Genomic DNA, 56697 nt, shown 5'->3' on the forward strand with positions numbered 1-56697 from the left:
GTCGGATTGCTGGTGGTATTTCTGGTGTATTTCGTTCTCGGGTTCCTGCTGTACGGGGCGCTGTACGCTGCGATCGGCTCGATGTGCAATACGGTCAAGGATGCGCAGCAGTACATGATGCTGGTGACGATGGTGCTGGTCTTCGGATTTTTCGGCGTGTTCGCGCTGATGCGCGACCCGACCGGCAGCTTCGGGGTGACGCTATCGATCGTGCCGTTTGTTTCACAGTTCGCGATGCCGGTGCGGTGGTCGCTGGCGGCGGTGCCGGCGGTGCAACTCGTGATGTCGCTGATTTTCAGCGTGATTGCGCTGCTGGGTGTGACGTGGCTCGCAGGGCGGATCTACCGGACAGGGATCCTGATGTACGGCAAGAAGCCGACGCTGGTCGAAGTCGCGCGGTGGATCAGAGCGAAGTAGTCGCGGAGCGCAGGTGATCGGTGCGGGGGCTCCGGGGGACGGGGCCCTCGTTCGTTTGCGATCACCCGAAGGCGGTGGGCGGTTGCTGGAACGCACGGAGTGACAACCGAACGCGAGCTCGAGGCCAACTTTTCACTGGCATAAACTGCTGTAATGTATTACTGCGTACGTGGTTACTGCTTAAGATAGCGAGGTGTTGCCGGCCAGTTGCACGTGAAACAGCGCAGTAAGTCGGAGATTGCGCCAGTTCTTGGCGATCGATATGTTTTTCCGCTCGCGTCACCCGGATTCAGTGCCGATGCCTCGTACCATAGCCATTGCTAATCAGAAGGGCGGGGTGGGGAAGACCACCACCTCGGTCAATCTTGCGGCCTCGCTGGCGATCGCCGAGCGGAGGACGTTGCTGATCGATGCCGACCCGCAGGGGAACGCGACGTCGGGTGTCGGTATCGACAAACCGGCGCTGGCCAAGTCGCTCTACGACGTCCTGATCAACAAGGTCCCCGCGCTGGAAGTGGTGCGGCCAGATATCAATCTGCCATTCCTCAATGTCCTGCCGGCAACGCAAGACCTGGTTGGAGCGGAGTTGGAGCTGATCGGGCTCCCCGGCCGCGAGCTCATTCTCCGGAACGCGCTCGAACCGCTGCGGTCTGAATTCGACTACATCCTCATCGATTGTCCCCCGTCCCTGGGTCTGGTCACGCTCAACGTCCTGACCGCTGCCGATGCCGTGATCATCCCGATCCAGTGCGAGTATTACGCGCTCGAAGGGATTTCGCAGCTCCTGAACACGATTCGCCTTGTCCAGCAGAATTTCAACCAGGAGATCCAGATCGACGGGGTCCTCCTGACCATGTTCGACAACCGGCTCAATCTTTCGCGGCAAGTCGTTGGCGAAGCGAGAGAATACTTCGGCGCCAAGGTGTTCCGCACCGTGATCCCCCGAAACGTCAGGCTTGCCGAGGCGCCGTCGTTCGGCAAACCGATCCTGCTATACGACGTACAATCGGTTGGCGCCAAGAGCTATATGTCGGTCGCGCAGGAATTGATGAAACGAACTGACGCGCTCTCGAATGGACGCACACCGGAGGGGGGATGAACGAGTCGAAGCGCCTGGGCAGGGGGCTCGAAGCACTTCTTGGCCCGATGTCCCGCGAACAGGCAGAGGCATCTGGAGCCCTGCGTGATGTGGCTGTGGGCTCGATCTCTCCGAACCCCTACCAGCCCCGCCGGTCCTTTGACGAGGAAGGGCTCGCCGAACTCGCGGCATCGATCGATACCTCGGGTCTGCTCCAGCCGATCATCGTGCGCTCGGTAGGCTCCCGGTTCGAGCTGATCGCCGGCGAACGCCGCTGGCGGGCAGTTCAGCGGCTCGGATGGGCCAAAGTGCCCGCAATCGTCCGGGATTTTGACGATCGAACCGCCCTGTCGCTCGCCCTCATCGAAAATCTCCAGCGCGACGATCTCAGCGCACTCGATGCCGCTCATGGTTATCAGCGCCTCGTCAGCGATTTCCAGCTCGCCCCAGCCGAGGTGGCGAAACTGGTCGGCAAAGACAGATCAACTGTCGCTAACACATTGCGTTTATTGAAGTTACCGCTAGATGTTCAGGGCCTTCTCGAGTCTCGCAAGCTGACGGAGGGTCACGCCCGCGCGCTCCTTGCCATCACCGACATGGCGAAGGTCTCCAAGCTCGCGCACCAGGTGGTCGAACGCGGTTGGTCGGTCCGCGAGGTCGAAGCGCTGGTCCGCGGAGAATCTCCCGACCTTCGCCGGACCCGCATGATGAAGAAGCCCGCCGCGCACAAGCCTGCCACTGGCGACGCCCGCCGGGTCGAAGATGCGCTCCGACAGCATCTCGGAACCGACGTGCGATTGACGGCGAAGCGCCGAGGGCGTGGATTGGTCAGCATCTCCTACTACTCGAATGACGATCTGGCGCGGCTGCTCGAAGTCATTCTCGGGCACCCCTTTCAAGGGTGAGATGACGTGAAGCCTCGATTCTGGTTAATGGCAGTTGCTGCCGTTGCCGCGTGCGCCAGGCACGACGCATCATCGCACGCGCTCCGCGTGGCGCTCATCACCCCCGGCTCAATCGCGGATGCCGCGTGGAATGCCGGCGCATATCAGGGGCTCCTGCAGATACGCGACTCCCTCGGCGCGGCGATTTCGAATATTGAAGCGACCACACCGTCCCAGCAGGAGGAAGCGCTGCGCAGTTACGCGGCGCAGGGCTACACCATCGTCTTCGGACACGGATACGAGTTCCAGGCGCCGGCGGAGCGCGTCGCGCACGATTATCCCAATACGATCTTCGTGATCACCAGCGGCGAACGCGTCAGCGGTCGCGTCGTGCCGCTGATCTTCCGCATCCACGAGGCGACGTATCTCGCCGGGATGGTGGCCGGTGCGATGACAAAGACGGGAAGGATCGGCTTCATCGGTGGGATGGAGCTTCCGCCGATCAAGCTCGGCTACGACGGATGGCTACAGGGCGCGCGCGCCGTGAGGCCGGACGTCGAATCGCGGATCACCTATCTCAACACCTTCGACGATGCGGGCGCCGGCAAGGAAGCGGCGTTGGCGATGATCCATCTTGGCGTCGATCAGATCCATCACAACGCCGACGCCGCCGCACTCGGAGTATTCGCCGCGGCGAAGGATTCACCCGGCGTATTTGTGTATGGTGCGAACGGCGATCAGACGTCGCTCGCTCCCGAACGCGTCATCGCGTCGGCGGTCGTCGACCTTCCCCGGGCGCTGATGCTGGTTGGACGGGAGGTGCGGTCGGGTCACTTCACGCCGCACGCAGAGAGTTTCGGACTCAAGAGCGGCGTGATTCGACTCGCGGTCAATCCGGCACTGGCCGGGTCGTGGCCCGCCGGTCTCAAGGATCGCGTCGCTGCCGCGAGTGATTCAATCATGGCCGGGACACTGCACGTCGCCGGTCAGACAGTACCATGACGGCAGCCACGCTCGGTGATGTAGCGGCCTATCTCGATGAGTACCTCGCGATCGATCGAATTCCGGATCATGAGACGGCGCTGAACGGTCTGCAGCTCGAAAACAGCGGCGTCGTGACCGGCTTTGTCGCCGCAGTTGACGCATCACAACAGACGATCAACCGCGTGGTCGCGGAGTGCGCTCCCGGCACGATGCTGGTGGTGCATCACGGACTCTTCTGGGACGGCAATCAACCGGTGCGGGGCCGCCGGTATCGCAAGCTTCGGACGCTGATCGATCACGATGTCGCTGTATACGCCGCGCACATTCCGCTCGACGTGCATTCCGTGGTCGGCAACAACGCCGTGCTCGCTCGCGAGCTGGGAATCACGGATCCGACGCCATTCGACGTGTACCGTGGCGTACCATTCGGCGCTGCGGGTACGCTTGTCATGACACGTGACGCACTGGTCGAGCGCCTCGAACAGCTGCTGCACACGCCGGTCCAGCTCGTCCCGGGAGGACCGGAGACAACCTCGCACGTAGGCGTGATAACCGGCGCCGCCGGTGATCGCGTGCCGGCGGCGCACCATGCCGGGCTTGACACATACATCACCGGCGAAGGCGCCCATCACACCGTGTTTGACGCACTCGAGCTCGGCGTCAATCTGATCTACGCCGGGCACTATGCCACCGAGACCGTGGGCGTCCAGGCGCTCGCCCGGCAACTGGCGGAGCGCTACCGGTTGCCGTGGGTGTTTCACGACCATCCGACCGGGCGATGACCGGGTGACTCCGCGCCCGCCGGGTCGCGGCCGATGAACCTCGCCCTTCGCCACATCTCCAAACGGTTCGGCGGCACGACGGCACTCGACGATGTCTCGCTGGCGGTGCGCGGCGGCGAGATTCACGCGCTCCTCGGCGAGAATGGTGCGGGGAAGACCACGTTGGTGCGGATCGCCTACGGCGCGCTGCGGGCCGATAGCGGCACGCTGGCGATTGACGATGGGAATGGTCCCTCCTTCACAACGGCAGGATTTCCTTCACCACGTGATGCGCGCGCTGCCGGGGTCGGGATGGTGCATCAGCACTTTACCTCGATCGATGCTCTGAGCGTCGCCGAGAACATTGCACTCACCGGCGGATGGCACGAGACGCAGCGAGCGGCGGAGCGGCGCGCCGCGGCGTTGATCGCGACGATCGGATTGCCGCTTCCCGAGCGGGTCCGAGCCGATACGCTCTCGGTGCAAATGCGGCAGCGTCTGGAGATCGTCAAGGCGCTCGCGGGCGATGCACGTGTCCTGCTGCTCGATGAACCGACCGCGGTCCTCGCCCCGCGCGAGGTCGGGGAGTTTCTCCGATTCCTTCGCCAGCTGGCGGCTCGCGGTACGGCGATCGTGCTGATCACGCACAAGCTTGATGAGGTCTTCGAAGTGGCCGACCGCGTCTCGGTCCTTCGGCGCGGCACGATGGTCTTGAGCGGTGAGATCGGCAGCCAGACGCCGCGATCACTCGCGACCGCCATGATCGGCGGCGACCTGCCGCCCCCGGCAGCGACGGCGGCGATCGAGGGGCCGATCGCAGTGCAAGCGGCAGCCCTACGCCTGCGACGCCCCCGTTCGGCAACGGTGTGGGGGAGCGATGCCGTCTCGTTCCAGATCCGTGAAGGCGAAGTCGTCGGTGTCGCCGCCATCGAGGGGAACGGACAGCGCGAGCTGTTGCGAGCAATTGCCGGCGTCGATCGATCGACGATCGTCACAGGAAAGCTCGAGGTGCGCGGTCCGATCGCGTTCATCCCGGAGGATCGCAACATCGAGGGGCTGATCCCCGATTTTACGCTGGCCGAGAACTACCTCCTTGGTACGCTGGACATGTCACCCGAATGGATCCACTGGAGTGCAGTCCGCGCCGGTGCCAATGCCGTCGTGACGGCGTTCGACGTTCGCGGCGGCGGCGCGGACGTGCAGGCGGCGGCGCTCTCCGGTGGCAACCAGCAGCGCTTCATGATGGGTCGAGCGCTGGCGCGTCGGCCGCGCGTGCTGGTGGCCGAAGATCCCACCCGCGGGCTCGATCTCGGCGCGGCGCACGCAATTCACGCCCGACTCCGCGACGCTGCCGTGCACGGCGCCGCGGTCATCGTGCATTCCTCCGACGTCGATGAGGTGCTGCTCCTGGCGCACCGCATCCTGGTCGTGGCGCGCGGCGAGGTGTGCGAATTCCCGTCGGGGACTTCTCGGGCTGTGATCGGCGACGCGATGCTCGCACTGGATCGCGTGGCGTGACGGCAACTCGTGCGATCGACACGATCGGTCGCGATGTGGGCCACGCGCTGGGGGCGTTCGCCCTGGGAGTGGTACTCCTCGCCGGATTTCTCTGGGCGGCGGGATTCGACATCAGCGGCGCGCTCACGGCGCTCTGGCAGGGTGCGTTCGGGTCATGGTATGCGCTGACATCGACGACGCTGGTGCATGCGACGCCTCTGCTGCTTCTCGGTCTCGCCTTCACGGTCGGCGCTCGCGCCGGCGCGCTGAACATCGGGATGGAGGGCCAGTTCGCCGCGGGAGCGGTTGCCGCGGTCGCCGTGGGTGTTCATGCCGGCACGCTGCCGGCGATCGTCGCGATTCCACTGGTACTGGGAGCGGGGCTCATTGCCGGTGCAGCGTGGATCGCCGTTCCAGTGATTCTTCGCGCCAGGTTCGAGATCACCGAAGTGATCTCGACGCTGTTGCTCAACTTCGTCGCCACGGCTGCGGTCAGTTACGCGGTCACCGGGCCACTGCAGGAACCATCTCGCATCTATCCGCAAAGTGCACCCATTGCACGCGCGGCGCGCCTTCCACACTTCGGCGCCGGGAGCCGACTCCACGCCGGCTTCCCGATCGCGCTGCTCATCGCCGCGCTGCTGATGATCGTATTCCACCGCACGCGCTGGGGGTTCCGGTTGCGCGCAGTCGGATCGGGCGCGCGGGCCGCCGAGATCGCCGGAGGGATTGCAACTACACGAGTGGTGGCCATGGCGCTCCTCTGGTCCGGAGCGATCGCCGGCCTCGGCGGTGCCGTCGAGGTGAGTGGTGTGTCGTATGCCCTCTTTCAGAATCTTTCGCCGGGCTACGGTTTCACCGCGATTGCCGTTGCCCTCCTCGGCCGGATGCGTCCGGCGCTGGTCGTGGTCGCCGCGATCATGTTCGGTGCACTGGAGGCAGGATCGGGAGCAATGCAGCGGGACGCCGCGATTCCCGCGGTCGGCATCCAGGTCGTGGAAGGTGTGGTCATCGTCGCCGCATTGATCGTGGCCTGGCGGCGGCCGCGATGACGGCGTCGCTGATCGTCGCTTTCGGGACAGCGTCGGTCCGGGTCACTACACCGCTGCTCCTCGCTGCGATCGGTGAGGGGATCGCCGAGCGGAGCGGGGTGATCAATCTTGGCATCGAGGGGGGCATGCTGGCCGGCGCGTTCGCTGCCGCGGTGGTCGCCACGCACGACGGCACCACCGCCGGTGTCGCGGCGGGGGCGTTCGCCGGGATCCTGGTCGCCTTTGCGTTCGGTGCGATCGCGATCTGGGGACGAACCGACCAGATCATCAGCGGGATGGCGGTCACGCTCGCGGCGACCGGACTGACTGGACTGCTCGCGCGACGCGTATGGGGGGTGGCCGGTGCCGGGTTGTCGATTCCGACGATGCATCTGGCGGCGATTCCCGGGCTCGCGTCGATTCCGATCCTCGGACCAGTGTTCTTCGACCAGCCGGCAATCACCTATGTGGCGTATCTGATGATTCCGATCGCGGCGTGGCTCCTCTTCCGGACCCGGTTCGGTCTCGAGATCAGGGCGAGCGGCGAGGGTCCCACGGCAGCGGCCGCGTGCGGAGTGGCGGTAACACGGGTGCGGATCAGTGCCGTGGTACTGGGCGGACTCTGCTCCGGCGTGGCCGGTGCATCGCTGGTGCTCGCGCAAGTCGGGGCGTTCAGTGAGCAGATGACCGCCGGGCGCGGCTTCATCGCCATCGCGATCGTGGCGCTGGGGCGCTGGAATCCCTGGGGCATTGCCGCGTCGGCGCTGGTCTTTGGCGCGGCGACAGAGAGCCAATTCCTCTTCCAGGCCGCGGGGACGACGATCCCATACCAGCTCTTCCTCGTCCTCCCGTATCTTCTGGCACTTGCTGTGATGGCGCTGGCGACCAGACGACACCGGGGACCCGCAGGACTTGCCCAGACCTTCTGACACGATTCGTGCGCTGGCGATCGCGACCGCCGCGGGCGTGGCCACGGCCTGCGGACAGCCGGCGCGCGAGCTCGCTCCGATCCGCCTCGTTCCGCTGATCACGCTTGGCGCCGACAGCGGTGCCGGTGCGATGATCACCGTACCGAACGTGAGCGCCGATCATTCCGGCGGGTTTCGCATCGTGATTCCTTCCGCCAGCGCGGTGTCCGCCGCGCCGATGGTCTACGATGATTCGGGTCGCTATCACGGAGGACTCGCGGCCGGCAGCGGCGACCAGCAGTTCGAGACGCCGCTGTTCACCCGAATCGGGCCGGGAGACTCGATCTGGATCTTCGACGCAAGCCAGCGCGCGTTTGTCTTCGATCCCGATCGGCGATTCGTCCGGTCGATTGCGCTGCCGGCCAGCCCATGGGATGCCGCCATCCTGTCCAACGGCAACATCCTGATCGCGCCGGCGAACACCGACCATCCCTTGCCGCTGCTTCTGGTGACAAGCACCGGTGCCCCCCTGCGCCAGATCGGCGCGGCCGATTCGACAATTGTGCCGGCACCCCGATGGCTGGTCGTCGACCGTGATGGGACGTTCTGGACGATGCCGACGCAATTCCGCTGGCGCCTCGAGCACTGGGATTCGAACGGCAAATCTCTCGGCGTCCTCGAACGTCACCCGTCGTGGTTCCAGCGGTACAACCGTGTCCTGCCGGTCTCTGCCACCCAGCCGCCGCAGGGATCGATTCTCGGCGCATGGCTCGACGCGACGGGGCGATTCTGGATCATGGGATCCGCGGCGGACCCGCAATGGCGCAAGGGAATCGGCTCGTCTTCGCGCGGCCAGCACGGCGGCGTCATCACCGAGCCGGACAAGGTGTTCGATACGATGATCGAAGCGATCGACCCGCACTCCCGGCAGATGATCGCCACCACGCGCCTTGACCAGGCGTACCAATCCGTCGCCGAACCCGGCGTGATCATCCGGACTGGTGACGCACCGGGAGGGTGGAAGGAGGCTATCCTGTCGCGCGTGATCCTGGACGGAAAGGAACCGTGATGTGGCAGCCATATGAGCATCGCAGCCAGCCGGTCATCTCGATGCGGCTCTTTCTCGGTCGGGTTGGCCGACATTTCCTCCTGGCGCTCGCGATCGTCATCGTTTCGCTGATCGTGGGAACCATGGGTTACCGGGTGTTTGCCCGGTTCGAATGGATCGACTCATTCCTGAACGCGGCGATGCTTCTGGGCGGGATGGGCCCGATCGGGGAGATCCCCACGACGTCGGGGAAGCTCTTCGCCGGGATCTATGCGCTCTACGCCGGGCTGGTCCTGATCGCAGCTTCCGGGGTGTTGCTCGCGCCGGTCCTGCACCGGCTGCTGCACCGTCTGCATGTCGAGGGCGGAGGAACTCCCGGCTAGGCGCGCTGGCATCCGCAGGCGGGGGTGGTGAACTTGCAGTTGACCTGTGAGAGGAATTGCCATGGATCGCCGCGACTTCGTGAAAACCACCGGTGCCGTTGCCGCATCGATGCTCCCGATCGGCCGGATCGCCGGCGCGCGTGACCGAATCGATCGCATCGGCCTCCAGCTCTACACGGTTCGCGACCAGATGAAGAACAGTGTGGAGCGCACCTTGTCGTCGGTTGCCGCGATCGGCTTCAAGGAGGTTGAATTCGCCGGCTATTTCGACCGACCGCCGCGAGCCATCAAGCAGCTGCTCGACGACAACGGGATGACGTCGCCATCGGCGCACATCGGCCTCGCCGCGCTTCGCGGACCGTGGAATCGCACCCTCAGCGATGCGGCCGAGATCGAGCACAAATGGCTGGTGATCGCGTCGCTCGAGGATGCGGATCAGAATTCGGTGGACGCGATCAAGCGGACCGCCGACCTGATTCACAAGGCGGCCGACGACGCCAAGTTCTACAAGATCAAGCTTGCCTACCACAACCACGACACCGAGTTCGCGAACGTGGGTGGCCGGCCGATGTTCGACCAGCTGCTCGAATTGACCAAGCCCGACGAACTCCAGGTGGAAATGGATCTCTACTGGATCACCAAGGCAGGCGCGGACCCCCTCGCCTATTTCGCGAAATGGCCGGGACGCTTTCCGATGGTCCACGTCAAGGACGCTGGTCCTGCGCCATCGTATCAGATGGAGGACGTCGGCAAGGGTACCATCAATTGGGCAAAGATTTTCTCGCACCACAAGGAGGCCGGGATCAAGCACTATTTCGTCGAACACGACGATGCGCGTGACCCGCTCGCCAGTGCGAAGGCTTCCTACCAATACCTCAAGAAACTCGACTTCTAGGGCTTCCCCGCAGGGATCTTGTGGGCGGTAAGCCAGCGCTGTCCCATCATCTCGTGATTGCGCAGGATGGGAATCAGCTTCTGGATGAAGGCGCGCAGCTGCGGGTTTGACGCGGCGGGGAGGTACGTCCCCGACACCTGCGCAATTGCCGCCTTGTGGCCCGCAACCATCGCCAGCACGAAGGTCCGGTCGAACGCGACACCCGACAACGCGTTGAGCTTGGTCATCAGGTCGCGATGCGCCGACGCGTTGATGGTATCGACCACCGGTGTAATTCCGAGCCGCGTCGCCAGCGCCGTCGCTTCCTGCCGCGACCGTTCATGATCCCGCACCAACTGGTCGGCGTAGTCCTTCACTTCCTGCGCAGACGCCTTGCTCGATGCGAGCTTGGCCGTCTCGATCTCGTTGGCGTCGGTCGCGGCGAGCGCGCCAAGGATCGTCGCGTCCGATGGCGGAAGGACGCTGACCGGAGTGGGACGCTTGGCCGGCAGCAGGACGGTTCCGATCAGGATCATCAGCGTTCTGGTCAACATGACATACCTCTCTGAGGTGTCATCCCCGGCAGCGGAGACGACGGCTGGACGTCAGGCGGTACAATCGTTTCATCAATGGCACTTGCCGCCGCTCGGATCCCAGACGCGACCGCCCACTTCGATGAACGCGGCGCGCCACTCTTCCTTGCCGAGGGTGAGCTTGAGAACACCGTAATGGCCCTCGATCCGCACGATGCTGTTGGGCGCCGGCGTCGACCGGAATCCGCGCAGGTCACCACCGCCGGTGCCAACGACCATCTCGGTGATGCCGCGCACCGAGTCGAGAACGCCTGCAGGCGTCTGCGGCCTGAAGCGTTCGTAGTCGTGATCGTGTCCGCTCAGGATGAGGTCGGCGTTGCCATCGTAGAGGATCTGCCAGAGGGGCTGCAGCGACACATCGCTGCCGTGCCATCCCGTGGAGAATCGCGGATTGTGCCAGTACGCCATGGTGCAAAGCTTCTTGTTCGATTGCAGGTCCTGTTTGAGCCAATCCAACTGCGCCTGCCTGTCCTGGGCGGAGAACGCAGGGTCGACCGCGATCTCGCTGTTGAGCGAGATGATGTGCCAGTCGCCCACGTTGTAGCTGTAGTATCCCTTCTTCGACGACCCGGCCTTGGAGCCGAAATACTGGAGGTATGGTGTCGCACCCTGGGTGTTGTATTCGTGATTGCCCGGAGAAGGATGGAGCACTTTCATGATCCGCCGCGCGGAATCGCCCCAGGTGGGTCCCCAACAGACCGAGTAGTCCGTCGCCGATCCACTGGGGTACGCGTTGTCACCGAGGGTGAACGCGGCATCGTTCACCTTCGCGGCGCTGTCGGCCTGGAGCAGCGAGTCCATCAGTTGCGCGGTCTGCGACGCCGCCTTGGTGCCGCAGACGGCAATGTCTCCCACGCCGACCAGGACGGATGCTCCGGTCAATGCCACCAGCTTCGGTGGCGCATCCGCGGTTGGCGGCGTGACTTGCACCGGGATCTTGCACGAAAAGCTCAGCAGCGGCAGCACCGCCAGCACGACATAGCTTCGTCGCATCCTCCCTCTCCCCCTCTCCAGTCGATCGCTCCGCCGGCGGATCATTGGCGCGACCCGATCGGCATCCCCAGAGAGACGCTTATCTCGGCGGGGCGGCCGACATCGTTCGCCTGGACGACCCTGATATCCGCCGAGATCGTGTGAAACGCGATCCAGAAACCACCACCAAAGGCATTGTGCCACCCATCCGGTGACGAACCATCGACGTAGACCCGCCCAACATCGACAGCGCCGAGCAAACCGAGATCGAGCGGCACCAACACCGTGAGGTGCGCCACCGGGATGCGCAGTTCGGCGGTGCCGTAGATCGCCGCATCGCCGGCATACCGATCACGATCGATCGTCCGGATCGACGACGATCCGCCGATGAACGCGGCCTCCTGGAACGGAAAATCCCCCCACAGCTTCCTTGCGCCGCCGCGAAGGACGACGTGCGGGTGCGTGGCGATCGGTAGCGTGTAGTACTGAGCCACGGCGACGTGAGCCTCTTCGAACGCGCTCCGGAGATCCCACACGGCTGGGTAGTAGCTCCCGCCCAGGTCGAAGAGCGTGCCATAGAAGGGGTGCGTCGCGAACTCGCGTCCGTCGTGGTGCAGCGTGAGTTGCAGGCCGGCCTCGCCAAAGCCCCCGGTTGAGCCGAAGCCGTACGGACGCGCCGCCGACACGAAATGCCCGGGGACGTTGTCGGTCTGGAAGTAGTCGACCACCGGACCGAACGAGAGGTCACTCTTCTTCGCCAGGCCGAGCGAGATCGCCGGCTGCAGAAGCCACTGGCGCTGATGCACGTCGAAGTAGTCAGTCGCCGACTGGGGCGTCGAATTGCCGAGGCCGTGGAATTCGACGACTTCGATCTGCGACATCCTGCCGAGCATGGTGACATGCAGCGGCGACTGCGCGAAGCGGTCATCTGCGGTGAAGGTGACGCGCGACCGGTGCAGATGGGTGGAGTATTCGCCAATCAGCGAGTACATGCTCGAATACGGATAGTCGCCGAACCCATAGCTGTAGTGCGCGACGCCGAGCCCCGGCATGATGCCGTAGTCGTGATTGACCGTCATCTCGGCGGCCGGTCCGAAGCGCGTACCGTAATCCGGAACCGGCGAAATCAGGGTGCCGAACCGGTGCAGCATCGGGCGGCGAGAAAAGAGCGTATCCGGACCGTACGAGACATTCGACACGGTGCCGACGTCGTAGAGGTGGGCAGAGCGACGGTCATCGCCCACGCGCGACGAATCGATGATGACGTTGGATCCGTTGCCGCCGATCACCCGCACGGGAATGCTCGACTTCACCGCTCCGGTGACGATGGCAGTGTCGTCACCGCCATGCAGGTAGATGCGGATCTCGCGAGTCTCACCGGCGTTGAAGCGGCGATCGAAATACTCCGCGCCACGACTGTCGGTGAGCACGACATCGACGGAGTGATCGTCGATGCGGCGCACCGTCGCGCGGTCGGCCGCGTCGGTTGCGTGAATGTCCACCACCGGCGCCAGTTCGGCGTAGAACTTGTCTGCGATGACGCGCAACGAGTCGCGGCGACGCTCGAGATCGCCTGCGAGGTCGCGGTCATCATGCTGATAGTCAGCCGGCATCGCGTGCGCCGCGACAATGATCGCCGAATCGGTGATCGCCTCCTTCAGCGCGTCCGCGATCGAGTCGTACGTCGCCTTGCTGACACCTGCCAGGAGTCGTCGATCGAATTGCCGGGAGTTGTAGACGAGCTTACCAATCGCGGGATACGAGGCATCGAATTTCGTCATCGTCGGTTGACTGCCGCGGATGAGCCAGGCGAAGAGTCCGCTCGACGAGACCAGCGCATGGTCCCGGTCGCGAGGGATCGGTTCCCACTCATCGGTCGGACCGCTGGCCAGCAGCGCCCATTTCCACTGACCCTGATGCCGATCCCAGTCGCCGAGGAGCATGTCGACGAGCCTCGCGCGAAGAAACGCGCGCGCATCGACCTGGTTGGAAGGGTCGTCGTCGATCAGCTTGAGGAGTGAGTCGCTGTCGATGATCCGCTTCGCGTTTGCGAAGCCGGGGACGTCATCATTCGGCGTGGTCGGATATTCCTCGATCGTGCCAAGAAGTCCCGCGTACTTCTTGCGATACTTGCCGAGGAGCGGATCATCGGGCATCACGACGAACGTCGGCGTCACGTGCAGCACGCCGGCCGCATCGAGAATCGGCGCCGCGACCTGTGCCGCCGCGGGATTGCTGTTGCTGATCATGTCGTGACCGATGTGATCGACGATACTCCCCTTCCACATCGGTGGCACCGCCACCCCGAACTTGTCGACCGACCGGAAGACGTATTCCGTCCGATCGGGCGTGACGAACCGCAGCGACCGTGTCTGGACTCCACCGCCTTCCTTGAGCGGCCGGAGTCCCCCGGCATATGTCTGGAGGTCGAGTACCGGAACGCGAACCGGCGCGGTCCAGAGATCACGGTATGCGCCGCCAAGGAAGAAGCGATGTAGGGCACCGGCCTGATAGTGTGCGCCGGCGGCCACCGTGACGCTGTCGGTACGCATGGCTGTGCCCGGGTTCGATCCAGGATGCTGCGCCTGCGCCGACGGCATCGTCGCCGTCACCAGCGCTGCTGTGACGATCACGCGGCGCAATCGCGACGCCATCAGCGTCATTTCTCCGCCCGATTGGCGTGCTGCGCCGCGTCGCTGATCTCGAGATCCGCTGACACGATCGAGTCGCCGGCGCTGTGTCGAATCGCCGTGAGGATGCTGTCACGCGAGACGCTCCGCCGCACTCGCAGCAGGTAGTAGAGCTCGGATGGTTTCCCTTCGTTGGTGACGACCTGGTCCAGCTTCCAGCGGCGGGCAAGGCCGTCGAGCACCGATTCAATCCGGTTCTGTGCCAGGGTGAGGGAATCGGAGCTGACCGAGAGGATGGCGTTGAATCGCGGCTTCTTGGGGACCTGGCCCAGGATCTTGTGGACGCGGTTGAACCGTTTCGCGAGCACCGCCGCTTCGCCGGGCGAGAGTGCCAGCACGAGGTCACGGTCGGGAACGGCAGCATCGTTCGATGCCTTGTCGGCCAGTTCCCCGAGCGGTTCGGCCCACTGTGATGCCGCAGTTGGCTCCAGCGCGTTGCGGCCGAAGTCGTACCGCCAGATCAGCAGCGCCACGAAATTGAACATCACCGAGAGCACGGTCGCCACGGTGAGCGATTGTACGCCGGCGGCCACGCCGACACCGATGGCGAGGAAGATGTACGCCGTATCGCGCACGTCGCGCATCGTGGTGCGGAAACGCAACCCGGCCACGATCCCGGCGAGGGAGAACGCCAGTGCGAGCGATGTGCGCACCACGAGGACGATTCCCGCCACGACGATCGGGAGCACGATCAGCGTCTGCGCCACCCCCTGATTGAAATCCCGGAGGCGGCGCACCGACATGAAGACCCACGTCACCGGCAACATCAGCAGGAGCGTGCTCACCATGATCAGGACCGTGGTCAGGGCGAGGTCCAGCCGTGATCCGACGCTGATCTCGGGGATGGCATCCTTGGCACCCTTGATCACATCCTGCAGCGACTGGGTGTCGGCCACCGCCTGCACATGCTCACCTGCGAACAGCCGATCAAAGAACGGGAAGAAATGGATCAGAACCCCGACAACCACTGCCAGCACGGCGTAATACGCCAGCAACCGGCGAACCGGGCGGTCGGATCCAAGCGTGAAGACGTCGATCAGCCGTTTGAAAATCTCCATTGGTCACCCTTTCTCATGTGCGGGGTGACGCCCCTCCCGCGTCGGCAGACACCGACGTCCCGTGATGGTGAACCAGCCGGAAAAACAACGATGCAGGCGGAGGGAAGGACTTTCCCTCCACCTGCATCAGCGGATTACCGTAGGCGCGATTTACGCCGGCATCTTGGCGAGCAGTGATTCGGCGGCCTTCTGGTGCTGCACAAACACCGGCGAGACACTCACCACGAGCTGCTTGAGCTCGGCGTTCTGGATGGCCGGGAGCAGGGTGGTCGTGACGGCCGCGATCACCGCCTTGTGGTAGGCGATCTCGTTCTCGAGGAAGGCGCGATCAAACGCCTTGCCGGAGAGCGAATTGAGGCGCTTCATCGCGGCGACATGGTCCGGCGCGAGGGGATTCTGCTTCGGCGGGGTTGGCGTGACGCCGAGCTTCTTGGCGAGATCGCGCCCCTTCTGGCGTGCGTCGGTGTGAGCCATCACCAGCATCGCGGCGAAGTCACGGATCTCCTTGGTCGTCGCCTTGCGTTCGGCGAGGTGCGAGGCCTCGATGTCGTAGGTGTTGGCGGCGTCGTAGATGGCGACGATGGTCGGGTCATTGAGACCCTGGAGGCGAACGGCGGTGGCGTCGGTCGGGGCCGTCGCGATTCGTGGCGCAGCACTTGGCGCGATCACGGTGACGAGGGCGGTCAGGATGGCGACAAACATGGATCCTCCGGAAAGGGTTGGCGGTGGCGGCGGCGATGGACCGCGGCCAAGCGGGGACGAACATCGCCTGTTTTTCTAATAAGTCAAGTAGTTATTGTAGATATTGTGTTCCATCGGTCCCCCGGTTTGATTTCCTCCTGCGATGCCCTCTTCACGCCGCCCAGATCCTGCCCCGTCCCGGTCGACCCGTGACCGGATTCTTCACCGGCTCCGCCTTCAGGCGATGACGGTTGATGAATTGGCGGAGCACGTCGGGTTGACCCCCAACGCGGTTCGATCGCAATTGGCGGCACTCGTCGGCGACGGATTGGTGCGGGACGCCGGGGTGCGTCACGATGGCCAACCGGGCCAACCGGCGCGTCTCTTCGCGGCGACGGCTGAGGCCGAGGCAGGGCTCTCTACCGCATACGCCCCCGCACTGGCGGCGATCAGCCGGACGGTTGCGAGGCGGATGCCGGCCGCGCGGCAGGTGGAATTCTTCAGAACGGCGGGGGAGGAGCTCGCGACCCGAGTCGCCGTTCCACTGTCGCGGGATCCCGGTGAGGCTGCCCAGCACCTGCTGGAACAGCTGGGCGCTGCCGTCTCCCGGCGCCAAAACGGGGGAGTCGCTGTCGTGGAGGGGACGGCATGTCCGCTCGCCGACGCGGTGCGCGAATGCGCTGCCACGTGCGAGCTCGTGCGGGTGCTCCTCGCCGATCGCGTCGGCGTGCCTGTCGCGATGCACTGCGATCACGGCGAATCGCCGCGCTGCCGCTTCGAGGTTGGCTGAACCAGCGTCACGCCGGGCGCTGGACCCGCGCTTCACGGCACCCACAGATCCACGTACCTTTGCATTGCACGCCGCCGATCGTGCCGGCGCGCGGATCGATCCTCCTTCCTCACCAACGCAATCCGGACGTGTGATGGCACTTCAACTTCGACGCGACGTCTACGATGTCTGCATCGTCGGATCGGGCGCGGGCGGCGGCATGGCGGCGTACGAGCTGACTCGCGCCGGTGCCAACGTCGTCCTCCTCGAAGCCGGCGGCCCCTGGGACAATACCACCGATTCAGACATGCTGGTGGCGCCATGGGAAACGCCGCGACGCGGGCGCGGTACGGCCGAGCGTCCATTCGGAGAACACGACGCATGCATCGGTGGCTGGAACGTTCCGGGAGAACCATTCACGACCGCGCCCGGCACGCAGTTCGCCTGGTGGCGCGCGCGCATGGTCGGTGGCCGGACCAATCACTGGGGCCGGATCTCGCTCCGTTTCGGCCCCGACGACTTCAGACACAAGACGCTCGACGGTCTCGGCTTCGACTGGCCGATCACGTATGACGACATTGCGCCCTACTACGACGAGATCGATCGGCTGATCGGGATCTTCGGAAGCCGCGAAGGACTCCACAATCACCCCGACGGAGACTTTCTTCCGGCGCCGACGCCACGCTGCTGGGAAGCGCTGGTGAAGAAGGCAGCCGACGCGCAGCACGTGACGTGCATCCCATCGCGGCTGTCGATCCTGACGCGGCCGCTCAATGGCCGGCCGGCGTGCCACTATTGCTCGCAGTGCAACCGCGGCTGCCGCGTCAACGCCAACTTCACCTCGACCAACGTCCTGCTGCAGCCGGCGATGCGCACCGGCAAGCTCAAGCTGATCGCCAACGCGATGGCGCGCGAAGTGAGCATCGGGGCGAATGGACTTGCGGACGGGGTGATCTACGTCGACAAGAACAGCCGCACCGAATCGAGGGTCGACGCCCGGATCGTGGTCCTCGCGGCGAGCGCCTGCGAAACAGCGCGGCTGCTCCTCAATTCGAATTCCTCGTCGCACTTCCCGCACGGCCTCGCCAACGCGAGCGGCGTGGTCGGCAAGTACATCACCGATACGGTGGGAAGCGACGTCGGCGGCTACGTCCCGGCGCTCGACAACCAGCCGCGCCACAATTGCGACGGCGTTGGTGGCGGTCACCTCTACATGCCGTGGTGGCTCGACAACAAGAAACTCGATTTCCCGCGCGGCTATCACATCGAGATCTGGGGCGGGATGGGGATGCCGAGCTACGGATTCATGGGGAACATCGAGGACTATCCCGGGGACGGCGGCTATGGTGCTTCGCTCAAGGCCGGCTATCGAAAATACTGGGGATCGACGATCGGCTTCTCCGGTCGCGGCGAGATGATCCCCAACGAGGACTCCTACTGCGAAATCGACCCGCGCATGGTCGATCAGTGGGGGATCCCGGTGCTCCGTTTTCACTGGAAGTGGAGCGATCACGAACTCAACCAGAGCCGGCACATGCAGGAAACCTTCCGCGCGCTCCTGCACGAAATGGGTGCGGAAGTCTGGTCGAAGATGCCGACGCGCGAAGAACAGTACGGAATCTCGACCGGCGGCTCGATCATTCACGAAGTGGGCGGGGCGCGGATGGGTGACTCCGCGAGCACCAGCGCGCTGAATCCGCACTGTCAGGCGTGGGATTGCAAGAATCTGTTCGTGACCGACGGCGCACCGTTCGTGACCCAGGCCGACAAGAATCCCACCTGGACGATCCTCGCCCTGTCGCTACGCACCTCACGCTACATCGCCGAGCAGCGGAAGGGAGGCGCGCTGTGACCGATCTATCCCGGCGCGAGGTGGTGGCTGCAATGGCCGCGGCTGCCGGCGCGTTCATGATTCCGAAACCGGCCGAAGCGGCCCGGGTGGCGCAGATCGTCGCGCGGGAACGTCGCCGCGGCTATGCGCCGAAGGTGTACACCCCGCACGAATGGGCGACGGTATCACTGCTGGTCGACCTCATCATCCCCAAGGACACAGTGAGCGGTGCCGCGACTGAGGCCGCTGTTCCGGAATTCATGGATACGATGCTCGATCTCGAGCCCGGAATGCGAACCGCGCATCGCGGCGGACTCGCGTGGCTCGACGACGAAAGCCATCGCCGTCACCAGCACGACTTCGTCGATCTCGCCGATGCGGAACGCCGCGAGATACTCGACGCGATCGCGTATCCGACGCGCGCCCGCCCCGAAATGGCGCGCGCGGTGGCATGGTTCAGTTCGTTCCGCGCCTTCACCGCAACCGGCTTCTTTACCTCCGAGATCGGTGTCACCGATCTCGGCTACCAGGGCAACACCGTCGTCCCGGAATGGACCGGTTGTCCGGCAGAGAACTATTCCCGGCTCGGCGTCTCGAAGCCGTCGTAGGGCGTCTGTCTCCAGATCGGATGATCATGAAGCGACTCGGTGTGGGTTTCATCGGTTCGGGATTCAATACGCGTTTCCATATCCAGGGGTGGACCGGCGTTCGCGACGCTGATGTACTCGGCGTCTGGAGCCCCAACGGGCGCAACGCAGCAAGTGCCGCTCGCCTCGCCCGCGAAACCGGGGTGGGCGACGCGAAGGCGTTTCGCAGCATCACCGACATGGTCGCCGATCCTTCGATCGACGCGATCTGGCTCTGCGGCCCGAATCAGGCGCGGATCGAAAACGTCGAGGAAGTCTGCGACGCGGTGATCCGCGGCAAGGGAGAGCTACGCGGGATCGCCTGCGAGAAGCCGCTGGCGCGCACCGTCGCCGAGGCAAAGAAAATCCGCGCGCTGGTGGAGCGAGCAGGGATCGCGCACGGATATCTCGAGAATCAGCTTTTCTCGCCGGGGATCGTCCGTGGACGCCAGCTGATCTGGGCGCGCGGCGCCCGCACCACCGGGCGACCATACCTTGCCCGCGCCGCCGAAGAGCATTCCGGTCCCCACAACGCCTGGTTCTGGCAAGGGGAGAAACAGGGCGGCGGCGTTCTCAACGACATGATGTGCCACTCGATCGAAGTGGTGCGCTTTCTTCTCACCGAGCCGGGGAAGCCGCGCGCGTCACTGACGCCGGTGAGCGTCGACGGGCGGATCGCGTCGCTGAAGTGGAGCCGCCCAGCCTACGCGCGCGAACTGAAAGCGCGGTTCGGCAAGGAGGTCGATTATCGGCGCCACCCGTCGGAGGATTTCGCATCGGTCACGGTGACCTACCGGACCAGCGACGGAGAGACTGCGGTCGGCGAGGCGACCACGTCGTGGAGCTTTGTCGGTCCAGGTCTCCGGCTCTCCGGCGAATTGCTCGGCCCCGAATACTCGATGACATGGAACACGCTGAACTCGGAGCTCGCCTGTTTCTTCTCGCGACAGGTGCACGGTGCAGCCGGCGAGGACCTGGTCGAAAAGCAGAACGCCGAAACCGGATTGATGCCGGTCGTTCCGGATGAAGCCGCGACGTACGGCTACGTCGCGGAGGATCGGCATTTCGTTCGGGCATTTCTCGGGCTTGAGGAACCGATGTTGACCTGGGATGACGGCGTGGAGGTGATGAAGATTCTCATGGCCGCGTACCAGAGTGCAGAACAGGGGAAGACGCTCGCGTTTCCGCCGCGCGGGCTCGACAGCTTCGTCCCGGCGGTGGCGAAAGGCACATGGCAGCCATAACCCGCCGCGGCGCGGCCGCGATCCCGAACGAACTGACCTCCACCACCTTCGAGATTCCCGGTTGCCGGGTCGTCGAATCACTCGGCATTGTGCGCGGAATCGTGGTGCGGTCGCGCTCGATCTTCGGCAACATCGGCGCGAAGATCGAGACGATTTTCGGCGGCAACATCTCCTTCTACACCACGCTCTGTGAACGCACCCGTGAGAACGCGTTCGAGCTGATGGTGGCTCATGCGCAGAACGTCGGTGCCAACGCCGTGATCGGCGTTCGGTACGATGCAACCGAAATCATGTCGGGTGTGACCGAGGTGCTCTGCTACGGTACTGCCGTCGTGGCCGAAGCGACGGACCCGGGATAAGCGATCGAGGCCGCCGATGCGCACGAAGGATGGCGTTCCGTGTTTCATCTATCCGGTATTCCGTGCCGACGACGTCCTGTCGTCGTTCTTCGGCGCGGTGAGCTTGACGGCGGCGTTTTATGTCGCCAACAAGGTCGGTGCAAGCCTGCGCGAGAATGTGGTTGACTTCGTCGCAACGTTCATCGCCGGTGTTGTTGTCCTTGCCGGGCTGCGAGGGTGGGGTCTTCTCCGGGATGCGGGCGACCGGCGCTTCATCGAGCGCCAACAGCGGGAGATCCGGGAGGAAGCGGCGGCACGCGCCGCCGCAGACCAACTTCAGCGCCCGACCTGATCAGGGCGAAGTGTCGTGTGCGGCAACGCTCGCGCGGATTGCGTTGACCTTCGCCGCGTCGGTCGTTCGAAAATGGAGTTCGCGCACGCCGGTCGCCGCGACCAACTGCGCCGAGTTCTCCGGTGTGACCTTCCCACCCGCCATGATCACGATTCGCTCGCGGGCCCGCTCGACCAACACAGCAATCCGATCGCGCCCCTCCCACGCAGTTGCGGCACCGCCGGATGTCAGCACTCGATCAACGCCCAGGTCGATGAGCGCCTCCAGCGCCTCGATCTGATCGGTGATTTCGTCGAACGCCTTGTGAAAGGTCAGCCGCACTCCGGGGCCCGCGACCGCGCGAAGCGACTGCACCAGCGAGCGATCGACGAGGCCGCCATCGGTCAGTCCACCGATCACCGCACCGCGCGCACCCGCATCCGTGAACGCGCGCAAGGCCTCCGCCATCCGATCGGTCTCGGCGGGCCGAAAGACAAAGCTCCCGCCGCGGGGACGAACCATCGGATAGGCGACGACGTCCAGTGCGAGGAGTTGCCGGAGCGCGCTCGAATCAGGCGCGAGTCCACCGACATCGAGCGCGCTGCACAACTCGATCCGGTCGGCGCCCCCGTAGTGCGCCTGCAGGCCTGCGTCGATCGAATCGACGCAGGCTTCGAGGATCACGCTACGCCGCCTGCATCCGCCCGGGGCGGAATGTCAGGGCGAAGAGAACGAAAATGACTGCCGCGCCGGTGGCCGGAACCATCCAGATCGCGGGCCAGTTGTGCACCGTCGGTGACGACGCGTAGCTGCCGACCACATGCCCGGACACGAACGCGCCGATGAAGTATCCGACGCCGTTGGTGAGAAAGTTGAGGAAGCCCTGCGCGGCACCGCGGATCCTGGGACCGGCGCGCTCGTCGGTATAGATCTGACCGGCGACGAAGAAGAAGTCGTAGCAGACGCCGTGCAGCGCAATCCCGATCCAGATCAGCCACATCATGTCGGTGGCGTTGCCGTGCGCGAACGCGAAGTATCTGAGCGCCCACGCCGCCATCCCGCCGAGCATGATCCCCTTGATGCCGAACCGCTTGAGCAGGATCGGCAGCGCAAGGAGGAAGCAGAGCTCCGACCACTGGCCAAAGGTCTGGATGAAGGCGGCGTCCTTCACGCCGATCTCGTTGAGGAACGGATTGGCGAAGGAGTAGTAGAACTGCAACGGAATGCAGAGGAGGAACGACCCGAGGCAGAAGATCAGAAAGGAGCGATCCTGCAGCAGCGACAATGCGTCGAGCCCCAGAGCGTCGCGGACCGAGAACGGCGTCCCGGCGGCCTTCGGTGGCGTGTGCGGCAGCATCAACGCGTAGACCCCCATTACCGCCGACGCGCCGGCCGCGATCCGCATCGGGAGCGCGAGCGCGTCGGCGTGGAGCACCTTCCCGATCAGCGTCCCCGCCACGATCCACCCGATCGTCCCGAGAACGCGGATCATCGGGAAGGTCCGCCCGGGATCATCAACGTGATGGAAGGCCACCGAATTGGTGAGCGAGAGCGTCGGCATGAAACAGAGGGCGTACAGGATCAACAGCACGTAGAACGAACCGAACGAGGTCTGCATCGAGACCAGGTACATCACCACCGCGCCGAGGAGATGGAGCACCGCCAGGAGTTTTTCCGACGAGAAGAAACGATCGGCGACCATTCCGATGAAGAACGGCGACACCAGCGCCGCGATCGCTGTGGCGCCGTACGCCAGACCCACCTGTGTTCCGCTGAATTGCCGCGTTGCCGAGAGATAGGTCCCCATGGTGACGAACCAGCTTCCCCAGATGAAATACTCGAGGAACATCATCGCCTGCAGCCGCGGCCGGGTACTCATGAGAAGTCCTTGATGCGGATATTGCGGAACCAGACGGTCCCACCGTGCGACTGCAGGCCGATGTGCCCGCGTCGCGACTTGCCGAACGTCTGCCAGTCCTTGAACTTGCTCGCCGCAATCTTCGCCAGCATCTCTTTCGAATCGAAATTGACATCCACCGTGCGCACGCCGTTGAGCCAGTACTGCACCTTCGAGCCGTGCACGATGATCTTGACGGTGTTCCACTCGCCGAACGGCTTGGCGAGGGCGATCGGTGCCGGATAGAGCGCATAGAGCGAACCGGCAGCAGTGAGCGGCGACTTGCCGTCGGGATGGCCGGCGTTGTCGAGGACCTGCATTTCGGGCGAATTCTCGTAGATCTCGCCGGTTCCCTCATTGGCCCAGATGAAGATCCCGCTGTTGGCGCCTTGCGCAACCTTCCACTCGAGGTCGAGTTCGAACGAGCTGTATTGCTGGTCGCTCACCAGATCCTTGTCGATGCCGTCGGTCCGAATCCACCCGCTGTCGACGCGCCAGCCGCGGGTCACGCCGATTGGTTGCTGGTAGGTGTGCCACCCGAAGAGCGTCCGTCCATCGAACAGCGACGTCCAGCCGCCCGCCCGCAGCGAATCCCGTGGCGTCAGCGCGGTATCGCGCGATCGCCGGCCATTCCCGCCGCAGGCCGTGAGGATCAGGACGAGGGCCGGGAGGGCTCTCGAAAGCATCGCGCGTCGCAACATGGAAATACCTCGGCGAGAATGGACAGGTCGGCTGACAGGCGAAGGTTACGGGGAACCCGAAGATGACGGAAGGTCCGCCGTGGCGTTGATCAGGATGCGGACGGCGTCGGCCGACGTGGGCCGCAACGGCCCGAAGCTTCGTTGCCGCGCCAGTCGGGTGACCAGTGAGTCCGACGATGCCCGCCAGGTGGAGGTGGGCGCCGCGCGCCGCGCCAGGATGTCGAGCGCCGTGGTGCCGAGTTGCCCCAGATCGAAAAGCGCGGCGGCGACCGGTGCGGCGTCGGTCGCCGCCGGGAATTGGGCGTGGGCCGCAGCGAGCCGGCCTTGCAGCGACATCATCTCGCTGAAATCCGCGCGCAGTTGTGCCACGGCGACCGTATCGCCTTTCGCCGCGCGTCGCGCCCGTCCCATCATGTCCCAGCTACGATGTGGATCGGCGACCGCGGCGTCGATCAGTCTGGTGTGCGGCACCATCTGGTTCGGCCCGCTGCCGCCGAAATCGGGAGGCCGCACGAAATCGAGGAGTGCTTCGAAGAGCGCAGTCGAGTCGCCGCCGAATCGCCGGACCATCCTGCGGCCATGATCGATCTCGTCGATGCCGATCCCGTCAAGTTCGCGCGACAGCGGGTCGAGGCGGCGATACATGTCGGAGACGTCGTTCACGCTCGCCGGCGACCAGAATCGCTCGGCGATCACGGCAAGCCTCGGCCAGATTCTCGAGTCGATCGTCTCCGGCGTGACATACTCGCTCCACATGCACGCTTCGCCGCCCAGGACGCGGGCCTGCTCATCGGGGGTCAGCGTGGTCCCGGCAGGGATCGGGTCCGGGAGGTAGAAGTCCGATGCCGGCTTCTGATGGTCGATGTAATAGGGCGCTGAGAGGATGCCGCGAAACCCCGCCTTGGCGGACTTGGCCAGTGCGTCGGAACTGCGCCACGACTGGATCACTGCCGCGGTGGGGAGATCAGGCTGGAAGATCTCGTCCCAGCCGACGGGGATCCTGTGGTGTTTCTGCACGATCGCGAAGAGCCGCTTGTTGAACGCCGTCTGGAGCGCGACCTCGTCCTGAATGCTGTGGGCTTTCATCCACGATTGAATCGCCGGGCTCTGATGCCACTGCACCGGCTCGACCTCATCGCCACCGATGTGCCAGTACTGATCCGGGAACAGCGCCGAGATCTCGCCGATGAACGCGTCGAGAAACTTGTAGGTCGACTCGCGGGTCGGGTCCATCGTCGGCGGAAAGGTCCCCCACGTCCGCGCGATGGCGAACGGACCGGGGCCGCTGGCGAGATCGGGATACCCGACGAACCACGCCGACGAATGGCCCGGCATGTCGAACTCAGGCATCACCCGGATCCCGCGATCGGCGGCGTACGCCACGACGTCCCGAATCTGGTCCTGCGTGTAGAACTGCGAGTCGGAACCGAACTGCTGCAGGCGCGGAAAGACGCGGCTCTCGACGCGGAACCCCTGATCGTCCGAGAGATGCCAATGGAAGACATTGAGCTTGACGATTGCCATCCCGTCGAGCGTCCGCTTGATCACGTCAACCGGCTCGAAATGGCGTGAGACATCCAGGAGCAGGCCGCGCCAGCGGAATCTCGGCACATCCCGGATGTCGACGCCCTGGATGAAGGTCCCCCGCCCGTCGGTGGCCTGCAGCTGAAGGAAGGTCTCCATGCCGCGCAACGCACCGACGACGGTGTTGGCCTGCAGAACCGCCTGCGTGTCGCCGACGGTGAGGCGGTACGACTCGTCTTCATTCAGGTCGGGTATCGCATCCCCTTGTCCCGCGACATCCACCACCAGCGTCGCCGTCCTCTCCGTACCGAACGTTGGCGGGATCGGGGCACCGAGCCGAGCAGACAGGCGCGCCGTCATGCGCGCGAGCCCGCGTTCGAGCCTGCCGTCTCGATGGTGGACGATGCCGATGCGGAACGAACTGTCGACCGACAGCCGAGCTGTGGTCACCGTGAGCGCTGCCGGGACCGGCATCAGGGAAAGCGTGGCGGGGCTTTGCGGAGCCTGCGCCGCAGCGACGGACGCGGTGGCCATGCCGGCCACGAGCAGAAATATTGTGCGCATGAGCGAACCGGGAGACGAGACAGCGGAAAGATGGCGGCGCGCGCAGCAAAGGTGAACGCCCGGGCCGAGCCCCGTCATGAAGCACGGGACGCCGCCACTAGATTTCGGCGTGCACATTGCCGCCCTGTCCATCTATCCGATCAAGGGATGTCGCGGGATTCCGCTCGCCGAATTCGAGGTCGATCGGCTCGGACCCGCGGGCGATCGTCGGTTGATGCTCGTGAACGAGCGCAACGAGTTCCTCAGCCAGCGAGAGATTCCGGCGCTCGCGACGCTCGTTCCCGCGATCGACGGCGGCCGCCTTCGAGTGACGGCGTGCGACAATTCCTCGATTGCGATTGACGTCGACCTCGATGCGCCGATCCGTTCGGTCACCGTCTGGGCGAAGGAAGGACTCCTCGCCGCGGATCAGGGCGACCGCGCGGCGGCGTGGTTTGCGCAGGCACTTGGATTCCCCTGTCGCCTCGTCGCCTTCGGCCCGGCGACGGTCAATCGGATCGATCCGGACTTCACCACGGGCCCCGATGCGGAGACTTCGTTCACCGACGGCTATCCGATCATGGCGACGGTGCAGGAATCGCTCGACGACCTGAATCGCCGTCTCGTTTCACCGGTGCCGATGGAGCGATTCCGGCCGTGCGTCGTGGTGGCGGGAACTCCGGCGTGGAGCGAAGACGCCTGGGAGACGATCTCGCTGGGCACCGTTGCCTGCGACGTGGTGAAGCCATGCGCACGCTGCGTGGTCACGACGACCGACCAGAGGACCGGCGCGCAACATCCCACGCAGGAACCGCTGCGCACCCTTGCCACCTTCCGGACGATTCGCGGCCTGGGGGCGATCTTCGGGCAGAACATCATTCCGCGGCACACCGGCATCATGCGCGTCGGTGACCCGGTGCGACTGCTGTGACCGAGCGTCTCTACTACCACGACGCCCGGCTGCTCGAGTTCACCGCTCGCGTGATCGAACACGCCGGCGATGCGCTGCATGTCGTGCTCGACCGGACCGCGTTCTACCCGACGTCCGGTGGCCAGCCCCACGATATCGGCATGCTCGGCGCCGCGCGGGTCGTCGATGTCACCGACGACGGCGACCGGGTGATTCACGTGACCGACGTCGAGGTCCCCCTCGGCGAGATCGCAGGCCGGATCGACGCGGAGCGGCGCATTGATCACATGCAGCAGCACACCGCGCAGCATCTCCTCTCTGCGATCGCTGCCGACCGCTTCGGCTGGGAGACGATGTCGGTCCATTTCGGCGCCGATCATTCGACGATCGAGTTCGGTTCTGCGAATCCCGGCGTCGATCAGCTGCGGACGCTCGAGCGTGCGGCCAACGAAGCAGTGGCCCGGGCGCTGCCGGTGACAGTCACCCTGGAGGACGCGGCCGCAGCGGCGGCGGCCGGATTGCGCAAGCCGTCGGATCGCACCGGAGCGGTTCGCGTGATCTCGATCGAGCAACTCGATCGCAGCGCCTGCGGTGGGACGCACGTCGGATCGACCAGCGAGATCGGCGCGATCCTCCTCCTCGACGTCGAGCGGATCCGAGGTCACGCCCGGGTGGGGTTCGTCGCGGGAGAACGAGTGCTTGCCCATGCGCGCCGCGCCTCGTTGCACCTCGCGCGGCTTGCCGCCGACCTCGGATCATCGGTTGCGGAGGCCCCGGAGATCCTGCCAGCGAAGTTGGCCGAACTCCGTGCGCTGCGCGATCGGGTCGCGACCCTCGAACGCGAGCTCGCATCGGCGCGTCTTGCGGCACTTCACGCCGCGGCCGACATCGATTCCTCCGGCATTCGCACCATTCTGGTCGAAGGTACGGATGAGCCCGCGTCGATGATCCGCGCGATGGCGCAGGGCGTCGCTGCCCTCGACCAGACACGCTTCGTCGCCACACTCGCGACACCGCCAACGATCTTTTTCGCAACCAGCGCCGACACCGGCCTCGACGCCGGCGCCCTCCTCAAGCGCGCGCTCGGTCCCGTGGGCGGGCGCGGCGGCGGTTCGCCCCGCCTGGCGCAAGGAACGGCACCATCGGCCGACACTCTCGATCAGGTACGACGCGACCTCGTGGGAGAGACTGGATGATCGCTGCATTGCTCATGGCACTGGCGCTGCGGGCGGCGCCGGACACTGGCAAGCACGTGTTCTTTACCGGAGATGCCGGGCTCGTCAACACCGGCGGCAACACCGACGTGACCAGCATGAGCATCGGGAACAAGCTGATTGTGCTGACCGGCGGATGGCACTTCACGCAGACCTTCGCTGTCACGTACGTCCGAACCGATGACTCAGTGACATCGGAATTCTGGCACGCATCGTTGCGAACTGACCGCGATCTGTCGAAGCGAGTCGCCCTCTTTTTCCTGACGGAATACGACCGAAACATCTTCGCCGGAGTCCGTGCCAGGATCACGCCGGCGCTCGGCGTCGCGGCGCTGGCGATCGCAACGAAGCGCGATTCGCTCAAGCTCGAAGTCGGTGGTGCATACACAGTGCAGGACGCGGCACCACCCGATACCAACCGGTACTATCCGGCGGCGCGGGGCGCCGTGGCCTACCGTCACTATCTCAGCGCCAAGGCGATCTTCGACCAACTGGTGGAAGTGGTGCCATCGCTCACGTCCGGCGACAACGTTCGCATCAATACCGAGACGGACATCACCGCACCGATCTCGCGCGGCATCGCGCTCAAGGCGTCATTCGTGGTCCACCACGACGGCCTCCCGGAACCGGGGCACAAGTCGACCGACCGGATCCTGAGCACCGGGGTGCAGCTCACATTTTGATGCGTTACCTTGAACCATGGTCCTGATCCACCTGCTTGCCCTGGTCGCATTCACGGGGGATACCAATCACCCGGCGAACGCGAACGCGAACCCGGTACCCAGAGCGCCGGCGATGAAATTCGCGGGTGACGCAGGTTTCGTGAGCACGGGTGGCAACACGTCGGTGCAGACCCTCAATCTCGGCGACAAGATCAGCGCACGCTTCGATCGGGTCACGCTGACCGAGCAGTTCGGCATGGTCAACGGGCGGAGCAAGGGGGAGACCATCGCTTCGAGCTGGGCGGGAACGCTCCGCACCGACGTTGCCATCGATCGCGACATCGGATTGTACGCGTCGGTCACCTACGAGCGGAACACCTTCGCCGGTCTGGCGTCGCGTGTCGGCACCGTGACCGGCGTCTCGGCGCAGGTGATCAAGACCAAGACCGACAAGCTCGTGATCGAAGGGGGCGTCTCGCTCACCACCCAGGACGGGACGGCGGCCGGTACGGTCGATCCCGACTTTCTTGGCGGCAGGGCGGCCACAGCGTTCAGTCACCAGATCGGTCCGCGCGCATCACTTTCGGAATCGATCGAGGTATTGCCCAATTTTCGCGAAGGTTCCGACCTGCGGGTGAACACCGAAACCGACCTGCTCGCGCCGTTCACGCACAACGCCGCAATCAAGCTCTCCTACGTCATTCATTACGATGGCATTCCGGAGCCGGGGTACCTCAGTACCGACCGCCTCTTCACCTCGGGCATTCAAGTCACGCTGTGATTCGTTACGAAGTGATGCTCGAGTGTTCCGTGGATACCGCGCCGGCACTCGAACGGTGGATGCGCAACACCCACATCCCCGATATCCTCGCGACCGGATGCTTCACGGCGATTCATTTCGATCAATCCGAAGGTCGTTTCCGGACCGTCTACCAGGCCGCCGCGCAGCCGGATCTCGACCGGTATCTCGATCAGCACGCGACCCGGATGCGCGAATCGTTCCACCGTCAATTTCCGGACGGCGTGGCGATATCGCGCGACATCTGGGAACAGTTGCAGCGCTGGCCTTCGATGTGACCGACCGGCAGCTGCTGATCCGGGAGCCGGCGCCGCCGCCGCATCTCCCTGACGCAGCGCGCCTTTCCGATCTCGCCTGGCACTTCCACCGCGGATTCCGCGGATACGCACCGACTCCTCTCCGATCGCTCGATCATCTCGCAGCCAACCTCGGTCTCGGCCAGCTCCTGCTCAAGGACGAATCATTCCGCTTCGGACTCAATGCTTTCAAGGGGCTGGGTGCGTCCTTCGCGATGTATCACTGGATGGCCACCCGCGACCTCCCCGACGAAGTGGTCTTCACCACCGCCACCGATGGCAACCACGGACGGGCGGTGGCATGGATGGCGCGGCAACTGGGAAAGCGCGCCGTGATTTTCATGCCGTCGATTGCGGAACGCGCCCGCATCGACGCGATCCTGAACGAAGGCGCCAAGGTCGTCCTCGTCGATGAGGGGTACGATGCCGCGGTGCAACGGGCTATGGATGCCGGCACTCGTCACGGCTGGATCGTGATCCAGGATACCGCCACCGAGGGGTATCGCGACGTACCGCGATGGATCGCCGCGGGATACTGGACCAGTCCGCGCGAGCTCGAGACGACGTTGCACCCCCCCGATCGCCCCGCCGTCGACGTCGTCCTGCTGCACGCTGGCGTCGGGACGTGGCCCGCCGCGGTCGTCGAGTACTACTGGCACCGCTATGGCGAACGACGTCCCCGGATCGTGGTGGTCGAGCCGACCGATGCCGCGTGTGTTCTCGAGTCGGTCGCCGCCGGGCGGCCGGTGCACGCCAGCGGCGGGATGCGAACCATCATGGCCGGACTCAACTGCGGCTACCCCTCGCTGAGCGCCTTCGACGTACTGCGACGCGGTGTCGACGCCCTGATCGCGATTCCGGATGCCGGCGCCATCGAAGCGATGCGCCTTCTCGCCGACGGCGATCCGGCGGTGATTGCCGGTGAGTCCGGGGCGGCCAGTGTTGCAGGATTAATCGCACTCATGCGCGACGATGACTATCGCGCGGTCCGGGACCACGTGGGCCTCGGCGCGGCATCGCGGGTCCTGGTCTGGTCGACCGAAGGGGCGACCGATCCCGCCGGATGGGAGCGGGTTGTGGGGCGGCCGGTTCCGGCGCTATCCTGACCAGCAGATCGCGGTGCGGTGCAACCGCCGCGGCAGCCCTCGCGATCGGATCATGCCTTCGACATCGCTGTGAAATTGGAGAAGATCATGCCCGACGATCTGCGGTACCCGGTCGGTCGATTCGCTCCACCTGCTGACTGGGACACCGCGGCGCAATCACGCTGTCGCGACGTGATCGCCGACTTGCCGAAAAACCTGCGCACGGCAATCGACGGACTCGACGACCGGCGGCTCGACACGCCGTATCGCGACAGCGGATGGACGGTGCGCCAGGTCGTCCATCACGTCGCGGATTCACATCTCAATGCCTACTGCCGGTTTCGTCTTGCGCTCACCGAAGACGGACCGACGATCAAGCCCTATGCCGAAGCACGCTGGGCCGAACTGCACGACGCGCGATCATTCCCCGTGGCACCGTCGCTGGCGATCCTCGACGGCGTGCACGCCCGCTGGATCGGGCTGATCGACGCCATGCCGCAGGCCGACTGGCAGCGGACCTTTGTTCACCCGGAACAGGGAAAGACCTTCACGCTGGCGAGTGCGGCGGCGCTGTACACCTGGCACAGTCTCCATCACGTTGCCCACATCACCGCCCTTCGCACCCGCAACCGTTGGTAACCGCGGCAACTTCAATCCTTTCGCGCCGGCGGTCCGGCGTCGCCCACGCGTCGTGTCGCACGATCGAGCCATTCCGGCTCGCGGCGACCGACCACACCATCATGACCTGGAGCAGTTGAATGGAACGGCAGACCGTGGTTGCAATTGGCGGCGTCGTACTTTTCGCTGACCACGCCGACACCCTCGCCCAATGGTACGAAAAGCACCTGGGCATCTTCTTTACTCGCGAGCCGGGGAGTCATGAATGGTGGTGCGATCTCGCGGGCGTGACCTTCTCGATTCACCAGAGCAAGCATCCGGCCGGTCACGACGGCCGGCCGGTTGAAATTCTCTGGCGGGTCCCCGATCTCGACGATTTCATCGAGCACCTGGGCGACTTGGGCATCAACGTCGATGAACGCCAGGCCTCACCCGACGGCGACCACGCCTGGTTCAACGACATTGAAGGGAATCGCGTGCAGCTCTGGCAGCAGTCGGAGGCGTAGCGCGCTACGGCCGCCCCATTCGGTTTCGATCGGGAAACTCGCTTCGCAGCTGCCCGATCGCGTCGAACATCACGTCGATCCCTGGTTCCGCGAAGGCGCTCACGCCGACGATCGTGAGCGCCGGCGGTTGCGACCGATCGACCGTGGCAAGCAGCGCCGAGCGAACCGAATCGACCTTTTCCGGCGTGATGTCGCGGATATAGGCGGTCACCCGGACCACATCTCCCGGTACGCCGTGCGCGGCCCGCATGACTTCGCCGAGATTCTGGAGCGCCTGCCTCGTCTGGGCCCCGAAATCACCGGCGCCGACGAGGCGACCGGTGGAATCGACCGGCACCATTCCGGAGAGGTAGACGGTGTACCCCACTTTTACGGCTTGCGGCAGGCCGTCGAGGACGGGAACGTCAGGGGCGACAATCTGCTCCGGTGCGCTGGGCGCGCCGAATCCAACGGTCGCACCGGCTGCGCCGCCGTTGCGTCCGCCGCGCTGCGCCGAAACGGCAGCCGGAATGAAGAGCGCGAGCACGAGGGCGTACCGCATCGAAGACTCCCATCAAACGAAGGATTTCCCGGCATCGCGACCGCGCGGCCAGTCCGTTAGGAATGTACGTTGCAGGAGAGAGATGGGTTGGCCGGACTTCGGGACCGGCTGGCAGGGCTAAATGACGATGCTGCAAGGAGTTCGGTGGCATGGGCCCGTGGAGGCATCCTTCAGGTGCTGGATGGCCGATTGCGGGATGGCTGTGCATCGTTAGTGGCAGCGGCTCGTCCAATTGACGTAGTCGACCCCCAAGGAGAGGGTAACATGCAGAAGATTTTGCTGGCTCTGGTTGCGGCCGGGGCACTCGCAGGGTGCGTAAGCAAGAAGCGTTACGACGACCTGGTGACTGCACAGCAAGCGGTTAGCGCGCAGAAGGACACCTTGATGAATGACGTGCTGGCCACCACGCAGATGATGGCGGATATCAATTCCGATCTCGCCTCGGTGAAGGGACTGGGCGTGAGCCCGGCGGCCAACACCGATCGCCCCGCAACGGGGAAGGCCGAGGATCGCGCTGTCATGCTTGGGAAGATCCGCGAGGTGATTTCGCGGCTCGATGCTGCTGAAACCCAGGTTAACGCAAGCAAGAAGCGGATCAACGCGATGTCGTCGTCTTTCGCCTCCGAAAAGCGGAAGCTCAGCGACCAGCTCGATTCGTTCCAGAAGACGATTGACGATATGAAGGCGGCGGCCGAGCAGCAGGAAGCGATGATCACGCAACAGAAGCAGCAGATCGTCGCCCTGTCGGGTCGCGTGGACACGCTGACACAGCAGTCGGCGGAACTCACCACCGAGAAGGCCGCGGTGCGCGACACGCTCACGCAGACGGTCGATCAGGACAACACGGTGTATTACGCCGTCGGTACGCGTGACGAACTGGTGAAGCGTGGCATCCTGGTGGACGAGGGGAGCAAGTTCCTCTTCTTCGGGGGCAAGACGCTCGAGCCGGCACGTGATCTCAAGCCCGAGCTCTTCCAGCGCCTCGACCGTCGTCGCGACACCGTTCTGACGGTTCCGGAGCCGAACAAGGAGTACAAGGTCGTCACTCGTCAGAGCCCGACCTACCTCGGCACTTCGCTCCTCAAGGATGGCAAGGTGAAGGGCGACCTGCATGTGTCATCCCCGTCGTTCTGGGATGCAGGGAAGTATCTGATTCTCGTCCGCGACTGATCAGCACAGTTTCTGACGGATGCAACCGGGGGAAGCAGCGATGCTTCCCTTGGTTCATTTAAGGAGTCATCCTACCTTCTATTGTCCCTGCCTCCGGAGTCCACGATGCACCGCGTATCCACCGCAACTCGCCGAGTCGTTGCAGTCCTGCTGGTCATTGCGGCCACCACACTTGCCGCGTGGCGCGCAACGCCGACGGCGCTTCCGGCGATGCGGGTGCTGAAGAATCCCGGGTGCGCCTGCTGTGCCAAATGGATCACCTACATGAAGCAGGAGGGGTTCACGGTGTCGGTGGAGGACAAGGCGGATTTCACCGATCTCAAGCGTGCCAACGGGGTCACCCGCGAGCTGGAGTCGTGTCACACCGCGTTCGTCGGCGGGTATGTGATCGAAGGGCACGTGCCTGCCGACCTGGTGAAGAAGCTCCTGGCGGAGAAGCCCGCCGGCGTCAAGGGGCTTTCAGCGCCCGGAATGCCGGCCAGCGCACCCGGCATGGACATGCCCGGCCAGCACTACACGATTTATTCGTTCGACGCCGCCGGTCACGCCAAGGTGTACGCTCAGCGCTGAGGAACGCCGCAGCCGTCACGATGCTGGCGGCTGCTCCAGTTCCTGCCGGAGCCGTTCCCGCGCGGCCTCGATCCTGGCGCGCACTCGCCGCTTCAGTTCCGGAAGCTCGACGCCGGCTGTCGGTTCCGGTTCCAGGACCTCGACCACCGCAATCGCCGGATTGATCTGCACCGCCCGCCGTGCAATGGCGTTCCGCGTCCCGTAGGTCGCCAGCGGGAGAATCGGCACCCCTGATTCGATCGCGAGACGAAACGCGCCATCCTTGAATGGCAGCATCTCCCTCGTCGGTGCACGAGTCCCCTCGGGAAACATCATCACCGACACGCGGCCGGCGAGGCGCTCGGCGCACGCCGCCATCGCCAGCTTGGCGCTGGCGGCGCGACCGCGATGGACCACCACATCGCGCACCGCCCACATCAGCCACCCCAGGACCGGGATCCAGAGAAATTCGATCTTCGCAAGCCATTTCATCTCCCACGGGAGATGACAGAGGAGGAGCATGTCGGCGAAGGATTCGTGATTCGCGACGACGACATAGGGATTCCTCGGATTGCTCGGCAGCGTACCGCGGACCGAAAAGCGCCACCGCGGCGTCAGCTTCACCGTGGCCACGCCAACCAGCCGGAAGAGTCTGCCACCGACGTAGTTGACACGGTCGAACGGCCACGCCAGCAGCCGCAACAGGACGATCGGCACGAGAACGAGGATCAGCATCAGTGCCAGCACCGACCACGTCCACGTGGTGGCGACGGCGTTGCGAATCGAGGAAAGGGGTGACGGCATCACCGGGGAAGGTAAGCCGCGGCGCAACTGTCAGGCGTGGGCGTGCAGCGCCTTCAAGGCGTCTCGCGTGCCGATGTTCTCGAGGGCGTGCCACGCCGCAGTGCGGATCTCCACCTGCGGTCGCTTGAGCAGGTGTATCAGCGTGGGGACGGCGCGTTCCAGTCGCTTGCGTCCCACCACCTCGGCGGCGTCACGGACGAGCTCGGATCGCGTGCTTCCGAGGGCGGAAATCACCGCGTCATCGCAATCGCGGCAATCAACCAGCGCCTCGATGTATGCCCGCCGCTCGTGCGCCGGCGGTGCGCCGCTCAACATCACGATCAACGCGCCGGCGCCTTCCGAGCCAAGCAGCGCCAGCGCACGCGATACGACGGCCGGTGTCTCCGGCTTGGGAACCAGCCGCGCCATGGCGAGCAACGCTTCGGTCGGGATCACCCGCCGGCGCTCGCGACCGACCATGGCGCGATGAGTGTCGTTGCCGCCGTCTTCGAGCTCATGGATCTGGATCAACAGCTGCGCGAGTCGTGGATAGTCACGCTTGTCGCGCGCAGCCGCGGCAGCCTGCAGCAGCGGATCGAGACGGCCGGTCAGGTCGGCGACTTCCGCGGCGGCGGCCGCCCCGGGCCGATCAACCCCCGATGCATCGGTGGCACTACGCAATCCCGGCAACTCGAACAGCGCTTCACGGAGGTCGGCCTCGCCGGTCGCACCGCTTGAGCTCGAGACCATCGCATCCGGCACCGAAAATCGCAGCGCGTCGCGGACCTCGTCGATCGATCCGTAGAGACCGCGCGGCGAGGCGTACAGTTCGGCGATGGCCCGCCAGTGCGCCGCGGACAAGCCGCCCGGAAGTCGCAGGCGGGAAGTGTGATGATCCAGCATCGCATCGCGGACGACGGTGACTCCAGGCGCTGCGGCCGGAAGCCGGAGGTCTCCCACGATCAGGCCATCGGCCGAGACAGTGATTTGCAGCGTCGCAGGACTCGAGAGCCGGGCCAGCAGCTCGAGTGTGCGTTCAGTGAACGCCGGGTCGGCGATCGACGAACGCAGCTGATAGATCGCCGCTCCGAGGAGTGCGGTTTGGGATACCGGCATTGCGGAACCTCGCCTTCACCTGGTGCGCAGCAGCTGCGCGACATCATTCCGGCGGTCCTCACCGGGTCCGAGCCCGAGTGAAACCGCGACCATCAAAGCGGCCGGGCGCGCCAACCGCCGCCCATCGATCACCGCTCGCACCGTATCATCCTGTACGATCCGCCCGCCATCAAGAACCACGCCGCGGTCGAGCGCCTCGTGGGCGAAAACCGGATCATGGGTAATTGCCAGGACTGTCTTGCCGAGACCGATCCGCTTTCGAACGACGTCGATCACCAGGTTCCGTGAAGTGTTGTCGAGCGCGGCAGTCGGTTCATCCAATAACAGGAGATCAGGATCCGCTGAGAGTACCGCGGCGAGCGCTACCAGGCGTCGGCGCGGAAGCGGTAGATCGTATGGATGCTGTTCCGCAGTATCGGCCAGTCCCAGCTCGGCCAGCGTCCTGGCGACCCGGTCCGCCGCCTGACGTGGGTCGCACCCGGCCAGTTTCGGCGCCAGCGAGCACTCCCCCTGTACCGATCCGGCAAAGAGCTGTCGTTCGGGCGATTGGAAGAGAAAGGCCACCTGCGGCGCCAGATCCTCCGGATGCATGCGGGCTGTGACCCTCCCGAGCGTCGTGACCGATCCGCTTCTGGGATGCTCGAGCGCCATGGCGAGACGCAACAAGGTCGACTTTCCCGCGCCATTTGCGCCGAAGAGGCCCACCGCTTCGCCTGGGCTGATTTCGACACCAACGTGATCGAGTACCAGCCGGCCGGTCTGATAGGAGAAGGCGACATCGTCGAAGCGCAATGCCACAGATCCGCCGGGTGACGCCGGTCGGTTCCCGGCGTGTTCACGAGCGGTCACCCTCGGTGGATCGGCTTCGACCCGATCCACCAGGGCGTCGCTGGTGAGCGGCCGGGGTGCGGCAAACCCGGCGCGTGTCGCGAGGTCGGCCGCATCGGTCGTCCCGGCACCGAATTTCAGCACGGCGTCGCCGGCGAGGAGCAACGGCGGCGACCCATCGAGCTCCACCTGGCCGTCGCGAAAAACGATCAGCCGATCCGCGACGGGGAGCATCAGGTCGGCGTTATCGCAGGCGATGATCACCGTCGCGCCGGCATGCGCCCAGTCGCGCAATAACTGCTGCACCCGCTCCGTTGCCGACCGGTCGAGTGCTGAGAAAGGTTCGTCGAGGAGCCAGACAGCGGGATCGGACGCGAGCAGCGCCGCCAGCAGCACGCGTTGGGTCTCGCCGCCCGACAACGCGCCGGGATCTCGCTGCGCCAGGTGCGTCACGCCGAGTGCGCCGAGCGCCCCGTCTGCGGCGGCGAGGGCGCGGTCGCGATCCCATCCCAGGTTCATTGGCCCCAGGGCAACTTCGCCGAGCACGTGATTGGCCACGCCGCTGACCTGGACCGCGGGCGACGGACCGAGATAGGCGATCCTTGCCGCGAGCGGCGCCAGGTCCGCGGGATCGGCATCATCTACCACAACGGTTCCGCGCCGCTCACCGCCGGTGAGCCGCGGGGCGAGTCCGGCCAGCGCGAGGAGCAGCGTACTGGTGCCGCTTCCCAGCGCGCCATTTACCCACGTCACCTCTCCCGGCGCGAAATCGAGATCGATGGAATCGAGCGCCCATCTCTCCTGCGCCGGGTACCGAAACCCAAGGCCACATGTCGCAATGTGCGTCATCGCGTGATTCGCCAGATCACCGCGAGAAGCAGGATGGCACCGACGCACCACCGCACAGTCCGATCCGCCATCGAGTCGCGCGGCGGGTCAATCGCGTGGCGTGGGCCCTGGAGCATCAGCCCGCGGGTCTCGAGGGCGAGCGACCGGTCGCCGGCGTCGGTGAGCGACGCGAGCAGGAGTGGAAAGACCAGCGCCGGTACCGCGCGGATTCGCGTCGAGATCGACCCGGCGACGTGCACGCCGCGGGTACGCTGCGCTTCGCGAAGCTGACGGGCCTGCGCGGAGAGCCGGTCGGCAGCATCGAGGGTCGCGACCAGAAGAAACGCGATACCGAACGGCCAGCGACGGTCGATCGCCGCCTGCAGAAACGCGTCCGGATCGAAGACGGCCGCGAACGAGAGGGATGCCAACGCAATCGCGGTGAGCCGGCTCCCCTGCGCAAGCATCCATCCGGTACCCGAAACCGAGAGTGTGCCCCCCCATGGCGCTGCCATCCGCGGCGCGTCGCCCAGCAGCGCCTGCAGGATGAAGAGGAGAATCCAGATCGGGAAGACCACCGCACATGCACGCACGACGCCGCGCGCCGCACCGGTAGCGGCGGCAAGGATCGCAACGCAGATGCAGAGCAACCCCACCGAACGGGGATCGGGGAGGACCAGCGACAATGCAATCGCGCCGAGCGCGATGGTTGCGGGGGTGAACGGATGCGCCGCTCGTGCCAGCGTCACTGGCCGACTGCCCGAGCCGCCAGCGGGAATCGGCCGAGAATCCGCCGGGGAAAGGTGCGCAGGACCAGTCCGACGACCACGATCACGAGCGCCTTGTCGAGGATGTCGGTTGCGCCTGACCCGATCGCCACGGCCACGGGGAGCGGCTCTCCGGCCGCGCGGATCATCGCCGTCACCCACGTCACTCCGCCGCCGGTCACGCCGCGGAACAGCGTGTATGAAATCACCGCCGATACGGTGCCGCAGCAGAGGCCGCAGACGACACCCCATCCGATCGTTCGCGGCAGGCGCGCGAAGCCGCGCCTCGAGGCGGCCACCGCTGCAAGGGCAGCGAGAAGCCATTGGACCACCACGAACGGGAAGTACTGGTAACCGGTCAGCAGTCCCACCAGCAGCTGGCTGATCGTCCCCACCAATGCGCCCGCAGCCGCGCCGTCGAGCACCGCCACGAGGACCGTGCCGATCGTGTCGAGGAAGACCGGCAGCGCCAGTTCCCGCACCACGCTGCCAACCACGAGATTGATCGCCACTGCGGCGGGAATCAGCGCGAAGAGCCTGGGGGAAATCCGCAAGTGGTGGTTCGCCGTTGCGAGGGTCGGTAGAATGTACCAGCCCAGAGGAGAGGAGTTCCCGTGGCAGTGCTTGACGGCGAGAGGATCGTGACGCGGCTCCGTGCGGCGTTCAACCATGGATCGACGCGTCCGGAGTTGCTGGTGCTCGCGGCCGACCTGATCCGCGAGGCCGGCCCGCCGTACACATCGGTCTATCTCTACATGCTGCACGGCGACGAGCTGGTGCTGGAAGGGTTCAGCGGTCGCGACACCGAGCACCAGCGGATCGCGGTGGGCCACGGCGTCTGCGGCACCGCCGTCGCCACCGGATCGGACCAGAACGTCGGCGACGTGCGCGCGCGCGAGAACTACATCGCATGCAACATCTTCACCCGGTCGGAACTCGTCGTCCTGATTCGACGCGGCGCGACGATCCTCGGCCAGATCGATGTCGACTCCGACGTTCCCGATCCGTTTAACGGTGATGAGGAACGCGCGGTGCGGCAGGTCGCCGACGCGCTGGCGGTACTTCTCTGATCCGGCATGTTCGCGGCGCCGACATCTACGAGCATCGAAGTGGACACGGTCCGGAAGTGACCGTGCTGCACGGTGGGCCCGGCGCGCAACACGACTACCTCCTCCCCGGCTTCGATCTGCTGGCACGCCATCGCACGCTGGTCTATTACGATCAGCGCGGCGGCGGACGCTCCGCCGTCCCGCGGGACGTGCCGGTCGGATGGCGCGAACAGGTCGACGACCTGGAGACGTTGCGGACCATCTGGGAATTGCCGCGCCTCGATCTCTGCGGCTACTCGTGGGGAGCGCTCCTCGGGATGCTCTACGCCGTCACGTATCCCGATCGCGTCGCCTCGCTCGCGCTGGTGTCGCCGGCACCCGCTGCCCGCAGCGAGCGACAGGAGTTCGAGCAGAACCTCGCGCGCCGGAACTCGACGCCCGAGCTCCTCGCCGAACGGCGCGAACTGCAGGCGGCGCCGAGCCGGATGCGCGATATCCAGGGGTACAACAAGCGGCTCTTCGAACTGGCGGTCGCCGGATACTTTCACACCCCGGCCCGAGCTCGCGACCTGACGCCGTTCCGCATCACCGGTCGCACGCAGGACGCGATCTGGGAATCACTCGGCCCCGACTTCGACCTGCGCCCCGCGCTCAGCCGCCTCGACGTTCGCGCCATCGTCGTGCACGGCGATGACGATCCGATTCCACTCGCGACCGCGTCGGCGACGGCGGAAGCGCTCAAGGCTCCGCTGGTGGTACTGCCGCACTGCGGGCATGTCCCATATGTCGAATCGCCCGACGCGTTTGTCGCTGCCCTCGATCCGTTTCTGCCGCATTTGTGACACCGGTGCGCGTGCATCCGTTCGACTTGATCTTCGCGCCATTCCGCGACGAACGCTTTCCTGCGATCCGCGGCGCGACCGGCGAACGCCCCGGTCTCGACGCCTTTCTGCTCGCGGCACCGGCTCTGGAGCTGATGCAGGAATTGCGGCCCGAGGCCGGCCTGGGTGACGCGGTCGACGATTTCGTGGCGTTGGTGCACGCCGCGTACCGCTTCTGGTGCGATGGCGAGGGGACGATCTCGTTCGACGCCGCCGCGACTCGATCGCTTTGCGCACCAGCAGCAGCGGCGGTCGGGCCCGACGCGCGCGCCGGCACGGGTGGACCGCGGCCGACGCAATACATTCAGGTGGCGCCGCGAATCGTGTGGGGGATGCTCACGGAGGATGGTCCGTTCGAGCCGCTCGACGGATGGTTCGACGTGGACGTCGAGGGAGGGATGCGAATGGTTGCGTGCTTCGGCGTTCACTCCGATCGGCCTGGCGTGTCGGTGGTCGCTGTCGATGGTGATCGCCCGGACATCCGTCAACGCGATGACGGTTCGTCGCTGTTCGTGCCCCGGATGGAAGGTGGAAGCGTGGCCGGTCTCCATTCGGTCGACGGTCCGGACGAGCTCCTCCTCCTCGGCTGGAACGCCCGGGGCCGCGAAGGAGAACGGTGATGGCCGTCATGGACCGTACTGGCGTGGCGCGATCGCTCGAACAGATCGCCGCCTACCTGGAGTTCAAGGGCGAGAATCCGTTTCGCGTTCGTGCCTTCACGGCGGCGGCGCGCAGCATCCTCGGATTCTCCGGCGATCTCGACGACGGGATCGCCGATGGGTCGCTGGCGCAGACCAAGGGGATCGGTCCCGCGATCCTGCAGATTGTCACCGAACTGGTCCGGACCGGCCGGGCGAATCTTCTCGAGGAGCTGCGCGGTGAAGTTCCCGCCGGCCTCGTCGACATGCTCGGCATTCCCGGGCTCGGTGTCGGCAAGATCCGCCAGATCCAGCAAACGCTCGGCATCGAGACGATCCCAGATCTCGAAGCTGCCGCCCGCGACGGTCGCCTTGCCGCACTGCCGCGGTTCGGGGCGCGCACGGCGGAAAAAATCCTCAAGGGGATCGCCTTCCTGCGCGTCTCGTCGCAGTGGCGATTGTCCCATCACGCCGCGCGCGAAGCCGAAGCGCTCCGCGAAGGATTCACCCGAGTGCCACACATCATGGCGGCTTACACCGCGGGCGAGGTGAGGCGCCGATGTGAAGTGGTCAGTGAACTGGTGACCGTCCTCGTCGCGGATGTGGCGCCCGAAGAGGTCTTCCGCTCCCTCGGCGCCATGCCCGGCGTGAGCGAAATCGCCGGCGAGGACGAACGCCGGGCGACGCTGCGATTTGCCGGTGGCAGCAGCGTGCGGATCGTCGTGACGCCGCCGCAGAATCTCGGCGCGATGCTGGTGCAGGCCACCGGGAGCGAGGCGCACCTCGCGGCACTCGCGTCGCACGCCGCGGCACGGGGATTCAATTTCGCAGGCACGGCACTCTGGCAGGGGAGTCAGTTCGTTGCGACACCGACGGAAGAGTCGCTTTACCAGGCGATCGGACTCGAATGGATCCCGCCGGAGCTGCGCGAGTCCGGCGCCGAAGTGGTGCACCCGATACCGCAGCTGGTGGAGCGGTCGGACGTCGCCGGGTTTCTGCATTGCCATACCAGCGCGTCCGACGGCACCAATTCGATCGAGCAGCTCGCAGCGGCGTGCCGCGCCGCGGGCTTCCGGTACATCGGCATCACCGATCACTCGCGCGCGGCGGCATACGCTGGCGGCCTGTCGGTTGACGACGTGCAGGCGCAATGGGCAGAGATCGACCGGATCAACGCGACGCTCGATGACTTCCGCATTCTCAAGGGTATCGAGAGCGACATCCTCGTCGACGGCGCGCTCGACTATCCCGACGACGTCCTTGCCGGCTTCGATTTCGTGATCGGGTCGGTGCACTCGCGCTTCAATCTCGATCGCGACACGATGACCGACCGCGTCTGTCGCGCAATGGAGTCACCGTACCTGACCATTCTCGGCCATCCCACCGGTCGATTGCTCCTCTCGCGCGAACCGTATCCGCTCGACATCGAACGCGTCATCGATGCGGCGGCGAACGCACGCGTCGCGATCGAGATCAACGCCGATCCCCATCGCCTCGACCTCGACTGGCGCCAGCTCGATCGCGCGAAGTCACGCGGCGTGATGATCTCCATTGGCGCCGATGCCCACAACATCGCCGGGATCGGCAACACCGAATTCGGCGTCGCGATGGCGCGAAAGGGCGGCCTCGGTTCGACCGACATCCTCAACTGTCGCGACGCGGACGGTTTCCTCGACTTCGCTTGCGCGCGACGACTGCGATGATCATCGCGGATCACCCATGACCCCACGCCAGTCACCGCCGAAGCGGAAGGGACGCGAGTCGCGCGCCGATCGCACCACGCGCACACTCGAGATCCTCATGCGACTCAAGCGTCAATACCCCGACGCGCACTGTGAACTCGACTTCGCCAACCCATACCAGCTCCTGGTCGCCACGATCCTCTCGGCGCAATGCACCGATGTCCGGGTCAACCAGGTGACGCCGGCGCTCTTCGCGCGGTGGCCGGATCCGCAGTCGCTGGCGGTCGCCAAGCCGGTCGAACTCGAAGCGGTGGTACGTCCCACCGGATTTTTTCGCACCAAGGCGCGGAATCTGATCGGCATGGCGCAGGGAGTGACCGCCGATCATTCGGGGCAGATCCCCGCCTCGATGGACGAATTGCGGTCCCTTCCGGGCGTGGGCCGGAAGACCGCCAATGTGATCCTCGGTAACGCCTTCGGTACCAGTGAGGGGATCACCGTCGATACCCACATCCTGCGGCTCGGCCGGCTCCTCGGCCTCACCCACGGTGACGACGCCGAACGCGTGGAAGAAGAGCTGATGGCCATCGTCCCCCGGGAGGACTGGGCGCTGGTGAGTCACCTTCTCATCTGGCACGGGCGTCGGGTCTGCATCGCCAATCGCCCGCGCTGCGACGAATGCGTGCTGAGTGATCTCTGCCCGTCGGCATTCAAGCCGTCGGTGGGATACAAAGGACGCTGAGTTCGCGGCGAGCGGCGTTATTGTTCCCGTCCACCTCAACCCCGATTCTCATGGCAAAGACTGCAATCCTCGATACCGCCAAGGGCTCGATCACCGTGGAACTCTTTCCCGACGAGGCGCCCGGTACGGTCGCGAATTTCGAGAAGCTCGCCAACAGCGAGTTCTACGATGGCACGCGCTTCCATCGCGTCATTTCCAATTTCATGGTGCAGGGCGGCGATCCGCTCTCGAAGACACCCAACAATCCGCGCGCCGGCACCGGCGGCCCCGGATACATGATCAACTGCGAAACCGCGACCAACGTGCATCGTCACGTGGCGGGGACGCTGTCGATGGCGCACGCCGGCAAGAACACCGGCGGCAGCCAGTTCTTCATCTGCCACTCGCCGCAACCGCACCTCGATCGCGTGCATACCGTGTTCGGACAGGTGACCAGCGGAATGGACGTGGTCAATGCGATCCGGCAAGGCGACGTCGTCAACTCGATCCGCGTGAGCTGACCACGCGAGTCGATCTGGCGCTCCTCTGCGATTACGCCCTCCTCGACCAGCAGGGGAAACTGTCCGTGCTCGGGATCTGGCGGCACGTCGCAGTGCAGCAGTTTCCCGCGATCCATCCGCGCGCGCACCTGGTGCTCCATCTTCGCGGACGCCGCACCGAGCTCGGCACCCATGAGCTGCGGGTTCGGCTCCTCGATCCCGACGGCGGCGTCGTCCTCGAGCAGGCCGGGATGATGCAGGTCAACGAGCCGCCCGCGGGTGTGGTCGATCTCGAGGCGCCCGCCGTCCTCGTTTTCGATCTGCCGCTGTCGACGGCGGGGGAGTACGCCTTCGTCATCTCGTTCGATCAGGTCGAGGCGAGTCGGCTCGTCTTCCAGGCAACGCTGGTCGGTACCGCACCCGGCCCGATGCACTGAACGCGTTCCAGCCTTTAGCTTTGTGACATGTCGACATCCCCATGGAATCGCGCTCGCGCCGAGGAATTGATGCACGCCTGGACGGCGTCGCCGGCACTCCGGGCCCACATGCTCTCCGTCGCCCTGGTGATGGAGCAGATGGCACCGCGCTACGGCGCGGATCCGGAATGGTGGGGAACAGTCGGCCTGCTGCACGACTTCGACTACGAACGCTTTCCGAATGATGCCCGCGCGGCCGACCAGGAGCACCCCACCGAAGGGGTCCGCCACCTTCGAGCCGAAGGGTTCCCCGAAGACGGATGCGCGGCGATCCTCGGACATGCCGAGTTCACCGGAACGCCGCGTGAAACCGATCTGGCCAAGGTCCTCTTTGCCGTCGACGAACTGAGCGGATTCGTGGTCGCCTGCGCCCGCGTCCGTCCGGGGAAGACCCTCGCCGGCCTCGAGCCGCCATCGGTGCTCAAGAAGCTGAAGGACAAGGCGTTTGCGCGAGGCGTCAGTCGTGATGACGTGCGGAACGGTGCCGAGGCGCTCGGAGTGCCGCTCGACCAGCTGATCGCCGACGTCGTCGCTGCACTCCTCCCGCACCAGGCCGCCCTCGGTCTGGGCGAAGGGTGACCCTTCCGGAGGTCTTTCCGGAGCCGGCGGAGCGGGCACTTCAGCGGGCATTTGGCCGCGCCGCCGGGTCACCAATCATCGCCGGAAATCATGTCGACCTGCTGATCGACGCGACCGCCGCGTACCCGGCGATGCTCGCGCTGATCGCTCGCGCGCGGCGCCGGATCCATCTCGAGAACTACATCATCCGCAACGACACGGCGGGAAAGGAGTTCGCCGAGCAATTGATCGAGCGCGCCCGCGCCGGCGTGCGAATCCGGTTGATGTACGACTGGGTCGGATCGTTCAGCACCGGTCGCCGCTACTGGCGAGCGCTTCGCCAGGCCGGGGTCGAGGTGCAGGCATTCGGGCCGCTGTCGATCGCCGATCCGCTCCTGATCTTCGCGCGCGATCATCGCAAGCTGCTGGTGGTCGACGGCGAGCACGCCGTGGCGGGGGGATTGTGCATCGGCGATGAGTGGATCGGCGATCCGGCGCGCGGCCGGTTGCCGTGGCGCGACACCGGCATTGCGATCCGTGGCCCGGCGGCCCGCGAGCTCGACCGGAACTTCGCCCGGGCCTGGACCTTCAACGGAGGTAGTGCACCCGACGACGCTGCCGAACTCTCCGGCGCGCCGGTCCTGTTCGGGGACACCCAGGTACGGGTGGTCGCCACCGAACCGGGGCGCGAACGCGGCTACCGGATCATCGATCTCCTCCTTGGGGTGAGCGCGTCGAGGATCTGGGTCACCGAGGCGTACCTCTCGGCACCGCAGCGGATGTATCAGGCGTTCAAGGATGCTGCGCGCGACGGCGCCGACGTCCGCCTGCTGCTGCCGGGGAGCAGCGACTTACGAGCGGTCCGGAACCTCTCCCGGATCGGGTATCGGGGGCTTCTCAGGGCCGGGGTCAGGATCTGGGAATGGAACGGCCCGATGCTGCATGCCAAGACGATCGTGGCTGATGGGCTCTGGGCGCGGATCGGGTCGAGCAATCTCAATCCCTCCTCACTGCTTGCCAACTGGGAGATCGACCTCTTCGTCTATCAGGCGGCGCTGGCCGAACAAATGGAGGAGCAGTTCCTCTCCGACCTGGCCCGGTCGAGTGAAGTCCTCCTCCGCCCCCGCCGGATCGGGACCGTGATGGGGCGGGACGTCTTCCCGGCGCTGGACCGGCAGGCTCCGTCGGAAGCCCTGTTGGCCGGACATTCTCCGTCATTCCGCGAGCGCCGGACCCGGGCAATCGTCCTGCTGGGGAGCGTGGTGCAAGGGGCCCGGGCGGCTATCTTCGGGCCGTTGGCGCTGGTACTTCTCATTGCCGCGGCCCTCTTTGCCCTTTTCCCCCGGCCGATGGCGTGGATTTCGGCAGCTCTGGCCGGGCTCGCCGGGACGGCTCTGGCGGTCCGGGCGATCGGCCATAGAAAGCGCGGATGAACCTCAACGTGCCCTCCGCTACCCGCGTATGACGGGCGTAGATGAAGCGGCGCTGGCGGCCCGGGCGGGGCGAGGCGATGCCGAGGCCTTCGGAGCCCTGATCGAAATCCATCAGGCGATGGCACGGCGAGTGGCCTATGCAATCCTCGAGGACCGGGAGGATGCCGACGACGCAGCCCAGGAGGGATTCCTCTCCGCCTGGAAAGCGATCGGCCGCTACGATCCTCAGAAGGCGTTCCGGCCGTGGTTGATGCAGATTGTGGTGAATGCGGCGCGGGACCTGCGGCGAAGGCGGCGGGTCCGGGCGGCTGAGCCGCTCGACTCGGTCTCGGCGGCCGCCCGGGAAGACCCGGGGAAGCATGTGAGGAACCTCGATCTGGGGGAGCGTTTGCGGGCCGCGCTCGCTACCCTCCCGGAGCGGCAACGGCTGGCGGTCGTGCTGTTTGATGCGGAAGGGTATGCGCAGGCCGAGATCGCTGCGATGCTCGGCATTCCGGAGGGAACGGTCAAGTCGGATGTATTTCATGGAAGGCGCGCGCTGCGTCGCGTGCTTAGCACGGTGAAGGAGGAATGGAATGAGTGATCCGTCGTTGGATGGTGGACCGGACATCGAGTTGGGCAGCGCGCTGCGCGAAGCCCTGGAACTGCCGTGGGGTGGCGCGTTCGTCAACCGCGTCCGCGCGCGCATGGCGCAACAGCGCACGCGCAGCTGGGACGAAGAGCTGGCCGCGTGGTTCTGGCAGGGGCTGGTCGCGGCGTCCCTGGTGACGGTCCTCGCGGGATGGGGCCTGAACACGTTCAGTGGCACCACTGAGGAAACCGATGCGGTCGCACCATTGTCGGTTGCCGGGCAGTTGCTCGAAGGATCGGCGCCGGGGGCCAATGTGCTCCTCGCGTCGATGACCTCGACGGAGAATCCGTGATCGCTTCCAGGACGCGCGCGATGGCCCTGCTCGGCACGGCGTTCGCCCTGGGACTGATCGTCGGTGGCGCGAGCCTCGCGATGGCGGCGCGCGCCGGCAACGCGACCTGGATCTGGCGCGGTCGCAGTCCGCGCGGCACCGGCATCCGGTACGGCGCGCGCATCGATCGCGACCTCAAGCTCGGCCTCGATCCGGCGCGTCGCGACAGCATCACGGCGATCTGGGAACGCGGACGGCACGACGTCGATTCGTTGCAGCACACCCTTTCGCCGCAGTTCGATTCGCTGTTCCAGATCATTCGTCCGGCGATCGAAACCCGACGTACCGAAACGCGTAACGCCATTCGCGCGCTCCTCACGGCGCCGCAGCTGGCCAAGTACGATTCGATGAACACCGCCGACGATGCCAATCGGCGGAAGATGCACGACCAGGCCGTCCGCGGTGGACCGCCAGGCTCCGGAAGCCCGAGCGGACCAGGTCCGCGAGGAGGATTTGATCGTGGTCCGCACTGAAGTCCTCATGAGCGCCGCGATTGCGGCGCTTGTTTTCGCCAACCCCGCGCACGCGCAACAGCCGCAGCCGCCCGTCAAGACCGTCACTCTCGATGAAGCGATCCGGATGTCGGAGCAGTCGCAGCCGTCGATCATCGCGGCGCAGGGACTGATCGACGTCGACCAGGCGACGATACGGGCGCGCAAGGGCGCGTTCCTGCCGTCGTTGTCGGTGTCGTCGAGCGGGAGCCGGGCGTTCTCCCAGGGTCCGTCGCGTTCGGATCCCTCCACCGGACAGATCATCAGCGGCAACCGTACCAGTCAATCGGTGTCGATGAATGCCAGTTCGTCGCTCACGCTCTTCGACGGATTCCGCCGTAGCCACGATCTCGCCACGGCCCGCGCCAACGAGACATCAGCCATTGCCTCGCTGATCAGCACCAAGGCCGAGAATGCGCTGACGGTCACGACGGCGTACTTCGCGGTCCTCGCCGCCGAGCAACTGGCGCGCGTTGATTCGGCGAGCGTCGTCAGCGCGCAGGCGGCGCTGCAGGTCGCCACGGCGAAACTCGCCAGCGGCGCTGCCGCACGGTCCGACTCGCTCAGTGCGGTCGTGACACTCGCCAACGCGCAGCTGTCGCTGCTCCAGTCGCAGGTGCAGCAGGTGCAGGCCGAAGCGAACCTGGGCCACCTCGTCGGGATGGACGGGCGCGTCGGCGCGGTGGACGATTCGACCTACTATCGCAACATGACGGCGCTCGACACCGCGGCGATCCGCGCGGAGGCGGTCACGGCGTCCCCCTCGATCCGGTCCTTCACCGCCAACGCGGCCGCCGCGCGCACCGCGTTGGCGTCGAGCAGGAGCGCCTACTGGCCGACGCTGTCGCTCAGCGCCGGACTCGGCTACGCCGGCAACAACGCCGACTCCAACTACACCCTGCGCGGCAGCCGCAACGTCAACCTCTCGCTGAGCTGGCCGATCTTCAACGGCTTCACGCGCGAATTGAACATCGAGTCGGCGGCGATCCAGGCCGACAACGCCAACGCGCAGCTCGCGGACGAGGAGCGCCTGATCCAGGCGTCGATCACGCAGCAGTACGCGGCGCTGGCCAGTGCGCAGGCGCAGCTCGCGGTGGCCCAGACCTCCGTTGACGCAGCGACCGAGAATCTGCGCGTCGTGTCGGTGCGCTACCAGGTGGGAACGGCGGCCACGATCGTCGACGTTGACCAGGCGCAGCAGCAGCTCACACAGGCGGAAGTCAGCATGGTGCAGGCACGGTTCACGTACCTGCAGGCGAAGGCGCAACTGGATGCGCTCGTGGGACGGAGGCTCTGATGGCGCGCTCGGATATCAAGACCACCGACGAACGGATGGCGGCGCTCCCGGCCGGTGTGCCCCGTGACGCCGTCATCGTGACGCGCAATCTCCAGCGCGAATACATCATGGGCACCGAACGCGTCCACGCGCTCCAGGGTGTCGACATGACGATTCGCCGCAACGAGTTCGTCGCGATCATGGGACCGTCCGGTTCGGGGAAGTCGACGATGATGAATCTCATCGGCTGCCTCGACACGCCAAGCGTGGGCGAATACTGGCTCAATGGACATCGCGTCAGCGAACTCGGCGACGATGCGCTGGCCAGGATCCGCAACAAGGAAATCGGCTTCGTCTTCCAGACATTCAACCTGCTGCCGCGCGCCACGGCGCTCGCCAACGTGGAATTGCCCCTCGTCTACGCGGGCACCGGCAGCAAGGCGCGTCATGAGAAGGCGCGTGCCGCGCTGATCGCGGTCGGCCTCGGCGAGCGCATGGATCACCGACCGAATGAACTCTCCGGTGGCCAGCGCCAGCGCGTCGCGGTTGCGCGCGCGCTGGTCAACGATCCCTCGATTCTCCTCGCCGACGAACCGACCGGCAATCTCGACTCGGCAACGTCGGAAGAAATCATGAGCCTGTTCAAGCGGCTGCATGCGGAAGGCCAGACCGTCATTCTGGTCACGCACGAACCCGACATTGCCGCGCACGCGCACCGTCAGATCGTACTCAAGGATGGCAAGGTCGCTCGCGACTCTGCCGCGGAGGCTGTCCAGTGAAGTTCTCGCATCGCATCGCGCTCGTCCTTCCCCTCGCCCTCGCCGCCGCCTGCCACAAGGAGGCGCCGGCACCAGTCTACCAGGCGATACCCGTCGGGCGGCGGGACATCATCGTGACGGCACAGGCGTCGGGCGCCATCAACCCCGACACCACGGTTCAGGTCAAGTCGAAGGCGTCGGGTGAAATCCTCGACATCAAGGTGTCGACCGGCGACCTGGTCAAGCACGGCACGCTGATCGTCCAGGTCGATCCGCGCATCCCGCAGAACGACGTGGCGCAAGCCCAGGCGGCGCTGCAGGTCGACAGCGCGACACTGGCCAACTCGCAGGCCCAGTTCAATCGCGAGAAGCAGATGCTCGCCGCGAAAGCCGTGACACAACAGGAATACGAATCGGCCCAGCTCGCCGTCTCGGTGGCCAACGCCGCCGTGATCCGCGACCAGATCTCGCTCGAGAATGCCAAGATCTCGCTCGGCGACACGCAGGTGCTCGCGCCGATCACCGGGACCGTGATCGAGGAAGCGGTGCAGCGCGGCACGGTGATCTCATCACCGACCAACAGCGCCAGCGGCGGCACGGTGATCCTCACGATGGCCGACCTCTCGCTGGTCCAGGTGAAGACCTGGGTCGACGAGACTGACGTCGGCAAGCTGCACCCGGGCCAGCAGGCGAATGTCATCGTGGCGGCGTACCCCAACCGTCCGTTCAAGGGCGAGGTGCTCAAGATCGAGCCGCAGGGCGACACCATCCAGAACGTGACGATGTTCCCGGTTGATATCCGGATCGACAACCGCGACAACCTGCTCAAGCCCGGGATGAACGCCGACGTGACCGTCGCCGTGGGCCAGCGCCTCGGCGTCCTGGCCGTGCCGGTGCCGGCGCTCCGGACCGACAAGGATGTATACAGCGCGGGGAGCGTGCTGGGGATCAACCAGACCGACCTGCAGAAGATGCTGGGCGACGCGAAGAAGACCTTCGATGATCAGATGGCGCAGCATTCCGACTCGGTGCCGCAGGCGGCGCTCCCCGGTCCCGACAGCTCGGCCGGTGCAGCCGATGCCGGCGCTGGTGCGGGGAGCGGGCGTCGTGGCCGCCGCAGCGGCGCGGCCGGCGACAGCACTGGCGGCATGGGAATGGGTCGCCGCGGAAACCGCGGCGGCGACAGCACCGGTGGCCATGGCGGCCGGCGCGGCGGTAACGGTGGTGGCAACGGCGGCGGAAACGCCGAGTCGGCGGGCGGCAACGGCGGCAATGGCGGCAATGGCGGAGGTAACGGCGGCGGATTTGGTGGTGCTGGTGGTGGTCGGCGCGGTGGCGGTCGAGGTGGCCGTGCTGGCGGTGGCATCGATTACTCGCTTGGCGGGCGCTACATCGTCTTCGTCATGAAGAACGGGAAGCCGGCGCCGGTCTACGTGCAGACGGGCCTGACCGACCTCGACTATTCCGAGGTGAAGGTCGGACTGGCGCAGGGGGATTCGGTCCTCCTCCTTCCGAGCGCGTCGTTGGTGCAGAGCCAGCAGCAGCTGCAGCAGCGGATGAGCGCCAACGCAGGGCTCCCGGGTCAGACTCGTCCGACCAGCAATGCGCCGGCCGGCGGGCGCGGCGGTGCGGCAACGCCGGCGGGTGGTAGTGCGGGCGGCGGCGGTGGTGGACGCAGCGGCGGCGGCGGCGGCGGCGGTGGTGGGCGAGGCGGTCGCTGATGCTGATCGGCGAAACGGTCCGCGTCGCCTTCGGGAGCATCCGCGCGAACAAGCTTCGCGCGGCGCTCACCATGCTCGGCGTGATCATCGGTGTCGCCGCGGTGATCACCGTGGTGGCGATGGGGAGCGGGGCGCAGAAAGCGGTGCAGGACCGGATCAACGCGCTGGGCGCCAATCTCGTCACCATCAATCCCGGCATGGGACGCGGTGTCGGCGGGGTCGCCTCGGCTGACCGGGCCGCGATGCACGTCGCTGACGCCGATTCGCTCCGCACCGAAGCGACGACGCTCGACGCCGTCGTCCCCGAGCTCTCGCGCAACCAGCAGGTGGTCTACCTCAACAACAACATCAACACGAGCATCGTGGGGACCACCGCCAACTACGTCTCGGCGCACAACTACACCATCACCTACGGGCGCAACTTCACCGACGGTGACGATGCGTCGCGTCAGCGATATGCGGTTGTCGGCTCCGACGTGCCGAAGCTCCTCAACGCCAACCCGGCGGCGGTCGTGGGACAGTCGATCGCAATCCGGCAGATCCCGTTCGAGATCATCGGCGTCCTGTCGTCGAAGGGATCGCAGGGATTCCAGAACCCCGATGAGCAGATCCTGATTCCGCTCAGCACGGCCCGCTTCCGCGTCTTCGGCAACGACCTGCTGCGCTCGATCTCGGTGATCGTCAACACCAAGGTGCCGCTCGAGCGCGGCATGGTCGACATCGAACGGATCCTCCGCAAGCAGCACAAGATCCGCCCCGGGCAGGACGACAATTTCCAGATCCGGTCGCCGAAGGACATCCTGGCGACGCAGCAGCAGACGGCGGAAACGTTCTCGACGCTGCTCCTGTCGATTGCAGCGGTGTCGCTCCTGGTTGGTGGCATCGGCATCATGAACATCATGCTCGTGTCGGTCACCGAGCGGACCAAGGAAATCGGCATCCGCAAGGCGCTCGGCGCCACGCGCTTCACCATCATGGCGCAGTTCCTGGTGGAGGCGCTGGTCCTCTGCGTCTCGGGTGGAACGCTGGGGATCATCATCGGTGTGGGAGCGTCGATCTTCGTGAGCAAGCAGTACGGCACCACGACGGTGATCTCGCCGGTGGCGATCGCCAGCTCGTTCGTCTTCTCCGGGCTGGTGGGATTGTTCTTCGGGCTCTGGCCGGCGCGCCGTGCCGCGAGCCTCGATCCGATCGCGGCGCTGCGCTACGAGTAGCGGCGGGCGCAGTAGAGCGCGGCTACAGTGATCGACGGTACACGACACGGAAAGAGCGACGCGATTGCGTCGCTCTTTCCTTTGTCACGCTGGCGGCGCGCGATGGTCCACCCCGCCGCTACTTCTTCGCCCGCTTCTCCTTTACCGCCGTGGCCACCAACGCTTTCAATCCCGCGCGGTCGACGTCGGCAAGCGCCTTGACGTGCAGGCATCCGCCGCTCGCCTTGCACTTGCCGAGTTTCCTGATCGCGGGGCCATGGTTCCGGAGCCCGGGGATATACAGCACGATCGCCGCTTTCCGCGGAGAGAAGCCGGTGAGCGGCCAGTCGAGCTCGCGCCCGTCGGCGTATGTCATTGTGTAACTCCCAAACCCGACGATGTCGCTTCCCCACATCAGTGGTTCGGTTTTCACCACGCCAGTGAACAGCTTCACCAGTTCGGCGCAGTCGCTGCGGCGCTGCTTGTCGTCGATCTTCCTGAGGTACGACATCACATTCTCGACGGCCGGGCGTGTCTTTGCCTCTGCCATTGCGGTCTCGGTGTGGGATGGGGCGCCGCTGCGAGCGGCGACAATTAGATATACCGCCAATCGAGCAAAGGGCTATCCGCTGATTCCGGCACGACGGACATTGCCACGATCACCATGAGTGCTGACGGGAGGCGCATACCGGCAGCCCCAAAGCGCTACTTCCGCGACCACCTCCGCCGTCGCCTCCGCACCGTGCGCGGCATCGGCACATACGGCCGCAGCTCCGGCAGCCGGTCGTGAATCAGCGCCAGAAAGACATCGATACGCGTACTCAGCAATAGATGGTTTGGTGCCCCATGCTCCTCGATCAGGATCCCCGCCAGCCGGTTTTCCTCGATCCGTGCGGGATTGCGCACGCCCGGGGCCCAGATCAGCATGCCGCCGCTCGTGCCGTACAGCGGCGGTGGTGTGACCAGCTGTCCTTCTTCGACGATCGTCCGCCGCTTGAATCCGATCGCGATATGGACCGCCGGGTCGCCGACCACCGGTTCGTAGCGCGATGCCGCCAACGCATGGCCGAAGTACCTGACCGCCCTCGGCGTGACACGCGTGCGACCGACACCGCTCCTCACCTTGCTCCGTGGAAAACCTGCCACCACAAAGCGGTCGCTCGGGCGGGCGGAGCAGCCGGGGAAGAGGTCTTCGGGTCGTAGCCAGCTGCGCCATCCCGTGGGACTGGCCTCGTCGAGCGCGAGGAGCGCGGCGTCCACGGTGTCGTCGTCGGGATTGCGGGTTCCACGCGTTGCCGCAAAATGGCTCTCGCCAATAAGTGGACACCAGCAATCGCCGGCGGGCACGTGGACGGTGCTTCCCTGGAAACCGCGAAGGACATGGGTCGCGGTGAGAACCAGCCGTTGGGGCCCTGCGCGGAGCGCCACCCCGGTCCCGATCAGATCGGGCCGCCCCGACGAGAGCGAGAAGAGCGGGATCATCGCCGGGCGGAACCGGGCGATCGCGGCAGTGAGCCGCTGGGCGTTGCGCTGGACCTGGCGAGGATCGGCAATCTGCGTCATCAGCATCCTCGCTTAATACCTCTTCGGAAGTCACGGTGCATCATCGTCTTACCGCAGCGCGGCACGTTCCGCGGCAGGGCCGAGAAACTTCCCGGGGCGCGGGTCGTACCGGCAGCTAACAGACGTGGTAGCGGCGCCGCGGTCGCACGGTAGGGTGAGACTACTCGGCAGTTCGGTCCGAGCGCCGGCTTTGACGCTGTCCCAACTCCCTTCTCCCCTTTCCGGTCAGCCCATACCTTTGTTCCGATTCGAAATTCCCATCGCAGGAGACCTCGTGAGACAAACGCCCATCGTCCTCGCGCTGGCGCTCGCGTCGGCACTTCCGCCGGCACTCGCCGCCCAGGGACCCAGAAAACAGGCCCACATCCCGGTCACCGCGTACCAGCTTGCCAACGGGCTGACGGTGCTCCTCTCGGAGGATCACACCACGCCGGTCGTCGCCGTCGACGTCGAGCATCACGTCGGCTCGAAGAACGAGGAGACTGGGCGCACCGGCTTCGCGCACCTCTTCGAGCACGTGATGTTCACCGGCTCGGGACACGTGCCGTACGGGACGCACGACAAGTTCACCGAGGGGGTCGGCGGCTCGAACAACGGGTCGACCAACAACGACAAGACCAACTTCTACGAGTCGGTCCCGGCCAACTACCTCGAAACCGAACTCTGGCTCGAGTCCGATCGGATGGGATGGCTTCTCGACGCGCTCGACATCAACAAACTCAACGCGCAACGCGACATCGTGAAGAACGAACGCCGCCAGAGCTACGACAATCGTCCGTACGGTCGCGTCGATGAGATCATGAACTCGCAGATGTATCCGGCGGGTCATCCATACTACTGGCCGGTGATCGGATCGATGACCGACCTCACCGCGGCTTCGGAAGCCGACGTGAAGTCCTTCTACAACAAATGGTACGCGCCGAACAACGCCGTGCTCGTGATCGCCGGCGATTTCAACCCGGCGCAGGCGAAGGCGTGGGTTCAGAAATACTTCGGTCCGATCCCGCGCGGCCCCGCGATCACGCGCCCGGTCGTGCCCGCGGCGCATCTCGATGCGCCGAAGCGCTTCGTTTACGAAGACAACGTGTCGCTCCCCGAGCTCTTCATCAAGTGGCCGGGCGTCGGCGTCCGCTCCGCCGATCGGGCGGCGCTCAGCGTCATGGGTTCGATCATCAGTGGCGATCGGACCCAGTGGCTCACGCAGGAGTTCGTCTACAGGCGGAAGTGGGCGTCGTCGATCTCGCTCCGCCCCGACATGGACGAAAACGCCGGTACCATGGATCTCTCTGTGGTGCCGATTCCGGGGACTGACCTCACCAAGCTCGAGAGCGCGATCGATTCGGTGATCAATCGCTTCAAGGCCGAAGGCCCCACGGCGGAGCAGATGAAGAAGGCGACCGCCGGGAGTGAGTACGCGTCGTATTCGCAGTTGCAGTCGATGCTCGGCAAGGCGGTGACGCTGGCGAGCGGCTGGATCTATCACGACGATCCATCGTGGTATGCGAAGAACATCACTGATCTCCTCGCCGTCACCCCGGCCGACGTGAAGCGCGTTGCCAACGAATACCTCGGTCCCAACCGGATCGTCCTCTCCGCCGTCCCGATGGGGAAGCGCGACCTCGCGTCGCACGCCGCCGAGTCGACGCCGATTACTTCGCCGTTCGCTTCGAAGCAGGAGGTGGGACAGTGAACCGCCTGATCCAGTACACCGCGGCCGCGGCGCTCGTCGCCGTGCCGACCCTGCTCTCCGCGCAGGGCGTTGCATCCGCGTTCGACCGCACCAGGCCGCCACCGGTGGCCGGGGCACCGACCTTCAGGGTCCCCACCTGGAGCGTCGACACGCTTCCCAACGGCGCGCGCCTCGTCGTCGTCGAGAAGCATGACCTGCCGCTGGTGTCGTTCTCGATCCATTTCGACGGTGGATCGTTGCAGACCAGCGCGAAACAGGGCGTGGCGAATTTCGTCGGGGCGATGATGCGTGAGGGGACCGCGACCCGCACCGGCGACCAGATCAACGACGAGCTCGCGCTTCTCGGCACCAACGTCGGCTTCGGCATCGGGACGGAATCGGGGAGCGCGTCGTTTTCGTCGCTGGCGCGCAACTTCGACCCGACGCTCGCGATCATGATGGACATGATGCTGCATTCGACCTTCCCGGCGCCGGCGCTCGAACGTCTCCGTGCGCAATCGCTCGCGGCATACACCCGCGGACAGGACGTGGTCGGAACGGTGGCGGGGGAGATCGCACCGAAGCTGCTCTATGGCGATCAGCCGTACGGTCGCGTCACCGACGATGCTGATATCCGGGCCGTCACGCGCGACGACGTCGCGAATCTCGCGAAGGAGTACTTCGTCCCGGCGAACGCGACGGTGTACGTCGTCGGCGACATGACCCGCGCCGAGGCCAGGGCGAAACTGGCGAAGGCGTTCGAAGGGTGGCCGAGGAGCGGACAGCAGATC

62 protein-coding genes (2 of these 62 running past the window's edge) are annotated in these 56697 nt (G+C 65.5%); 45 read left to right on the top strand and 17 right to left on the bottom strand.

What is annotated here, in order from left to right; genetic code table 11:
• The 11 genes from VGM20_06715 to VGM20_06765 all read left to right on the top strand — a co-directional run.
• On the top strand, window positions 1–417 hold the 3' end of the coding sequence (locus tag VGM20_06715) for an ABC transporter permease (GenBank protein ID HEY4100550.1). The gene continues 900 nt to the left of window position 1, outside the view; 417 of the gene's 1317 nt are visible here — the last part of the coding sequence; the start codon falls outside the window, past its left edge; the stop codon is at window positions 415–417.
• A 298-nt stretch (window positions 418–715) separates the two neighbouring features.
• On the top strand, window positions 716–1516 hold the full coding sequence (locus VGM20_06720; protein ID HEY4100551.1) for an AAA family ATPase: 801 nt from the start codon (window positions 716–718) through the stop codon (window positions 1514–1516).
• Window positions 1513–2400: a ParB/RepB/Spo0J family partition protein gene (locus VGM20_06725; protein HEY4100552.1), complete on the top strand. Its 888-nt coding sequence runs from the start codon at window positions 1513–1515 to the stop codon at window positions 2398–2400. Before VGM20_06720 ends, VGM20_06725 begins: the two co-directional genes overlap by 4 nt.
• Before the next feature lie 27 nt (window positions 2401–2427).
• The gene (locus VGM20_06730) at window positions 2428–3381 is read left to right on the top strand and encodes a BMP family protein (protein ID HEY4100553.1); all 954 of its coding nucleotides are present in this window, start codon (window positions 2428–2430) and stop codon (window positions 3379–3381) included.
• Window positions 3378–4145 carry a Nif3-like dinuclear metal center hexameric protein gene (locus VGM20_06735; protein ID HEY4100554.1) on the top strand — a complete coding sequence of 256 codons (768 nt, stop codon included), beginning with the start codon at window positions 3378–3380 and terminating at the stop codon, window positions 4143–4145. Before VGM20_06730 ends, VGM20_06735 begins: the two co-directional genes overlap by 4 nt.
• Before the next feature lie 33 nt (window positions 4146–4178).
• On the top strand, window positions 4179–5642 hold the full coding sequence (locus tag VGM20_06740; GenBank protein ID HEY4100555.1) for an ATP-binding cassette domain-containing protein: 1464 nt from the start codon (window positions 4179–4181) through the stop codon (window positions 5640–5642).
• Window positions 5639–6673 (top strand): ABC transporter permease, encoded by a 1035-nt coding sequence (locus tag VGM20_06745; protein HEY4100556.1) that lies wholly within the window; start codon window positions 5639–5641, stop codon window positions 6671–6673. The genes VGM20_06740 and VGM20_06745 overlap by 4 nt, the downstream gene beginning before the upstream one ends.
• Entirely contained in the window at window positions 6670–7581 is a 912-nt protein-coding gene (locus VGM20_06750; protein ID HEY4100557.1) for an ABC transporter permease, read from the top strand. Before VGM20_06745 ends, VGM20_06750 begins: the two co-directional genes overlap by 4 nt.
• Window positions 7565–8629, top strand: coding sequence for a hypothetical protein (locus VGM20_06755; protein ID HEY4100558.1), 1065 nt, complete (start codon window positions 7565–7567; stop codon window positions 8627–8629). Before VGM20_06750 ends, VGM20_06755 begins: the two co-directional genes overlap by 17 nt.
• Complete coding sequence (locus VGM20_06760; protein HEY4100559.1) at window positions 8629–8991, top strand: hypothetical protein; 363 nt, start codon at window positions 8629–8631, stop codon at window positions 8989–8991. The genes VGM20_06755 and VGM20_06760 overlap by 1 nt, the downstream gene beginning before the upstream one ends.
• Before the next feature lie 61 nt (window positions 8992–9052).
• Window positions 9053–9886, top strand: coding sequence for a sugar phosphate isomerase/epimerase (locus VGM20_06765; protein HEY4100560.1), 834 nt, complete (start codon window positions 9053–9055; stop codon window positions 9884–9886).
• Here the strand turns inward: VGM20_06765 and VGM20_06770 are convergent.
• The 5 genes from VGM20_06770 to VGM20_06790 form a co-directional block, all read right to left on the bottom strand.
• Window positions 9883–10419, bottom strand: a complete 537-nt coding sequence (locus VGM20_06770; GenBank protein ID HEY4100561.1) for a DUF4142 domain-containing protein — start codon at window positions 10417–10419, stop codon at window positions 9883–9885. The two genes, VGM20_06765 and VGM20_06770, sit on opposite strands and share 4 nt — an antisense overlap.
• A 72-nt stretch (window positions 10420–10491) precedes the next feature.
• Window positions 10492–11451 carry a metallophosphoesterase gene (locus VGM20_06775; GenBank protein HEY4100562.1) on the bottom strand — a complete coding sequence of 320 codons (960 nt, stop codon included), beginning with the start codon at window positions 11449–11451 and terminating at the stop codon, window positions 10492–10494.
• A gap of 41 nt (window positions 11452–11492) precedes the next feature.
• Entirely contained in the window at window positions 11493–14084 is a 2592-nt protein-coding gene (locus tag VGM20_06780) for a hypothetical protein (GenBank protein ID HEY4100563.1), read from the bottom strand.
• Window positions 14085–14089: 5 nt separating this feature from the next.
• On the bottom strand, window positions 14090–15178 hold the full coding sequence (locus VGM20_06785; GenBank protein HEY4100564.1) for a DUF4956 domain-containing protein: 1089 nt from the start codon (window positions 15176–15178) through the stop codon (window positions 14090–14092).
• 150 nt (window positions 15179–15328) lie between these two features.
• Window positions 15329–15880: a DUF4142 domain-containing protein gene (locus tag VGM20_06790; protein HEY4100565.1), complete on the bottom strand. Its 552-nt coding sequence runs from the start codon at window positions 15878–15880 to the stop codon at window positions 15329–15331.
• A gap of 142 nt (window positions 15881–16022) precedes the next feature.
• Here VGM20_06790 and VGM20_06795 point away from each other — a divergent pair, with 142 nt between their 5' ends.
• The 6 genes from VGM20_06795 to VGM20_06820 all read left to right on the top strand — a co-directional run bounded on the left by VGM20_06795 (window position 16023) and on the right by VGM20_06820 (window position 21019).
• Entirely contained in the window at window positions 16023–16649 is a 627-nt protein-coding gene (locus tag VGM20_06795) for an ArsR family transcriptional regulator (GenBank protein ID HEY4100566.1), read from the top strand.
• 133 nt (window positions 16650–16782) lie between these two features.
• A complete protein-coding gene (locus VGM20_06800; protein HEY4100567.1) occupies window positions 16783–18480 on the top strand; it encodes a GMC family oxidoreductase in 1698 nt (565 codons plus the stop codon).
• Window positions 18477–19067 (top strand): gluconate 2-dehydrogenase subunit 3 family protein, encoded by a 591-nt coding sequence (locus VGM20_06805; protein HEY4100568.1) that lies wholly within the window; start codon window positions 18477–18479, stop codon window positions 19065–19067. The genes VGM20_06800 and VGM20_06805 overlap by 4 nt, the downstream gene beginning before the upstream one ends.
• A gap of 26 nt (window positions 19068–19093) precedes the next feature.
• Window positions 19094–20329, top strand: a complete 1236-nt coding sequence (locus VGM20_06810) for a Gfo/Idh/MocA family oxidoreductase (GenBank protein ID HEY4100569.1) — start codon at window positions 19094–19096, stop codon at window positions 20327–20329.
• Window positions 20317–20688 (top strand): YbjQ family protein, encoded by a 372-nt coding sequence (locus tag VGM20_06815; protein HEY4100570.1) that lies wholly within the window; start codon window positions 20317–20319, stop codon window positions 20686–20688. Before VGM20_06810 ends, VGM20_06815 begins: the two co-directional genes overlap by 13 nt.
• 16 nt (window positions 20689–20704) lie before the next feature.
• Window positions 20705–21019 carry a hypothetical protein gene (locus tag VGM20_06820; GenBank protein ID HEY4100571.1) on the top strand — a complete coding sequence of 105 codons (315 nt, stop codon included), beginning with the start codon at window positions 20705–20707 and terminating at the stop codon, window positions 21017–21019.
• Here VGM20_06820 and VGM20_06825 read toward each other — a convergent pair whose 3' ends face one another.
• The 4 genes from VGM20_06825 to VGM20_06840 are packed head-to-tail and all read right to left on the bottom strand — an operon-like array spanning window position 21020 to window position 25654.
• Window positions 21020–21682 (bottom strand): copper homeostasis protein CutC, encoded by a 663-nt coding sequence (locus tag VGM20_06825; GenBank protein HEY4100572.1) that lies wholly within the window; start codon window positions 21680–21682, stop codon window positions 21020–21022.
• A 1-nt stretch (window position 21683) separates the two neighbouring features.
• On the bottom strand, window positions 21684–22877 hold the full coding sequence (locus tag VGM20_06830; GenBank protein ID HEY4100573.1) for a nucleoside permease: 1194 nt from the start codon (window positions 22875–22877) through the stop codon (window positions 21684–21686).
• Window positions 22874–23581, bottom strand: a complete 708-nt coding sequence (locus VGM20_06835) for a DUF1080 domain-containing protein (protein HEY4100574.1) — start codon at window positions 23579–23581, stop codon at window positions 22874–22876. Before VGM20_06835 ends, VGM20_06830 begins: the two co-directional genes overlap by 4 nt.
• A 60-nt stretch (window positions 23582–23641) precedes the next feature.
• On the bottom strand, window positions 23642–25654 hold the full coding sequence (locus tag VGM20_06840; protein ID HEY4100575.1) for a family 20 glycosylhydrolase: 2013 nt from the start codon (window positions 25652–25654) through the stop codon (window positions 23642–23644).
• 106 nt (window positions 25655–25760) lie between these two features.
• Between VGM20_06840 and VGM20_06845 the strand changes: the two genes are divergently transcribed.
• The 8 genes from VGM20_06845 to VGM20_06880 all read left to right on the top strand — a co-directional run bounded on the left by VGM20_06845 (window position 25761) and on the right by VGM20_06880 (window position 31753).
• On the top strand, window positions 25761–26594 hold the full coding sequence (locus VGM20_06845; protein HEY4100576.1) for an MOSC N-terminal beta barrel domain-containing protein: 834 nt from the start codon (window positions 25761–25763) through the stop codon (window positions 26592–26594).
• The gene (locus tag VGM20_06850; protein HEY4100577.1) at window positions 26591–27769 is read left to right on the top strand and encodes an alanyl-tRNA editing protein; all 1179 of its coding nucleotides are present in this window, start codon (window positions 26591–26593) and stop codon (window positions 27767–27769) included. The genes VGM20_06845 and VGM20_06850 overlap by 4 nt, the downstream gene beginning before the upstream one ends.
• The gene (locus VGM20_06855) at window positions 27766–28470 is read left to right on the top strand and encodes a DUF481 domain-containing protein (GenBank protein ID HEY4100578.1); all 705 of its coding nucleotides are present in this window, start codon (window positions 27766–27768) and stop codon (window positions 28468–28470) included. Before VGM20_06850 ends, VGM20_06855 begins: the two co-directional genes overlap by 4 nt.
• A 16-nt stretch (window positions 28471–28486) precedes the next feature.
• The gene (locus VGM20_06860) at window positions 28487–29230 is read left to right on the top strand and encodes a DUF481 domain-containing protein (protein HEY4100579.1); all 744 of its coding nucleotides are present in this window, start codon (window positions 28487–28489) and stop codon (window positions 29228–29230) included.
• Between the two features lie 14 nt (window positions 29231–29244).
• Window positions 29245–29526, top strand: coding sequence for a DUF4286 family protein (locus VGM20_06865; protein ID HEY4100580.1), 282 nt, complete (start codon window positions 29245–29247; stop codon window positions 29524–29526).
• Window positions 29523–30650 (top strand): diaminopropionate ammonia-lyase, encoded by a 1128-nt coding sequence (locus VGM20_06870; GenBank protein HEY4100581.1) that lies wholly within the window; start codon window positions 29523–29525, stop codon window positions 30648–30650. The genes VGM20_06865 and VGM20_06870 overlap by 4 nt, the downstream gene beginning before the upstream one ends.
• A gap of 87 nt (window positions 30651–30737) precedes the next feature.
• Window positions 30738–31268, top strand: coding sequence for a putative metal-dependent hydrolase (locus VGM20_06875; protein ID HEY4100582.1), 531 nt, complete (start codon window positions 30738–30740; stop codon window positions 31266–31268).
• 119 nt (window positions 31269–31387) lie between these two features.
• Window positions 31388–31753: a hypothetical protein gene (locus VGM20_06880; protein HEY4100583.1), complete on the top strand. Its 366-nt coding sequence runs from the start codon at window positions 31388–31390 to the stop codon at window positions 31751–31753.
• Window positions 31754–31757: 4 nt separating this feature from the next.
• Here the strand turns inward: VGM20_06880 and VGM20_06885 are convergent, their stop codons facing one another.
• The gene (locus VGM20_06885; protein ID HEY4100584.1) at window positions 31758–32294 is read right to left on the bottom strand and encodes a RidA family protein; all 537 of its coding nucleotides are present in this window, start codon (window positions 32292–32294) and stop codon (window positions 31758–31760) included.
• An 87-nt stretch (window positions 32295–32381) separates the two neighbouring features.
• Here VGM20_06885 and VGM20_06890 point away from each other — a divergent pair, with 87 nt between their 5' ends.
• Both VGM20_06890 and VGM20_06895 read left to right on the top strand, forming a co-directional pair.
• Window positions 32382–33464, top strand: a complete 1083-nt coding sequence (locus VGM20_06890) for a hypothetical protein (protein HEY4100585.1) — start codon at window positions 32382–32384, stop codon at window positions 33462–33464.
• 105 nt (window positions 33465–33569) lie between these two features.
• Window positions 33570–34034 carry a DUF411 domain-containing protein gene (locus VGM20_06895; protein ID HEY4100586.1) on the top strand — a complete coding sequence of 155 codons (465 nt, stop codon included), beginning with the start codon at window positions 33570–33572 and terminating at the stop codon, window positions 34032–34034.
• A gap of 15 nt (window positions 34035–34049) precedes the next feature.
• Here the strand turns inward: VGM20_06895 and VGM20_06900 are convergent, their stop codons facing one another.
• From VGM20_06900 to VGM20_06920, 5 genes are read right to left on the bottom strand one after another with little or no spacing between them, the layout of a single operon-like run.
• Window positions 34050–34817 (bottom strand): lysophospholipid acyltransferase family protein, encoded by a 768-nt coding sequence (locus tag VGM20_06900; GenBank protein HEY4100587.1) that lies wholly within the window; start codon window positions 34815–34817, stop codon window positions 34050–34052.
• A gap of 30 nt (window positions 34818–34847) precedes the next feature.
• A complete protein-coding gene (locus tag VGM20_06905) occupies window positions 34848–35912 on the bottom strand; it encodes a HEAT repeat domain-containing protein (protein ID HEY4100588.1) in 1065 nt (354 codons plus the stop codon).
• Between the two features lie 15 nt (window positions 35913–35927).
• On the bottom strand, window positions 35928–37589 hold the full coding sequence (locus VGM20_06910; GenBank protein ID HEY4100589.1) for an ATP-binding cassette domain-containing protein: 1662 nt from the start codon (window positions 37587–37589) through the stop codon (window positions 35928–35930).
• Complete coding sequence (locus VGM20_06915; GenBank protein HEY4100590.1) at window positions 37586–38317, bottom strand: energy-coupling factor transporter transmembrane component T; 732 nt, start codon at window positions 38315–38317, stop codon at window positions 37586–37588. The genes VGM20_06910 and VGM20_06915 overlap by 4 nt, the downstream gene beginning before the upstream one ends.
• Complete coding sequence (locus VGM20_06920; GenBank protein ID HEY4100591.1) at window positions 38314–38889, bottom strand: hypothetical protein; 576 nt, start codon at window positions 38887–38889, stop codon at window positions 38314–38316. Before VGM20_06920 ends, VGM20_06915 begins: the two co-directional genes overlap by 4 nt.
• A 60-nt stretch (window positions 38890–38949) precedes the next feature.
• Here VGM20_06920 and VGM20_06925 point away from each other — a divergent pair, with 60 nt between their 5' ends.
• From VGM20_06925 to VGM20_07000, 16 genes are all read left to right on the top strand, one after another.
• Window positions 38950–39405, top strand: a complete 456-nt coding sequence (locus VGM20_06925) for a GAF domain-containing protein (protein HEY4100592.1) — start codon at window positions 38950–38952, stop codon at window positions 39403–39405.
• Between the two features lie 56 nt (window positions 39406–39461).
• A complete protein-coding gene (locus tag VGM20_06930; GenBank protein HEY4100593.1) occupies window positions 39462–40226 on the top strand; it encodes an alpha/beta fold hydrolase in 765 nt (254 codons plus the stop codon).
• Window positions 40227–40237: 11 nt separating this feature from the next.
• Window positions 40238–40885: a hypothetical protein gene (locus VGM20_06935; protein HEY4100594.1), complete on the top strand. Its 648-nt coding sequence runs from the start codon at window positions 40238–40240 to the stop codon at window positions 40883–40885.
• On the top strand, window positions 40885–42606 hold the full coding sequence (locus VGM20_06940; protein HEY4100595.1) for a PHP domain-containing protein: 1722 nt from the start codon (window positions 40885–40887) through the stop codon (window positions 42604–42606). The genes VGM20_06935 and VGM20_06940 overlap by 1 nt, the downstream gene beginning before the upstream one ends.
• A 16-nt stretch (window positions 42607–42622) precedes the next feature.
• Window positions 42623–43327 (top strand): endonuclease III, encoded by a 705-nt coding sequence (gene nth / locus VGM20_06945; protein ID HEY4100596.1) that lies wholly within the window; start codon window positions 42623–42625, stop codon window positions 43325–43327.
• A 50-nt stretch (window positions 43328–43377) separates the two neighbouring features.
• A complete protein-coding gene (locus tag VGM20_06950; GenBank protein HEY4100597.1) occupies window positions 43378–43827 on the top strand; it encodes a peptidylprolyl isomerase in 450 nt (149 codons plus the stop codon).
• Window positions 43828–43892: 65 nt separating this feature from the next.
• Window positions 43893–44243: a hypothetical protein gene (locus tag VGM20_06955; protein ID HEY4100598.1), complete on the top strand. Its 351-nt coding sequence runs from the start codon at window positions 43893–43895 to the stop codon at window positions 44241–44243.
• 27 nt (window positions 44244–44270) lie between these two features.
• Complete coding sequence (locus VGM20_06960; GenBank protein HEY4100599.1) at window positions 44271–44861, top strand: HD domain-containing protein; 591 nt, start codon at window positions 44271–44273, stop codon at window positions 44859–44861.
• Window positions 44858–46273, top strand: a complete 1416-nt coding sequence (locus tag VGM20_06965) for a phospholipase D-like domain-containing protein (GenBank protein HEY4100600.1) — start codon at window positions 44858–44860, stop codon at window positions 46271–46273. The genes VGM20_06960 and VGM20_06965 overlap by 4 nt, the downstream gene beginning before the upstream one ends.
• Before the next feature lie 28 nt (window positions 46274–46301).
• Window positions 46302–46856, top strand: a complete 555-nt coding sequence (locus VGM20_06970) for a sigma-70 family RNA polymerase sigma factor (protein HEY4100601.1) — start codon at window positions 46302–46304, stop codon at window positions 46854–46856.
• Window positions 46849–47196, top strand: coding sequence for a hypothetical protein (locus tag VGM20_06975; protein HEY4100602.1), 348 nt, complete (start codon window positions 46849–46851; stop codon window positions 47194–47196). The genes VGM20_06970 and VGM20_06975 overlap by 8 nt, the downstream gene beginning before the upstream one ends.
• On the top strand, window positions 47193–47708 hold the full coding sequence (locus VGM20_06980; protein HEY4100603.1) for a hypothetical protein: 516 nt from the start codon (window positions 47193–47195) through the stop codon (window positions 47706–47708). The genes VGM20_06975 and VGM20_06980 overlap by 4 nt, the downstream gene beginning before the upstream one ends.
• On the top strand, window positions 47695–49023 hold the full coding sequence (locus tag VGM20_06985; GenBank protein HEY4100604.1) for a TolC family protein: 1329 nt from the start codon (window positions 47695–47697) through the stop codon (window positions 49021–49023). Before VGM20_06980 ends, VGM20_06985 begins: the two co-directional genes overlap by 14 nt.
• Window positions 49023–49781, top strand: coding sequence for an ABC transporter ATP-binding protein (locus tag VGM20_06990; GenBank protein HEY4100605.1), 759 nt, complete (start codon window positions 49023–49025; stop codon window positions 49779–49781). The genes VGM20_06985 and VGM20_06990 overlap by 1 nt, the downstream gene beginning before the upstream one ends.
• Window positions 49778–51481 (top strand): efflux RND transporter periplasmic adaptor subunit, encoded by a 1704-nt coding sequence (locus VGM20_06995; GenBank protein HEY4100606.1) that lies wholly within the window; start codon window positions 49778–49780, stop codon window positions 51479–51481. Before VGM20_06990 ends, VGM20_06995 begins: the two co-directional genes overlap by 4 nt.
• Window positions 51481–52695, top strand: a complete 1215-nt coding sequence (locus tag VGM20_07000; GenBank protein ID HEY4100607.1) for an ABC transporter permease — start codon at window positions 51481–51483, stop codon at window positions 52693–52695. The genes VGM20_06995 and VGM20_07000 overlap by 1 nt, the downstream gene beginning before the upstream one ends.
• A 118-nt stretch (window positions 52696–52813) precedes the next feature.
• Here the strand turns inward: VGM20_07000 and VGM20_07005 are convergent, their stop codons facing one another.
• Entirely contained in the window at window positions 52814–53224 is a 411-nt protein-coding gene (locus tag VGM20_07005; GenBank protein ID HEY4100608.1) for a DUF1801 domain-containing protein, read from the bottom strand.
• A gap of 155 nt (window positions 53225–53379) precedes the next feature.
• Window positions 53380–54237, bottom strand: a complete 858-nt coding sequence (locus tag VGM20_07010) for a hypothetical protein (GenBank protein HEY4100609.1) — start codon at window positions 54235–54237, stop codon at window positions 53380–53382.
• A 274-nt stretch (window positions 54238–54511) separates the two neighbouring features.
• Between VGM20_07010 and VGM20_07015 the strand changes: the two genes are divergently transcribed.
• A complete protein-coding gene (locus tag VGM20_07015) occupies window positions 54512–55927 on the top strand; it encodes a pitrilysin family protein (GenBank protein HEY4100610.1) in 1416 nt (471 codons plus the stop codon).
• Window positions 55924–56697: the 5' portion of a pitrilysin family protein gene (locus VGM20_07020; GenBank protein HEY4100611.1), read on the top strand. The gene runs 675 nt beyond the window's last position; 774 of the gene's 1449 nt are visible here — the first part of the coding sequence; the start codon lies at window positions 55924–55926; its stop codon lies beyond the right edge, outside the window. The genes VGM20_07015 and VGM20_07020 overlap by 4 nt, the downstream gene beginning before the upstream one ends.

Source organism: Gemmatimonadales bacterium, from assembly GCA_036500345.1.
Classification (GTDB): Bacteria; Gemmatimonadota; Gemmatimonadetes; order Gemmatimonadales; family GWC2-71-9; genus Palsa-1233.

Bases quoted from the DNA above. Each gene is read 5' to 3' on its own strand.
- VGM20_06720 (HEY4100551.1), top strand. From the start codon at position 716: ATGCCTCGTACCATAGCCATTGCTAATCAGAAGGGCGGGGTGGGGAAG.
- VGM20_06725 (HEY4100552.1), top strand. From the start codon at position 1,513: ATGAACGAGTCGAAGCGCCTGGGCAGGGGGCTCGAAGCACTTCTTGGC.
- VGM20_06730 (HEY4100553.1), top strand. From the start codon at position 2,428: ATGGCAGTTGCTGCCGTTGCCGCGTGCGCCAGGCACGACGCATCATCG.
- VGM20_06735 (HEY4100554.1), top strand. From the start codon at position 3,378: ATGACGGCAGCCACGCTCGGTGATGTAGCGGCCTATCTCGATGAGTAC.
- VGM20_06740 (HEY4100555.1), top strand. From the start codon at position 4,179: ATGAACCTCGCCCTTCGCCACATCTCCAAACGGTTCGGCGGCACGACG.
- VGM20_06750 (HEY4100557.1), top strand. From the start codon at position 6,670: ATGACGGCGTCGCTGATCGTCGCTTTCGGGACAGCGTCGGTCCGGGTC.
- VGM20_06760 (HEY4100559.1), top strand. From the start codon at position 8,629: ATGTGGCAGCCATATGAGCATCGCAGCCAGCCGGTCATCTCGATGCGG.
- VGM20_06765 (HEY4100560.1), top strand. From the start codon at position 9,053: ATGGATCGCCGCGACTTCGTGAAAACCACCGGTGCCGTTGCCGCATCG.
- VGM20_06770 (HEY4100561.1), bottom strand. From the start codon at position 10,419: ATGTTGACCAGAACGCTGATGATCCTGATCGGAACCGTCCTGCTGCCG.
- VGM20_06775 (HEY4100562.1), bottom strand. From the start codon at position 11,451: ATGCGACGAAGCTATGTCGTGCTGGCGGTGCTGCCGCTGCTGAGCTTT.
- VGM20_06780 (HEY4100563.1), bottom strand. From the start codon at position 14,084: ATGGCGTCGCGATTGCGCCGCGTGATCGTCACAGCAGCGCTGGTGACG.
- VGM20_06785 (HEY4100564.1), bottom strand. From the start codon at position 15,178: ATGGAGATTTTCAAACGGCTGATCGACGTCTTCACGCTTGGATCCGAC.
- VGM20_06790 (HEY4100565.1), bottom strand. From the start codon at position 15,880: ATGTTTGTCGCCATCCTGACCGCCCTCGTCACCGTGATCGCGCCAAGT.
- VGM20_06795 (HEY4100566.1), top strand. From the start codon at position 16,023: ATGCCCTCTTCACGCCGCCCAGATCCTGCCCCGTCCCGGTCGACCCGT.
- VGM20_06800 (HEY4100567.1), top strand. From the start codon at position 16,783: ATGGCACTTCAACTTCGACGCGACGTCTACGATGTCTGCATCGTCGGA.
- VGM20_06810 (HEY4100569.1), top strand. From the start codon at position 19,094: ATGAAGCGACTCGGTGTGGGTTTCATCGGTTCGGGATTCAATACGCGT.
- VGM20_06815 (HEY4100570.1), top strand. From the start codon at position 20,317: ATGGCAGCCATAACCCGCCGCGGCGCGGCCGCGATCCCGAACGAACTG.
- VGM20_06820 (HEY4100571.1), top strand. From the start codon at position 20,705: ATGCGCACGAAGGATGGCGTTCCGTGTTTCATCTATCCGGTATTCCGT.
- VGM20_06830 (HEY4100573.1), bottom strand. From the start codon at position 22,877: ATGAGTACCCGGCCGCGGCTGCAGGCGATGATGTTCCTCGAGTATTTC.
- VGM20_06835 (HEY4100574.1), bottom strand. From the start codon at position 23,581: ATGCTTTCGAGAGCCCTCCCGGCCCTCGTCCTGATCCTCACGGCCTGC.
- VGM20_06840 (HEY4100575.1), bottom strand. From the start codon at position 25,654: ATGGCCACCGCGTCCGTCGCTGCGGCGCAGGCTCCGCAAAGCCCCGCC.
- VGM20_06845 (HEY4100576.1), top strand. From the start codon at position 25,761: ATGAAGCACGGGACGCCGCCACTAGATTTCGGCGTGCACATTGCCGCC.
- VGM20_06855 (HEY4100578.1), top strand. From the start codon at position 27,766: ATGATCGCTGCATTGCTCATGGCACTGGCGCTGCGGGCGGCGCCGGAC.
- VGM20_06860 (HEY4100579.1), top strand. From the start codon at position 28,487: ATGGTCCTGATCCACCTGCTTGCCCTGGTCGCATTCACGGGGGATACC.
- VGM20_06865 (HEY4100580.1), top strand. From the start codon at position 29,245: ATGCTCGAGTGTTCCGTGGATACCGCGCCGGCACTCGAACGGTGGATG.
- VGM20_06875 (HEY4100582.1), top strand. From the start codon at position 30,738: ATGCCCGACGATCTGCGGTACCCGGTCGGTCGATTCGCTCCACCTGCT.
- VGM20_06880 (HEY4100583.1), top strand. From the start codon at position 31,388: ATGGAACGGCAGACCGTGGTTGCAATTGGCGGCGTCGTACTTTTCGCT.
- VGM20_06885 (HEY4100584.1), bottom strand. From the start codon at position 32,294: ATGCGGTACGCCCTCGTGCTCGCGCTCTTCATTCCGGCTGCCGTTTCG.
- VGM20_06895 (HEY4100586.1), top strand. From the start codon at position 33,570: ATGCACCGCGTATCCACCGCAACTCGCCGAGTCGTTGCAGTCCTGCTG.
- VGM20_06900 (HEY4100587.1), bottom strand. From the start codon at position 34,817: ATGCCGTCACCCCTTTCCTCGATTCGCAACGCCGTCGCCACCACGTGG.
- VGM20_06905 (HEY4100588.1), bottom strand. From the start codon at position 35,912: ATGCCGGTATCCCAAACCGCACTCCTCGGAGCGGCGATCTATCAGCTG.
- VGM20_06910 (HEY4100589.1), bottom strand. From the start codon at position 37,589: ATGACGCACATTGCGACATGTGGCCTTGGGTTTCGGTACCCGGCGCAG.
- VGM20_06940 (HEY4100595.1), top strand. From the start codon at position 40,885: ATGGCCGTCATGGACCGTACTGGCGTGGCGCGATCGCTCGAACAGATC.
- nth (HEY4100596.1), top strand. From the start codon at position 42,623: ATGACCCCACGCCAGTCACCGCCGAAGCGGAAGGGACGCGAGTCGCGC.
- VGM20_06950 (HEY4100597.1), top strand. From the start codon at position 43,378: ATGGCAAAGACTGCAATCCTCGATACCGCCAAGGGCTCGATCACCGTG.
- VGM20_06960 (HEY4100599.1), top strand. From the start codon at position 44,271: ATGTCGACATCCCCATGGAATCGCGCTCGCGCCGAGGAATTGATGCAC.
- VGM20_06970 (HEY4100601.1), top strand. From the start codon at position 46,302: ATGACGGGCGTAGATGAAGCGGCGCTGGCGGCCCGGGCGGGGCGAGGC.
- VGM20_06975 (HEY4100602.1), top strand. From the start codon at position 46,849: ATGAGTGATCCGTCGTTGGATGGTGGACCGGACATCGAGTTGGGCAGC.
- VGM20_06990 (HEY4100605.1), top strand. From the start codon at position 49,023: ATGGCGCGCTCGGATATCAAGACCACCGACGAACGGATGGCGGCGCTC.
- VGM20_07000 (HEY4100607.1), top strand. From the start codon at position 51,481: ATGCTGATCGGCGAAACGGTCCGCGTCGCCTTCGGGAGCATCCGCGCG.
- VGM20_07005 (HEY4100608.1), bottom strand. From the start codon at position 53,224: ATGGCAGAGGCAAAGACACGCCCGGCCGTCGAGAATGTGATGTCGTAC.
- VGM20_07010 (HEY4100609.1), bottom strand. From the start codon at position 54,237: ATGACGCAGATTGCCGATCCTCGCCAGGTCCAGCGCAACGCCCAGCGG.